Genomic DNA, 55,295 nt, shown 5'->3' with positions numbered 1-55,295 from the left:
AACAAGATGGGCCACTATTTCCGCAAGGGTTCCAGGCTGCGCATCTGGATCGATACGCCGGCCCAGACGGGCGGCCTCGTGTTCGACACCTTCACGCAGCAGCAGCGGGTGTACGTACTGCACAACGCACGATACGACTCTGTCGTGCGCCTGGGCATCCTTGCGGATGTCGAAGGCCCGCCGACCTACCCGGAGTGCGGCCAGACGCTGCTGCAGCCCTGCCGCCGCGACCCGCTGGCCGGCCCCTGAGCTCAGGACAGTCGCGCGATTTCCGAGGCCACGAACTCGATGAAAAGGCGCACGCGCGCCGGCGCCTGCCGGCCGAACGCGTGCAAGGCGGAAATGGACACGGGCGGCAGCGGCCAGCGCGGCAGCAGGGGGACCAACCGGCCCGCTTCGATGTCGTCCTGCACGAACAGGCGCAGGACCTGTGCGACACCGAGGTCGCCCAGCGCCGCGATGCGCAGCGCTACGCTGTTGTCGGCATCGAACACGCTGTCTGTGTGCAGCACCGTGCCGTCGGCGAATCGGATGGGAAACGCCTTGCCGCCCAGCATGTAGCGCACATGCGCGTGCTCGCGCAGCGCCTCGACCGAGTCCGGCATGCCCCGGCGGGCGATGTAGCCGGGCGACGCGACCAGCACGAGCGGCATCTCGGCGAGGCGGCGCACCGTCAGGTCGGAATCCGCGATCCGGCCGGCGCGGATCGCGACGTCGTAGCCCTCGCGGATCAGGTCGACCTGCCGATCGACCAGGCTCACCTCCAGCTTGACGCCCGGATGCCGGGGCAAGAATCTCTCGACCACCGGCCCAAGAAACATGCGCCCGAGATCTCCAGGGGCGGTGACGCGCAGCAATCCCCGAGCGCCGCTGACAGGCTTCACCACATCGCTCGCCTCATCGAGCGCGCGCAGCAAGGGGGCAATCCGCTCGTAGTAGGCGCTGCCCTCCTGGGTCAGCGACAGCACGCGCGTCGAGCGGTGAAAGAGGCGCACGCCGAAATATTGCTCCAGGCGCGCCACGCCCTTGGAAACCGCCGACGGTGAGGTGCCGAGGACTCGTGCGGCCGCGCTGAACGAGCCGGCCTCCACCGTACTTGCAAAGGCGACCAGGCCGGGTGCGTGATCGAGGGGATTCATTGCGGACTCCTGGGCACAAGTGTTTCCGTTTCTACCCACTACTTCATTGGCAGGGGGAACCTAGATGGAAGTCTTCTGCATCAACCAAGGAAACTCCATGCAAAGACTCTCCGGCAAGGTCGCCCTCATCACCGGCGGCAACAGCGGCATCGGCCTCGCGACAGCCCAGGCCTTCGCGGCCGAAGGCGCTAGCGTCGCCATCGTGGGAAGGCGCCAGGACGCCGTCGATGCCGCGCTGGCACATCTCGGACCGGATGCGATGGGCTTCGTCGGCGACGTCGCCGATCTCTCGATGCACGAACGGCTGATAGAGGCCGTCAAGAACCGCTTCGGTGCCATCGACATCTACATGGCGAACGCGGGCACGGCCATCCTCGAGCCCTCCTCGGCCGTCACAGTGGACAACTTCGACCTGCAGTTCGCGATCAACACGCGCGCGGTGTTCTTTGGCGTGACCCGCGCATTGCCCCTCATGCGCGACAAGGGGTCGATCATTCTCACGAGCTCGATCGCCGGCACCAAGGTCATGGACAACCATGCGGTGTATGCAGGCAGCAAGGCGGCCGTCGAAGCCTTCGCGCGCAGTTGGGCACTGGAACTCAAGGCGCGCGGCATCCGGGTGAATGTACTGAGCCCCGGGCCGGTCGATACGCCCATCCTGGCGAAGCTCGGCATCTCCGACGACGTGCGCCCGGCGTTCGACAAGCAGATGGCCGTCGCGATCCCGTTGGGCCGCATGGGTCGGCCCGACGAACTCGCGAAAGCGGCACTCTTCCTGGCCAGTGACGACAGCATGTACGTCACCGGCGTCAACCTGAAGGTCGACGGCGGCATGTCGCTGACCTGAGACCAGCTCAGGCAGAAACGTTGCCGCGCTCATCTCCCATGCGGGCCAGATCGCGCGCGGCACGCAGTTCCCAGGCATGGGCGCCTTGCGCGCGAGCAAGCTCCAGGGCCTGCCGGCAAAGCGACTCCGCCATGCCGGCATCTCCCTGCAGTGCTTCACGCCGGGCCATGGCCCGATATACCTCGGCCGCGCTCCACAGCCCTCCTCCGCGCATCGCACGCGCCAGCAGATCGTCGTCCACCCATGCCGGGCAGAAGGTCACGAGCATCTCCCGGCGTGGCATGTCCATGCCGAGGGCCTTGCCGGCCACCTGCTCGATGTAGGCCTTGCGCTCCTCGGCGGCATCGAATTCCTCGAGCCTGAGTGCGTCGTCGTAGCACGATGCCCATTCGTGCCAGTAGTCGAGCCCCTTCGAGCGGGTCTCGCGCAGCATCGCATCGACCCATGCGCGCGCCGTCGTCCGCTCACCGGCCCAGATCGCCACGGGACAGATCCAGAACAGCGCGACGCACAGCGACATCGCGTGACCCAGTGCCTCGGCCTCCTCCACACAGCGCCGGGCGGTGCTCATCGCCGACTGCATGTCGCCCTGGATCCACAGTGTCCTGGCCAGGATGGCCATGGCCGTGATGCGCGCATCTGGCTGGAAGGTATTGCCCTGGTTGTGCCGGATGGCAGCATCGACGTCCATCGCGGCTTCGGCGTGCGTCTGCGCCTCTGCCAAGGCACCGCAGAAGAAGCTTGCGAGCGCGAGCATGCGATGCGAAAGGTTCCGCGTCACCTCGCTCTCCGACTGGAGCGCATAGGCCCTCAGTGCCTCGGCATGCTGCAACGCAGAGGGATAGTCGCCGCGCGTGACATTGAGCGCGCACAAGCCCCAGCGTGCCTGGAATTCGAGGGTTCTCACCTTGAACTCCAGCGCGGCATCCAGGGCGCGCTCGCAGGCCTGCGTCATGTCCGCCACGCTGCCGCCGGTGTGCCACAGCGCGTTGTAGAGCGCCAGTTGAAGCCAACCGGCAGCCAGGTGGTCAGGTCGCGGCAGCGTCTGCACATAGGTCAATACCGCCCGGACCCGGTCGCGGTACTCGCCGACCTCCGACAGGCGGAACCACAGCGGCGCCGAGCCGATGGTCAACGCCCCTGCGATGTCCGGATCCTCGTCCTGGGCCACGCAGGCGTCCAAGGCCGCGCGGACATCGTCCAGCAACGTGCCGTAGCACTGCACCCACTCCCGGGCATCGAGCGAGGCCAGGTCGGCCGTGGCGCTGCCCATCAGGTCCAGCATCACCCGCGCGTGCCGCCTTGACACCAGTTTCTGCTCTCCCGCGCGCAGCATGAGTGCCTGGGCATAGCTCCGGGTGGTGTCGAGCAGCCGATAGGGGCGGTGCACTCCTTTCTCCTCGTCGTAGACCACGAGGGACTTGCTGGCCAGCGAGATCAATGCATCCGAAGCCATGTCGGGATCCAGATCGCTCGCCACGACGCTGAGCGCGGCCTCGGCATCGAAGTGCGCGCGGAAGATCGACAGCCTGCGAAACAACATCAGCTCGGGCGCGCCGAGGAGCCCCACGCTCCAGTCGAGCGTCGCCGCGAGCGTGCGCTGCCGTGGTAGCACGGCCCGCCGGATCGTCGAATGAAGACGCATGTGATCGTCGAGCCTCAGCGCGAGATCGCTGGCTGACTGCGCGCCAAGACGTGCCGCCACCAGTTCGATGGCGAGCGGGATGCCGTCGACCTGCTGGCAGATACGTGCGAGCGGGGCCGCGCTCGCATCGTCGAATGCATCGGTGCCCGCCGCACGGGCGCGCTCGACGAGCAATTGCACCGCCGGTGAGTCCAAGGCGCTGGCCAGCGAGACGGAAGCACCCTCGTGAACCGCCAGAGGCAGGAGCCTGGACACATGCTCCCCCTCGATGCGCAAGACCTCGCGGCTGGTCGCGAAGATGCGCAGGTCCGGCAATGCCGCGAGGAACCTGTGGAGCAACGGCGCCAGCGTCTCGATGACGTGCTCGCAGTTGTCGACCAACAGCAGGGCTTGCGTGCCTTCCAGGCGCTGGATGATGGCCTGAGCGACGTCCGGCACGTCGCCGCGCACCCCCAGGGCGCGCGCGACCGTACTCAGCACGTGGTCCTGCGAAGTCAATGGCGCCAGATCTATGAAGCAGACGCTCCCACCGTGAACCTCCCTGTATCGCTCCGCGACACGCACCGCAACGCTGGTCTTGCCCACGCCACCCGCCCCAACCAGGGTGACCAGTCGGCTCTCGGACAGCATGGAAAGAAGCCGCGCCATCTCGACGTCGCGCCCTATCAGCTTGGAGAAGCGCACGGGCAACGCCGCCAATACGGCTGCATCTTCCGCGATGGGGGCAGAAGCCTCCGCGAGTGCGACGACCTCGGACGGGCCGAATTCACGACGGACCCTGCCCAGGAAGATATACCCGCGAAGCGGGATATTGGAAATCCACTCGACACAGCCATTCCCGTCATCGGGCTCGCCCAGCGCCTTGCGCAGGATAGACATGTGCACGCGGACACTGGCTTCCTCGACCACGACATCAGGCCACACCGCCGCAAGCAGTTCATCCTTCCCGACGACCTCCCCCGCTCGCTTCAGCAGCTCGAGCAGGAGGCCGAAGGCCCTGGAGCCCAAGCGGATCGGCAAGCCATGACGTTCAAGCCGCCTTTGCGCCTCCCACAGCGAGAACGATCCGAAGCGCCAGACGCGCGAGCCGGCTTCGGCCGATGCGTCAGGCACGAACCAATCCACGTTGCGTGGCCTGGATCGCCACCTGCGCACGCGAACGGACGTGCAGCTTCTCGCATATCCGGGCGACGTGCGCCTTCACGGTGTTGGCCGAGATGTCGAGCTTGCGCGCGATGCCCTTGTTGCAATCGCCCTTGACGAGGAAGCGCAGCACATCCTCTTCCCGGGCGGTCAGCCAGGTGCGAGGGGGGCAGCTGTCGAACAGGGCCGCTGCGCGGTTGCAGAGATAGTGCGAGCCGCCTCGCGCCACATGGCGGATGGCGTCCACCAGTTCGAGCGGATCGGCACTCTGGAGCAGATAGCCCCGCACGCCGCTGTGCATGGCTTGCGCGATCTCGCCCTCCTTGTCCTGGCGTGTCATCACCACGACGCGGGGTCGAGGAAGATCCCGCAGCGAAGCATCTGCACCGTTGACAGTCTCCGGCGAGGCCGCCAGCAATCCCATTGCACTGCCGTAGTCCGTCACGACCACGTCGGCGCAGCCCCGGTGAATATCCGAAGCGGCTTGCACGTCGAAGTCCGGCTCCCGGTCGAGGAGCGCGACCAGGCCTGCCATGACAAGCGGGTCCGCATGCCGGACCAGGACGGAGATGATGGAGTTTTGTGTCATGGCGGAGAAACTCGGAGACTTTGGAAAGGTGTTCAGGCTGACAACGGCGCATCAGCGAGAGGGTGCCGGGCATCCAGCAGCCCGCGGCGGATCGCTTCGGTGATCGCGCCCGTGCGCGTCTGCTCGCCGAGCTTGGCCAGGATCGTCTTCACGTGCGTCTTGACCGTGCCCTCGCTGATACCGAGCAGCCGCCCGATGTTCTTGTTGCCCAGGCCGCACGCCATGTGCTGCAGCACTTCGAACTCGCGGGCAGTCGGGACGGACTGGACCAGCGTGTCCAGCACCCGGTCCGCCGCCGACCGCGACAGGTAGCGGCGCCCGCCGGCCACACAACGCACCGCATCCGCGAGTTCGTTGGCCGAGCAGTCTTGCAGAAGGTAGCCACGCACGCCGGCGTCGACGGCGCGGCGGATCTGCCACCCGCGGTCCTGCTCGCTGACGATGAGAAGCGATGCCACCTTGGCTGCGCCGCGGCGCGGTGCCGCAGCCCGAAGCATTCCGGTCGAATAGTCCGTGACCACCACGTCGACCTCGCCGAGGCTCTCGGGTTGGACGGTGAAATCGGTGCTGGAGCGCAGCAGCGCGGCGATGCCCGTGGCGACGTACGGGTCGTGATGTGCGATCGACACGTTGATCCTGAGGGCATGGGCCGGTGCGGTCATGGGCTCGGTCCTTCTTGAAACCATGGATGGAGTCTGGGCAAAGGGCGTTCCGTGCGCCAGTTAAAGCCTGTCAAACCTTGTTAAGGCCGGCACGGCTATGCGGCGAGCGCCACGATGCTGGTCATTCCGTTGCGAGCCAGCTTCGCGTAGGGGCAGAACCGCTCGGTATGGCGCACCAGCTCTTCGGCAAGGCTCTTCTCGACACCCGGCAGATGGATGGCGACGTCGGCCGTGAGCATGAAAAGGCCGTCCATGGGATCGCGCCCGAATGCCACCGACACCTCGACCCGGGCGTCCACGAGAGGGATGCCCTTGCGAGTCGCCAGCAAGTTGAGCGCGCCATGGAAGCATGCTGCATAGGCTGCGGCGAACAACTGCTCCGGATTGGTCCCGCCTCCTCCGCCGCCGAGTTCGACGGGAAGCCGCAGCGCTATATCGAGGCATCCATCGTTCGAGCGAGCAACGCCCGAGGCGCGTCCGTGTGCTGCTTCGCCCCCGCTCACGGTGACCTTGGTCGAATAAAGGGGTTGGAACTCCGGTCCCCGGTACCTGTTCAGGAGGGAGACTGGGGGAGGTTGCAGCTTGGTCATGGTCGAGGTTGCACGAAAGGACGCGGCGCGCCGAGCACCGCGCCTGCGGACTATTTCAGCGAAGCCAGGTAGGCGATGAGATCGGCGCGCTGCCTGGCATCCGCCAGCCCGGCATAGGGCATGACGTTGCCCGGCACGGCACCCTGCGGGTTCGCGATGTAGGTGTCGAGCGTCTTCGCATCCCACGGATAGCCCGCACCCTTCATGGCGCGACTGAAACGAAAGCCCGGCGCGCTGCCGGCCTGACGCCCGATCACGCCCTGCAGGCTGGGACCGACGCCATGGCTTCCGTCGATCGAGTGGCAAGCCGCGCACTGGGCGTAGGCCTGCTTTCCCGCAGCCACGTCCTGCGCGTTCGCATCGAAGGCGACCAGCAGAATCCACAGGAAGCCGAAGAGCGGAATGATTCGACGCATGTTCATTGCCCGCCCTTCAAGGCGTCTCCAGTTCGAAAGCGGCGCCGATGATCAGTCCGACCTCTTCGCCGATCTGAGGCAGTGCAGCCATCACGCCGAAATCGCCGCGGCGAAGCCTGCCGCGGATATCGAAGCCGATCGTGTAAACCTGTTTTGTCGGATTGACGCCTGCGCCGACGAAGCTCGCATCCAGCACGATCTCGCGTGTCACGCCGTGCAATGACAGGTTGCCGGCCACCTGGAAGCTCCGGGCCGCCAGCGAGACCGGCGACGTCGACGTGAAGGTCATGGCCGGAAAGCGCTCGGCGTCGAGCCAGTCGCGACTGCGCAGTTCTTCGTCGAGCACGCGGCTCGAGGTCAGGACATTGGCGACGGGCACCGACACCGTCAGCGCCCCCGCGCCGGGTTGCGGCGATGCGAGGTCGAGCACGCCCGAAGGACTCAGGAACTCGCCGTAGTAAGTGGAGATGCCGAAGTGCGACACGCTGAAAAGCACGCGTGTGTGCACCGGGTCCAGCCGGTAGTGGCCGCGGCGTACCGCACTCAGTTCCTGCGGCAGGGTCGTTGTGGGGGAAGTGACGGTATCGGTCATGTCTCTGGATGGAGCCGGGTGACGGTTTGCTGGCCGGAGCTCACGACCTCCGCCGCGAACGCCGAGGGGCAAGACTGCGCACACGTCAGGGGACGCCTGTCGTGTGTGCCTGCCTTGACGGCCTGTCGCGGCGGAGGCGCTCGCATCGAGGGAGTCCCGGCAGCGCTGCGGCGACGCGTCAGCGCGGCGTCTTGGGCAGTGCGAACCAGGCATCGAAGTCCAGCGCACCGATGCGCGGATTCGGGCCCGGTACCAGGGTATCGTCCTTCAGCTCGGCGCCGAAGTAGCGCGCATGCACGTCGGGTACCACGGTGCGCTTGTCATTGGTGGCGTTGAGGTAGCGCGCCACCAGATCCGACAGACGAACGCGCTCGGGACCCGCGATCTCGACCACGCCATTGCGCGGCTGGCCCAGGGTGTAGTCGGCCACCGCCGCCGCCACGTCGTCCGACGCGATGGGCTGGACGAAGGCCGGCGACAGGTGCACGGAGTCGCCGTCGGCGCCCGACTGCGCGATCGAGCCCAGGAACTCGAAGAACTGCGTCGAATGGACGATGGTGTACGGAATGCCGGAATCGCGGATGAGCGCCTCCTGCGCGATCTTGGCGCGGAAGTAGCCGCTCTCGCTCAGGCGGTCGGTACCGACCACCGACAGTGCCACATGGTGCTTGACCCCGGCCTTGGATTCGGCCGCCAGCAGGTTGCGCCCCGAGGTCTGGAAGAACTCGAGCACGGCCTTGTCCTCGAACGACGGCGAGTTCGCCACGTCCAGCACCACCTGCGTGCCCGCCATGGCGGCATCCAGGCCTTCACCGGTGATGGTGTTCACGCCCGACGCGGGCGAAGCCGCGACGACTTCATGTCCAGCCTCGCGCAGCTTGTTGACGACTTTAGAGCCGATGAGGCCAGAGCCGCCGATCACGACGATTTTCATGGGGTACTCCTAGTGCGATGGGTTCAGGAAAGCTTGGCCTTGTCCAGGCCGAAGACCTTGTCGGAAGAGCCGGGCACCGTCTTGAGGGCGATGTTCAGGCGGCTCCACGCGTTGGTGGACATCACCAGGAACGTGAGGTCGGAAATTTCCTTTTCCGACAGCTGCGTGCGCACGCGCTCGTAGATCTCGTCGGGCACGCCTTGCTCGGACAGCTTCGTCAACGCCTCGGTCCAGGCCAGCGCGGCGCGCTCGCGCGGGATGAACAGCGTCGAATCACGCCATGCGGCCAGGTGCAGCAGGCGCAGTTCGCGCTCGCCCTGGATCTTGGCCTGCTTGACATGCATGTCCAGGCAGAAGGTACAGCCGTTGAGCTGCGAGGTGCGGATCGCGACCAGGTTGCGGATCGGCTCTTCGATCGAGCCTTCCTTGATGGCGTTGAGGAACTCGACGAACTTCTTGAAAATCTCGGGGGACTTCTCAGCGTACTTGATGCGTTGGGTCATGGTTGGGTCCTTGAAGAATCGGCGGATGCCTGGGCTCAGGGCGACTGAGCCACCGTTCACGAGGGTTCGCAAAAGGGAGACTTGATGCTAGGTTTCGTCGCGCCCGGCCGGTAGCCATGCAAGGGGCCTCACTGTGTTGACCGATGCGCACCAATGCGCACCGGTAGGCGCGAGGTCTCAAAGAATGATTTCGTGGACCGGTACCGGCAGCACGGGCAGATCGGTCTCGCCGATGAACTCCTTCATCTCGCGCTCGATGGTCCTGGCGATGAGCGTGATGGGTACGTCATTGGCGCTTCCCTCGAACGGGTTTTCGGTGCTTTCGCCCACCTGTTCGAGCGATGTGTACATCCACGAGATCGTGGCGCTGAAAGGAATCACGAGCCACACCATGCAACCCTGCATCAGGCCACTGATGCCATCGTTGAGCTTGTCGAACTCTTTCAAGAGCCCGAATGGCAGGAGAACACAGAACGCCCACACGAAAAGCGTATTGATGATCGCGTACTGCCGCGGGTAGGGATAGTTCTTCAGGCGCTCCGCGCGCCCCTGCTGGTCGATGAACTCCTTCTGCAGTTTGTTCAGTTCGATGTACGTGGTCAGCGACAGGTCGCCCTGATCGTGAAGCCGCCTCAATGCACGGCTTTGCAGCCAGAGCACCTGCGTCGCCTTGAGGCTGAGCCTGGCCTCGTGGATCTGCGCATGCTCGGAGTTCGAAAGATGTCTGCGCAGCTCCTCGTCGATGGGTGTCTCGCGCTCGGGGATCCGATAGATATCGCGGTACTCGACGTTCGACGCCTTCTCCATCGTCTCCCACGGCCTGGCACTGCGCAGCTCGTAGCGCAGGCAGGTCAGCCATGCGACGTGGCGATCGATGAGCTCGCGCGCCTCGATGGGGTTGCGCACGAAGCCGCCGACGCTCGCGCCCCAGAACCGGCTGCTGTTGAGGATCGAAGTCCAGAGGTGCTGGGCCTCGACCGTGCGGTTGTAGGTCTGCACGTTCTTGAAGCCGACGATGAAAGAGGTCGCGGTGCCCAGCAAGCCCACCACGGTCAGGGGGATGGTGAGCCATCGCAGCCCGAGCACCTGGTAGAGCAGCACGGGCACGGTGCCGACGGCCAGCAGCAGATAGATCTGTCGCCGCGTCCAGGCGATGAACTCGGAAACTTTGTAGGTCTTGCCCAGGTGCATGGTGAGCTTTCGGAGATGCGAAAGAGCGAGCGGCCGCCCGTTCGGCGGATGCGCGCTCGCTCTGGATGGATTTCTGAGGGTGGGCGGCAGCCCGTGCGGCCGTCAGGGCCGCTGTCGCAGGACCTCGATTGCGGCGACGACCTCGCGCGGACGCGTGCGTTCACGCACGTCTTCCTCGATCGAGGCAAAACAGATCTCACCAGTTCTGTCGATCACATAGGTGGCGGGAACCGGCAGCACCCACTGCCCGTTGCCGTTCAGCACGGGGATGTCGGTGCCGACGCTGCCGTAGTAGTCCACCACGTCGGGATGCAGCGTGTAGGCGAGCCCGAAGCCGTTGGCAGCCTCGAGGGCGCAGTCGCTCAGCACGGTGAACCCGAGTCCGTTGTCCTGGGCCGTGCGCATCGAGTGCTCGGGCAGCTGCGGCGAGATGGCCAGCAAGGTCGCGTCGAGCCGGGTCAAGGCGTCGGTGTACTGTCGCCATTCGCGAAGCTGGAGGTTGCAGTAGGTACACCATCCGCCGCGGTAGAAAACGACGACCAGCGGGCCGCGCCGCCAGACATCCGAGAGGCGCACAAGCGTGCCCGAGGCATCCGGCAGCGTCACGTCGGGCGCCCGGGATCCGATGCGCAGAGCCCGGGCCGCGATGCCGGTGGCATCGAACACGGCATCGGCTTCGCTGAGCGTGTCCTCGCGGCTCATTGCGGGCGCTCCAGTGCCGAACGGGGGCCCGCGGCACGATGTGCGGCAATGGCGACATCACCGGAAGTGTCCTGCAATGCCTCGTAGGCAGCGAGGATGGAGCCGGCGACGACCGCCGTAGTCATTACCGCGATGCCCACGGCGTCTTGCAGGCGGCGCGATAGACCGCCGATGTCAGGGAGAGAGCGTCGCAATGGGTTCATGAAAAGTCTCCAGGGCGGTAGAGCGTCGTCACCGGCGCTCATGCGCCTATCAACGAGGCCGACCAAGCGTAGTGCTCGCCAAGGCGTGCCGGTAGGCCGGCACAGGGGACCACGGTGTTGCACGACGGGCAACAATGACTTGTGCGATGCCCTGCCCGTGCGTCGCGGCGGTATCAGGGCTGCTGTGCATCCGATCCGGCGGCCTCGACGATCAGGCGGGTCACCGGGCCCGGCCTGGAGATCATGACCACGTGCGACGCCCTCTTGACCACGACGGTCTTCATCGACTTCGCGCGCTCGGCCATGAAGGACAGCGCAGCCGGAGGAATGTTCTTGTCCCTGTCGCCGTAGATGAACCAGGACGGCACGTTCTTCCATGCGGCGGCGGGTGCCGGCTCGGCCAGCGCCGACTGCGTGATCGGACGCTGCGACACGGCCATGAGATGCGTCGTGTTCGGCGCCACGTCGGCGGCGAACTGGCTGCCGAACTTGTCCTGCAGGATGTAGAGATCCTTGTTGCCGTCGGGCAGCGCGACCGGCGGTGCCAGCGCGGGCCCCAGCGTGCTGCCAGGGAACTTGCCAGACAGGTCCGCCGCGGACTCTCCGACCTCAGGCGCGAACGCGGCCACGAAAACCAGCGCCTTGACGTTGGGCTTTCCCTGCGCAGCGGCGGAGATCACCGAGCCGCCGTAGGAATGACCGACCAGCACGACGGGGCCTTTCACGGAGTCGACGACTGCGCCGACGTAGTCCGCGTCGAGCTTCACGCCCCGCAGCGGATTCGCAACGGCGATCACATGGAAGCTGCGCGCCCGCAGATCGCGCGCCACGTCGTTCCAGCTCGCGGACTCGGCGAAGGCACCGTGCACCAGCACGATGGTGGGGCGTTCCGGCGAGGCGGCGGCACTCGCCGTGCTGGCGGGGGCCGCCAGGTGGATTGCCGCAATGCAGGCGATCGCGAAAGCGCGAGCGAGGGTGAAGAGTCGAGTCATGGTGTTTCCTTCGAAGATGAGTTGCTCGGTGAGTGGACGGGTCGCCCTGGGAAAATCTGTTGAGTGGCGGGGTCGTACCCGGCGCGCCTGGAGTCCGCGGTACAGATGTCCGGCACCAGCACGGGACTTGCTACCGCTCCCGTGGCGAACTTCAACTCCGCGCTGGCTGCTTCGCCACTGGCCACGGCCGCGGCGCCCGCCATCGTCAGCAGGCAAACGGCCATGTAGCCCCAACGCCAGGCGAAGTCCATCGGGCCTTCCGGCGCAGTGCGCGCAGCAGGCTGCGACGTACACGGCATCGCGTCGAGCCGTGTCCTCTGCCCGTTGCGTGGCGCGCGTGCACGACGCGCGGCGCGCGGCACAGGAGACGAAGCCAAAGTGGACATACGCAGCACCATGTGATTTCCCAGAGGGCACCAAGCCCTGACCCCAGGACGGCTGGAGCGCCGGTCCGCGAACATCGCGGGACGATCTGGATGCTAGGTTTCGGTCTCTTCGGGCGGTAGCCTTGCGAGAGGTACTTCCATGTTGCATGCGGGGCATCAATTCGACACGACGGACACGCGAACGGCAGGTGCGCGCGAGACGACGAATCAGCCCCGGACGTGGACTTCATCCACGTAGCACCAGCGCCAGTCCTCGCCGGGTTCGATCGACTGGACCAGAGGATGGCCCGTCATGTGGAAATGCTGGGTGGCGTGTTTGTGTTCCGACGAGTCGCAACAGCCGACGTGTCCGCATGTGAGGCACATGCGCAGATGCACCCAGCGACCGCCGATGCGCAGGCAGTCTTCGCATCCTTGGCTGGAAGGGGTGACGGAGTGGATCTGGTCGAGGTGCGTACAGGTCGTGGTCATGCGGTGGTCCTTGAAAGGCGCCCTCCACCCGCCGCGTCGCCGTGTTGCTGATCGGATTTACGCGGGAGTTCCCGCGCCGACGTGAGTTCGTCCCGTGCACGAACGGATGGAAAGTGCACGCCTCATTACAGCCGCCTCGGCAATCTGACACCCGTCATCTTCGTTGCGACGGGCGGAAGGCAAATCGTCAGGCCGCGTGACTCGCGGCCCATGAAGAAAATCGTAGTTTTGAACGCTGCGCCCCGGTAGGCATGTGGCGTGGACGACGGTGTTGCCCTCGATTCACCAATGCGCGCAGCACTGCCCGGCGCAAGGCCATCGAACCGGACTCAGACAAAGCGGATCGTCGAGCGCATGCCTACGCGCGACATCTTCATGTAGGGGCAGATGCGCTCGGCTTGCGCGACGAGTTCGGCCGCTTCGCGGGTGTCCATCTGCGGCAGGCTCACCTCGAGCTCGGCGGTGATGAGGAAGAGTCCGTCGACCGGATCGCGCCCGAACGAAACCGTGGCAGCGATATCGATGTGCGGCGGAAGACGCGTGCGCATGGACGCCGCGGCTATCGCCATGGCACCGTGGAAGCATGCCGCGAAACCGGCTGCGAACAGCTGCTGTGAATTGGTTCCGCCACCATCGCCGCCCAGCTCCGTCGGCTGCCGAAGAACCAGGTCGAGGTTGCCATCGTCGGATACGGCTCTCCCGGACACGCGCGCATGCCGGGCCTCTCCGCCGGAAACGGCAACGGTCGTGGTGTAGAGCGGAAGGATCTCGTCGCCGGTGTAGGGCACCAGGAACCCGGGATGCCCGCCGGGATGGCCTTCTGCGTCGCCAGGCTCGTCGGCGAGCACGATCATTGCAACGGCCCTCGCGTCGGCGCGCAGGCCCTCCGGCTACGGGCGTTCTCCAGTGCGATGGCCAGGCTGAGCGCCACGAGCTCGTTGTGCTCAAAAACGGCAGCCACCTGCAGGCATCGCGTCCGCCCCACGCCGTCTTCGCCAGCCGTGACCAGGGCCTCGGCCCAGGAGAGCGCGGCCTTCTCGCGCGGCGTGAGACCTGTCCCGGCATCGAACCAGTCCGAGACCAGCATGAGCTTCCTGACCGGGTAGCCCGCACCAAGCAATGCCAGGAAATGAGCATCCGTTCGCACGTCGTTGCAATTGAGCTGCGACACCCTGAGGTGCGCAAGGTCGACGAGCGTCTGGGAAAGCCTCGACGCCGCGATGCAGCGGTTGACGATTTCTGCAACGCGCTCGTGGGCTTCGCCACGCATGGCAAGTGTCTTCACCTTCATCACAACTCAGGACTGCCGGTCGAAAGCGATGGCGTCGAAGCCCGAGCCCTGCTCGAGCGTGCGATGGACCGGACACTTCTGCGCGACCTCCAGCAAATGGGCGCGCTGTTCGTCGTGCAAGGCGCCCTCGATGGCAACCTCATGACTGAAGAAATCCGGGGGCGAGCGGTCCTTGTCGCGACGATGGTTCACTGCCGTGCGGATGCGGGTCACCGGCCATCCCCTGCCATCGGCGTAATGGCGCAGCGTCATCGTGGTGCATGCGGCAAGCGCCGACGACAGCAGGTCATAAGGCGTCGGCCCGGAGCCGAGCCCGCCGGCGGTCTCGGGCTCGTCGGCCAGCCAGCGGGAGCCACCTGAGCGCAGCGCCAGCTGGAACTTGCCCAAGCCGGTCTCCTCGGCCACGGCATCGGCCGGCTCGGCTGGTGAAATGGCCGGCTCCGGCAGATAGCGCAGGGCCCAGGCAGCTATGAGGCTTGCTGCATATTCGGCATCCTCGCGTCTGGACAGCAGATGGTCCGCATCGCCGAGCGATACGTAGCTCTTCGGGTGCCGGGCCGCAAGGAAGATGTGCGTCGCGTTCTCGATGTCGACTGTCAGGTCACGCGGCGCGTGCAGCACCAGCAACGCCCGGCGAAGCGCACCGATGCGCGCGCCCTGGTCATGCCCTCGCAGGTCGTCGACGAAGGCCTTGCTCACAGACATCGGTCGCCCAACGACCTTCAGGAGCGCTTCCGGCTCGCCATCCAGTCGCGCCAGTCCCTCGGGGTCGAGCAGGTGCAGCACATGCCCGACATCGAACGGTGCGGCGATCGTCGCCACGGCGCGCGCACTGTCGACGCTGCCCGCCGCTGCGAGAATGGCCGCGCCGCCCAGGCTGTGTCCGATCAGCAGGTCGGGCGGCATGCCCGCGTCCTTCATCGCTTCGGCGGCCGAAACCAGGTCCTGCACGTTGAGGCTGAAACTCGAATCCGCAAAACTGCCCTCGCTGTCGCCGAGGCCAGTGAAGTCGAAGCGCAGCACGCCGATACCGGCGCTGGCCAGAGCGCGGGCCACGCGCACCGCGGCCAGGTTCTTCTTGCCACAGGTGAAGCAGTGCGCGAAGAGCGCCCAGCCGCGCTGGATGCCTTCCGGCATCTCCAGCGTGCCCGACAGGCGCTGGCCCTCGCGGTTGAGGAAATCGAATGAGCGGGTTGGCATGGTGTCTTCCTTCAGGCCACGGTCGTACGAATCCGCACACCCGACTTCAGCGTCAGCGTGACCGGCGTGCGCTCGGCGATCTCGGCCAGTCTCGCTTTCTGCGCCTCGTCCAACCCAACCATGCGCAGCGACCGCTCCACAGCCATGGCATCGCCATCGCGCGACAGATGCAGCTTCACCTCCACGGATTCGAGCGGCCATTTCTTGAGGTTGGCATACATGCGCAGCGTGATCGCTGTGCATGCACCCAGGGCCGCGATCAGCAGGTCATAGGGCGCGGGGCCGGTGTCTGCGCCGCCCAGGGCGGATGGCTCATCCGCGACGAGCCTGTGGCGGCTGCCCACCTCTATCTGCGTGCGGTAGCCATCGCGACCGATTGCTGCAATGCCATGCGTCATCAGCGAACCTCGTTCTCGAACGGCGTGTCAGGCTGCGAGGCGATTGGCCAGACGCGCCACGTGCGTGCCCTGGAAGCGCGCGATGGAAAGCTCGTTGGCGGACGGCATGCGCTGGCCATCGGCTCCGGCGAGCGTGCCCGCGCCGTAAGGTGAGCCTCCGGTGATCTCGGCCATGTTCGTCAGCCCCGTGCACGAGTACGGCACGCCGACGACCAGCATGCCGTGGTGCAGCAGCGCCGTATGGAACGACGCGATGGTGGTCTCATGGCCGCCGTGTTGCGTGGCTGTCGACGTGAACACGCCGCCGAGCTTTCCGATGAGCGCGCCCGTGGCCCAGAGGCTGCCGGTCTGGTCAAGGAAGGTTCGCATCTGGCCCGCCATGCCGCCGAAACGCGTGGGCGTACCGAACAGGATCGCGTCGTAGCCCGGAAGCTCCGCCACCGTGGCGATTTCAGCGTCCTGTTCGACCTTGGCGCCCGCCTGGCGCAATGCCTCGGCGGACATCGTCTCCGGCACACGCTTGACGGTGGCTTCGCTGCCGGGAACCGAGCGCACGCCTTCGGCGACCGCTTTCGCCATCTGCTCGAGATGGCCATACATGCTGTAGTAAAGAACGAGGATCTTGCTCACGATGAGGGACTTGAAAGAAGGATGGGATACGGCAATGGCGCCGGGAGAATCGTAGAAAGGCAGGCCGATGGGCACTAGGCGTTTGCCAATGACTACGGTGTTGACGCCTTCGCACCAATCGAGGTGCGGCTCAGTCCTGCAGCAACGTCGCGTCGCGCCAGCACAGCAGGGACAGCACTACGCCCTCGCCGTCGATCTCGAATTCGTCCGGCAGCGGGCCGTCGATCCATTCGAGTTGCACGGCACCTGCCAGTTGCTGCCGAAGCTCTTGCTCCCAACCCGGACCGCGTGCCATCCAGGTCAGATTCGCATCGTCCCCGTCGGGTGATGGCGCAAGCATCACGACGACACGCATCGCCGGCGAGCCTTCGCCCCCTGCGGGCTGGATGGCCCAGAGGCGCTGGATGGCAGCGTTGGCGTCATACCAGCTCGAAAGGACAGTGGACGAAGGCACGTCCTGACGACGTGCATCGAGAGAAGGGTCGAGGGATATTTTCATGAAATGCAATCAATCAAGCGCCGGGGCGCGGGTCGGGATTTCGGGGTTGATCAGGAATGGGAGCGGCGATGAAGAGGAATCCACACGTTGAATTCGGCGCCATGGCCGACGCCCGCCGACGTCGCCTTGACGAAGCCGCCATGCGCGACCGCCAAGCCGTGAACCAGTGCGAGGCCGATGCCGAAACCGCCATGAGAACCATCGGCGGCGGCACCACCCTGGCTGAACAGGCCGAAGACGTGTGGCAGGAATTCGGGCGCGATGCCGCAGCCGCGGTCCTCCACACAGATGCGGGCGAAACCGTCCTCCGAGCGAAGACGCACGACGATCTCGGCCCCTTCGGGCGAGAACTTCATAGCGTTGTCCAGCAGGTTGCCGACGATCTGCTCGAGCCGTACCGCGTCGGCGTGGCAACGGATCGGATCGCCGGCCTGCACCTCCGTGCGGATACGGCCACCGCGCCAGCTGGCGTCCAGCGCAGCAGCTAGGCGTGGCACCAACTCGCCCAGGTCCACCTCCGCGCAATGCAGTGCGAGCTTGCCGGTACGCACCCGTGAGAAATCGAGCAAGTCATTGATGATCCGGGTCTGGCTCTCGATGGCGCGCTGGATCGATTCGGCGATACCGCGGATGTGCCCCGACACGGTCGACGCGGGCAATCGTTGCAGGAGCCCCGCGTTCATCTGGATGATGTTCAGGGGCTGCTTGAGTTCGTGCGACACCACGGCCAGGGCCCGGTCCCGGGTCGCGCAGCGCAAGTGCAGGGCCGCGCGAGGATCGAGGATCGCTGCCGAGGCGCCTTGGTGATCGGGTTTGGACAGGGCACTCATGTTCGCTGCGGAGGTGAGAGGAAGCAGGCAGCGGCAAGCGGGTGCACGCTGGGCATGGAAGAAGGAGTCATGGGTCATCCGTTCGGAAGTCGACTGAAGGCGTTGCGAGCGGCGCGATCGTAGGAGCCCACCGCCGCCGCTGGAAGGCATGTGCCGCGGCCCACGGTGTTGTCGGGCAGACACCAATGCCGATCCACCACGAACACGGGGTCGGCATCGTTAGCCGTTTCTGGATGCATCGTCCGACACAGGGCCGATCGAACATGGCCCGGTCAGACCTACGATGACCAGCCGGATCGCTCCGGCGAAGCAGCCACGCAAGGGCCGGGAAAAAAACCTGTCACAAAACACCCGGCTCGAACGTCTTTGGTATGGAGACGCGAACGCGTGTCCGGCCGGCATGCGGCCCTGCAGCAACCTGACCTGGGCCGGGAGAAGTGGCAGCGGCCTTCTGGACGGACCCGATTTGCCGATCAAGACCCCTACCGAATTGACCATGAGCGCTCGCCAAGCCATCGCACGCGGCCTTGCCCGCCACCCTTGCTGACGGAGATCCGCATGTCATCATTGCCCGCCAGCCCGCCACAGGCGACCGCCGAAGTCCTATGGCGCTTCGGTCCCTTCGTCGTGTACGAAACACAGCGCCGGCTCGAACGTGCCGGCGAGGCCGTTCGGCTGGGCTTCCGCTCCTTCGAGCTGCTGCTCCAGTTGGTCAAGCACGCCGGCAAGGTGCTCGGCAAGGATGAGCTGCTCGCTACCGTCTGGGCTGGCGTGGTTGTCGAGGATGCCAGTGTTCGCGTGCAGATGTCCATGCTTCGCAAGGCCCTGGGCCGACCGGGCGCCGGCGACGACTGCGTCGAATGGATCTCGAACATTCCGCTGCAGGGCTATCGGCTCAACGGCAAGGTCCTGCGCGAATGCAGCGACACCACCCGCCCCGGAACGCTCTCGATGGCGATCGCGGCGTCCTTTGCATCCCAGTCCGCCGCCCCCGCGTTCACGAAGCTGCCGACGCGGCTGACCCGACTGATCGGCCGGGAAGCCGACCTGAAGCGCCTGCTGACGGCCATGGACACCAGCCGCATCGTCACCCTCGCGGGCCTTGGCGGCATAGGCAAGACGCGTCTCGCCATCCGCGCTGCGGAATGCCATCAGGCCCGAACGGGCATGCAGATCGGCTTCGTCGACCTTTCGCCCCTGATCGGTGAGGACCACGTGGCGGGAGCCTTGGCGCGGGCGCTGGGTGTGCCGTCCGACGCACCCGACACCATGCGTGCAATTCACCGGCAGCTCGAAGGGCGCGACGTGCTGCTGCTGATCGACAACTGCGAGCACGTGGTGGACGCACTCGCGCCCCTGATCGCCGGACTGCTCGCTGAGCTGCCCAAGCTGCGCATCCTCGCCACGAGCCGGGAGGCTTTCCGCATGGAAGGCGAACGCGTGCTGCGACTGGCGCCGCTCGTCGTGCCCGAGACGGACCGGTTGACGTTGGCCCAGGCAATGCGTTCTGCGGCAGTCGAATTGCTGGTGGAGCGGGCGCAGGCCGCCGGCGCTCGCCAGTTCGGCGATTCGGACGGCGGGCTTCTTGCGCGGATTGCACGGCAGGTCGATGGCATCCCGCTGGCCATCGAACTGGTGGCGGCCAGGCTGGGCGTGCAATCGATCAACGACCTCGCATCGCGGCTGAACGACCACATGCGGCTGTACTCCGCCGGCAACGCGACGGTGCTCGCACGGCATCGAACGCTTGCCGCGGCCCTCGACTGGAGCATCGCGCTGTTGAACCCGCAGGAGCTCAGGCTCTTTCGCTTCCTGTCGGTCTTTCGAGGCCGGTTCGACCTGAATTCCGCGCTGAAGCTCGCCGAAGGCGACATGGACATTGAATCCGCCTTCGATGCCTTGATCTCGCTGGCCAACAAGTCGCTGGTCGCCTTCGACAACAGCGATGCGGTTGCGCCTTATCGCCTGCTCGGCACGACGAGGAGCTACGCGGCCAATCTGCTCTCACGGACCGACGAATCGCCCGCACTGGGGCGACGGCATGCCGAGCTCATGCGCAGCCTCATGGACGAAGCCACGGCGCAGCTGTCCAGGCTCGACGTCGATGCGTGGACCGAGCGATACGCCCATCACCTGGACGACGTGCGGGCCGCCCTCGACGCCTGGCTTGAGCAGCCTGGCGGCACCGAGGCTGACGCGGCGACCGGCACGGAGGTCGGCGTGGCGCTCGCCATCGCCTCCGCCCCGCTGTGGTTTCAGGCTTCGCAGGCCGAGGAGTATCGAGACCGTGTGCTCACCACCATCGACCGCGTCGAGCGGCTGCCGGGTGCCGATGCGAAGACGGTCGCCGGGCTGCGCCTCGCGCTGACCGCTCGCCGCACTTCGCGCGCCGGGCCACGCAGCGAGCGCCTCGGCATGGACAGCGAGGCGAAGGCGCTCTACTTGAGCGCCGCTCGCTCCGCGTCGGACTCCGCCTTGAACCGCACCCCCCAAAAGTAGCAGAAGAAGCTCTCGCCAACACAGGCTGGCCGAATCGGCACCGGGCTCCTACGCTTGCAGCATCTGTGGAGTCCCTACGAAGTGACAAGCAGGCCGTCACAGGCGCAGGGTTCGGCACGTCTTCTGTGGCACGGGGCTTCCCCGCAAGAACAACCAGACACAAGGTCATGAACGACACAGACGGCACCAACGAGATCAGCAACGTCTTCGACAGCCTGCGGCCACGGCTGCATGGCATCGCCTACCGGATGCTCGGTTCGACCGAGGAAGCCGAAGACGTCGTGCAGGACGCCTGGCTGCGCAGGCGTCAGGCGAACGGTGCCATCGACAACGAGGAAGCGTGGCTGGTGTCGACCGTCACCCATCTGGCGATCGACCGGCTGCGCAGCGCGAAGGTGGAGCGCGAGCACTACATCGGCATGTGGCTGCCCGAGCCGGTGATGTCCGACAATTCGCCCTCGCCGGAGCAGATGCTGGAGAAGGCGGAGAACATCTCGATCGCCTTCCTTACCGTGCTGGAGCGGCTCTCGCCGGAGAGTCGCGCGGCATTCCTGATGCGCGAGGTCTTCGGCGCCAGCTACGGCGACATCGCCCACATCCTGGGCAGGACCGAAGCCGCCAGCCGCCAGCTCGTGCACCGGGCGAAACTCCAGATCCTCGAGAAGCGCAAGCGTTTCCGGGTCGCGCCGGAGGAGCACATCCGCCTGCTGAAGGAATTTTCCGAGGCGGCGCAGCGCGGGGACTTCGCGGCGTTGCGCTCCCTGCTGTCGGACGACGCCGAGTTCGTCGGCGACGGGGGCGGCAAGGTGCCAAGCTTCGACGCTCCGCTCAAGGGCCGCGACCGCATTGCGCAGCTCTATTTCGCGACCAGCAGGCGGTACGGCGACAAGGTGCGCATGCGGATCGCACCGATCAACGGCGAATGGGGTTTCCTGCGCTTCATCGACGGCGTGCTCGAGTCCGTGCAGTCGGTGGAGACCGACGGCGCGGGAATCACCCGGATCCAGGCCCAGAGAAACCCCGAAAAGCTGGCCGCGCTGGCTTCGTTGCTGAAGTTCTAGAGACAGGCACGCCCTCCCGAGCAGCTCGGGAGGTGGTGCACGGGCCGGCCATAACAAACATTGACAGGCATTAACTGGTCCTTGTTTGCCGTCGCGCGCAGAGTGCTCGTTGTGAGAAGGCCGTCCCCACGGCCTTCATGCCACCGAGATGCTGCAAATGACGAATTCTTCCCTGCCCTGCCCCACTTCCATTCCCCTCACGCCGCGTGCGGACCCGCTGGCTTCGAGCTTCGCGACCAGCTATGCGGGTGTCGTGGCCTTCATTGCCGTCGTGACCGAAGGCAGTTTTGCCCGCGCAGCGGACCGGCTGGGCATCGGGCGCTCCGCGGTGAGCCGCAGCGTTCAGAAGCTGGAGGATCAGCTCAATGTCAGGCTCTTCACCCGGACCACGCGGAGCACCTCGCTGACGCGGGAAGGCGATCTCTTCTATGCCAACTGCCACACCGGAGTCGACCGGATCGTCCAGGCCGTCGAAGAGATGCGTGACCTGCGCGAGGGCCCACCGCGAGGGCACCTGCGCATCAGCTCGTCCGTCGGCTTCGGCCGGCGCGTGGTCGCCCCTTTGCTCGGCGATTTCCTTGCCGCGTATCCGGAGGTATCGATCGACTTGCTGCTCAACGACAAGCCGACCGACTTCACATCGGACCGCGTGGACATCGCCTTCCGCAACGGCCGCATGGAAGACGCACAGATCATCGCCAAGCAGATCATCCCCATGCAACTGCTGGTCTGCGCCTCGCCGGGCTACCGGGATGCGCATGGCCTGCCGACCTCGCTGGACGAGTTGATGGGCCACCAATGCATCAACTTTCGCACCGCCTCGGGTCGTGTCGCCGAGTGGGAATTCAAGGCGGACGGGCTGCTTCGCAGGTTCGCGCCGGCGTCGAAGCTCACCTACAACGATGCAGACCTGGTGCTCCAGGCCGTGCTCGATGGACACGGCATCGCGCAGATGGCGGGATACCTGATCTGCGAACCGCTGCGCAAGGGCTCGCTGGTGGCCTGCCTGACGCAGCACGTCCCCGACGACCACGGACACTACATCTGCTACCTGAGCCGGCAGCATCTTCCCTCACGCATGCGCGTCTTCATCGACTTCATGACGACACGCATCCGCGCGGCGGACCTCCAATGCCTCACGGACCTCGACGCACCGACCTGAACGTGCACCGGCCGTCTGCGGGCGCGTATTGGTGCGCGCCCAGCAACAGCGTGCATCCCTTCGCGAATCTACCGCCGCGCGAATGCCGAACCTACGATGACTTCCGTCTCACGGCATTCGCGCGACACCGGTGCGCCGTGTTCGTAATCCGGATCTCCACCCCCGTCTCAAAGGAAATCATGACCACACCTCAGAACCCCTCGCGCAGAAACCTGATCGCATCCAGTGCGGCCGTTGCCACCGGCACGCTCGCGATGGGCATGCACGGTGCCGCCGCGGGCGCCCCCGGTTCCGGCAACCGCAACCCGAGGATGACCAGCGACACCGTCACGATGAAGGACGGCACGCGCATCTACTACAAGGACTGGGGCAGCGGCCCGGTGGTCACGTTCTCGCATGGCTGGCCCCTCAATGCCGACGCGTGGGACGGGCAGATGCACTTCCTGGCGCGCAACGGCTTTCGCGTCATCGCGCACGACCGCCGCGGCCACGGCCGCTCGACGCAATCGTCGTCGGGCAATGACATGAACGGCTACGCCGACGACCTGGCCGAAGTGTTCAACGCGCTTGACCTGAAGAACGTCTCGATGGTCGGCCACTCCACCGGGGGGGGCGAGGTGGCCCGCTACATCGGCCGCCACGGTTCGAAGCGCGTGGCCAAGGCGGTGCTCATCGGCGCGGTGCCGCCGGTCATGGTGAAGTCGGCGTCGAATCCGGAGGGTCTGCCGATCGAGGTCTTCGACGGGATTCGCGCGGGCGTGGCGGGAGACCGTTCCCAGTACTACAAGGACCTGGCCGTGGCCTTCTACGGCGCCAACCGCAGCGGCGCAAAAGTGTCGCAGGGCGTGCTCGACCAGTTCTGGCTCTGGAGCATGCAAAGCGGCCAGAAGAACGCCTACGAGTGCGTGAAGGCCTTCTCGGAAACCGACTTCACCGAGGATCTGAAGAAGTTCGACATCCCCACCCTGATCATGCACGGCGAGGACGACCAGATCGTTCCCGTGCACGACTCCGCCAGGAAGTCCGCAAAGCTCATCAAGGGCGCCAGGGAAATCTACTACCCCGGCGCACCGCACGGACTCACCGCGACGATGCAGGACAAGGTCAACGCGGACCTTCTTGCCTTCCTGCGCAGCTGAACACTGTCATCCACCCCCTTCGCCATGCTGAACCTCCTACTGCAGACCACGATCGAAGAGCAGCCCGATGACTGGGACATCTCACGCTTCAGCCGGCTGGCTTCATTCCTCGCCGGACTGAGAGACAAAGACGGCGGCCTTGCCTTCCGGGTGACCGCCCGCAACCGCACCCAACGCGGCACGCCGGACCCGGTGCTGTCGACCCTGGACGAATCGGACGTGGACCAACTCTGGCTTTTTGCTGTAGACGGGGGCGACGGGTTGACCGACGCAGACTGCATGGGAATCAGCCGGTTTCGCCGCCTTGGTGGCGCGCTCATGGTGACCCGGGACCACATGGACGTGGGAAGCTCCATCTGCAATCTGGGCGGCATCGGGGCCGCCCACTACTTCCACAGCCACAATCGAGAACCCGACGAGAGCCGGCACTGCGTCGACGACACCTACGCCTCGAACATCTCCTGGCCCAACTACCACTCGGGCGCCAACGGCGATTTCCAGCGCGTTCGCTCGGTCGGCAGCATTCATCCCGTCATGCGCGACCGGCAGTCCTCGACCGGCGTCATCCAATACCTTCCCTCGCACCCGCACGAAGGGGTGGTCGGAGTGCCGGCGGATGATTCGACGGGTCGGGTCGTCGTCGAAGGACAGAGCCTCGTCTCGGGCCGACGCTTCAACATCGCCGTGGCGTTCGAGCGCTCGGAACATGGCGGTCGTGCCATCGCGCAGTCGACCTTCCATCATTTCGCCGACTACAACTGGGATCCCGCCTGCGGCTGCCCGACCTTCGTGGCCGAATCGCCCGGCGACGGCATGGCACAGTTCCCCGAGGCATTGCGCTCGACCAAGCAGTACGCCAGCAACCTCGCCTTCTGGCTCAGCGCCTGAGCCGGTCATGCAAGACACACTCCGCATCACCACCGGCGAGGGTTCCTTCTCGGCGTATGTCGCCCGTCCCGCAAGCGCGGGCACAGGCGCAACCGCGCCGGCCATCGTCGTGATCCATGAAGTCTTCGGCGTCAATGCCGACATGCGGCAGTCGTGTGACGAACTCGCCGCGCAGGGCTACCTGGCGATCTGTCCCGACCTGTTCTGGCGCATCGAGCCGGGCATCGACATGACCGATCGCACGGAAGCCGAGCTGGCGAAAGCCATGGCGCTTTACAACGCCTTCGACCTCGACGCCGGCGTGCGCGACATTGCCGCCGCCATCGCAACCGCCCGCGCGCTGGCTGAGTCGAACCACCGGGTCGGTCTCGTCGGCTACTGCCTCGGCGGCCTCATGAGCTACCTGACCACTGCTCGCGCAGCCGCTGATGCCGCGGTGGCCTACTATCCCGGCAACGCCAACAAGCACCTCGAGGAGGCAGGCGGCATCGGCAGCCCGCTGATGGTGCATCTCTCGGAAGAAGACGAGTACATCCCGCCCGACGCACGCAGGCAGATAGTCGCAGCCCTGGGAAAGAGTCCGCAGGTGCAGCTCCACAGCTACCCGGGATGCCGTCACGCCTTCGCGCGACACCGCGGCACCGCTTATGACGCGCGGGCTGCAGGCCTCGCGAACGGCAGGACCCAGGCGTTCCTGGCCCAACACCTGAAGAGCGGCTGAGTTTCACAGCGCACGGCGGTACGTGGCTGCGATGGCCCTGGTCCTCTCCCACTTCTTTTCCTTCATAAAAAGCCGCCGGCGTGTCGTGCACACGCCGGCGGCTTTTTCGCTTATTCGAGCGGCTGTGTCGACGGAGGCGTGCGCATGCCGACGGCCATGCGGTTCCACGCATTGATCACGGCGATCGTCCAGCTCAACTCGACGATCTCCTGGTCGCTGAACTGCTTCTTGAGCGCTTCGAAGGCCGTGTCCTGGTCACCGTGCTGGTCGGCAAGGCGCGTCAGTTCCTCGGCCCAGGCCAGCGCCGCGCGCTCGCGCTCGTTGTAGAAGCTGGTCTCGCGCCAGGTCGACAGGCTGTTCAGGCGCTGCCAGGTCTCGCCGTGCTTGCGCAGGTCGCGCGCATGCATGTCGAGGCAGAAGGCGCAGCCGTTGATCTGGGAGACGCGCGTCTGCACGAGTTCCATGAGCGAATGACCGAGCGAGGACTTCGCGATCGAGACGTTGACGCCCGCCATCGCCTGATAGGACTTGGCAGAGATCTCGGTCCAGGGTAGTCGGGGTTGGTTCATATTGGATATTCCTTTTGGGACGGACAATGAAAACGGGGCGCCTTGATGAGTGGCAAGCCCTTTGCTTGGCAGACGGACACATGCAGTGCGTCGTCTGGAAACACATTAAGGATTCGCTACCGCTCGCACTTCAGCCGTTGGTATGGCAACCGCCTCCCCCTTTTGCAGGGGCTGCACATTGGAGGGAGAATCGAGTGCAATTCATCGTGCGCCCATCCGTTGGAGTCCTCCATGCTGCGTCTCTATGACAGTCGCCTGTCCGGCAACTCATGGAAGGTCCGCATCCTCCTGAGCCAGCTTGGACTGCCCTACGAGCGTGTCACGCTCGATATCCGCAAAGGCGAAACGCGCGATCCTTCGTTTCGGCGGATCAGCCGTTTTGCTCGAGTGCCCGTGCTCTTGCTGGAGGATGGCCGCCCCATCGTGGAATCAGGCGCCATCCTGGTGCATCTCGCCAACGGCACGCCCTATCTGCCAGATGATCCACACCTGCGAACGGAAGTGATGAGCTGGCTCTTCTTCGAGCAGGCCGATCTTCAGAAAAGTATTGCTACAGCACGCGTGCTCCACTTGCACGGACTCGCGAACGACCGGATGCAGGACATCGTGCGCTATCACGCCGATGGATACCCCGCACTGGAGAAATTGGACGAATGGCTTCTCGATCACACCTGGCTTGCTGGTGACAGCTACACCATCGCCGACCTAGCGGCTTCGGCCTATGTGTCGCTCGCCGAGCAAGGAGGCTACGCGATGGCGCGCTTTTCCGGCATCGAAGCATGGGTGGCACGCGTGCAAGCTCAGCCTGGATGGGTACCTCTGCTTCACGGGGAGAACACCTCGTCCAGCGCCTGAGCGCCGCCATCGTTCGGATTTCAGGGACCGAGCGTGCAAGCTTTGCCGCCTTCTCACCTCTGACCAAGCTGCCTACGATTTGATTGCCTTCAACGCGCTGTTGAACGCAACCCCACCGATCGATAGTTGCTGCGCCTGCCTCGCAGGCCGCCAAGAGGACCGTGATGACGAACACCGAACCGCTGATGGAAATGGCCGCCGCCGCACGCGCTGCCGTGCTCGACCCGAACCGAATCACCGTCGTGGGCGGCAGCCCGGATCCACGGTTCGAACTGTTCCATGCGGCAAGCTCCCTGTGCTCGCAGAAGGTCCGCACGGTACTCAACGAGAAGGCGCTTTCCTACCGTTCCAACGACATGCGCATCCTGGGTTCGATGGAGCCCACCGGACTGGTGCCGGCCGAGCATTACAGCCCCGCCTACATCCGACTGCGCCTGATCGCTGCAAGGGAGTTGGGGCGCGGTTTCGTCTCCGGGTATAGCGGGCGCACCTCCGTGGAGACGGAAGGCTTCGATCCCTGCGTCGTACCGCTGCTGCTCGACCATCAGGAAGGCCGAGTGGTCGCCGATTCGCAGCGCATCTGCTGCTACCTCGATGCTGTGGACCGCCAGCCGGTGCAACTGATTCCCGATGAGCCCGCTTCGCGCGAGGAGGTGATGCGCCAAGTCGGCATCGTCGACCGGATTCCCAACGGGGCGCTGCTCTACGGTTTCCATCCCGACGCCGACCTCCGGCCCGAAGCGCTCAAGACCTCGATGCGAACGGTCTATCACTACAAGGTCATCGCGCTCGAGCGGCTGATCGCCGATAACGCCGGCGATCTCGAGCTGGTGGCCGCCTATCGCGCCAAGATCACGAAGGAAATCGGCGGCAAGCAGGTGTGCCACGATCCGGAGTTCCAGCGTGCCGCACGCCATCGCGTCAGCCAGTTGCTGGAGAACCTCGAGCTCGACCTGGGCAAGGGCTCTTTCGGCTGCATCAACGGCCACCCCTTCTCGCTCGCGGACGTGCTGTGGGGCGTCAACCTCGTACGCATCAATTACCTGGGACTGTCCTCGCTGTGGGACGCCCTGCCCGGCGTCGCTCGCTACTTCGAGGTGCTTTGCAAGCGGCGCTCGCTGTGCGAGGAAGCGATCGGGGCCTCGATCGCCTCGATGCCGCAATCGCGCTTCATGGATTCGGTGGCCAGCTGCCTGGCTGAAGCCACGGCCTGAGCTTCACGGCGGCTCACGCCTCGCCCCCGCCGCGTCCGCTGCATTTCCCGCCTCATCGATCGTCACGTCTTTCATGACGGAGACGGACACGCACGCCTTGCAAACCGTTGGACCACTCATTCCGCCTGTGCCCCTGACTGCCATGACGAACAAGAGCGATCACCGTCCTGTAGGCGCCATCCCCCGCGCCCCTGGCCTTCGCCGTGCGTTGCAGGCGCTGGCCGAGCGGCACATCACGGTGTCGGGCCTGGTCGAGCAGGCGCTGGACGCGGCGGAGTCTTCCAAGCGCATCCTTCGTGCATTCGCCGCCATCGACGAGGAGGGGGCCCTGCGGGCCGCGCGGGAGAGCGAGCGGCGCTACGCGGAAGGACGCACGCGCCCCCTCGAAGGGCTGATCCTTGGCGTCAAGGACCTGATCGACACACAGGGCCTCGAAACCAGCTACGGCTCGGCGGCCTGGCGAGGCCACGTTCCCACAGCCGATGCGGAGTTGGTGGCTTCGCTTCGCGAGCGCGGCGCGATCGTTCTCGGCAAGACCACCACGCACGAGTTCGCGTGGGGCGTCACCACATCCAGCAAGGTTTTCGGCGACACGCTGAACCCTCTGGACCCGACGCGCATTCCCGGCGGATCCAGCGGTGGCGCGGCCGCGGCCATCGCCTACGGTGCCGTGGCAGCGGGACTGGGCACCGACACCGGTGGATCGGTGCGGATTCCGGCGGCGCTTTGCGGCGTCGCAGGCTTCAAGCCCACGTACGGCCTGCTCCCGACGCAAGGGATATTTCCGCTGGCCCCCTCGCTGGACCACCCAGGACTTCTGGGCGAGACGGTCGACGACATCGCCATCCTGGCCGGCGCCTTCTCCATCGATGCGCTCGCAGATCGGGGCTTCACCCGAGCCCGCCTCGGCGTGCTTCGCGAGGTGCCGCCCGTGCCGGCGAGCGCTGAAGTGGCATCGGCCTTCGATGCAGCCGTCGCGACACTCGGCGAGCTCTTCGCCTGCGCGAATGTCGAAGCCGAAGGGCTATTTGACGGCACCTACGAAGCCTTCGCGCACATCGTGCTGACCGAAGGCGGTGCCGGACACTTCAGGCACAACGATGCGGACCGGATTGCCGCGCACTACAGCCGCGAAACCGCGGAGCGCCTTGAGCGGGCCAAGGCGATGACGCTTGGCGAATATGCAGCGGCTCAGCAGACCCGAAGGGACTTCACAGCCAGGCTGCACCGAGCCATGGCTCGCGTCGATTTCCTCGTACTACCGACATGCCCGTGCACCGCGCCGAACCTGCATGAAAGCGCGATTCGCATCGGCGCGTGGACCGGCACCGTGCGCGAGGCGCTGATGGCCTACACCGCGCCTTTCAACGTCGCGGGGTTTCCGGCCATCTCGATACCCCTCGCACCGCGCGACGGCCAACTGCCTTCCGCATTGCAGGTTGTCGCCAGGCCGGGCCATGACGGCGCGCTCCTGCGGGTGGCGCGGCAGATGGAACAGCGGCTTCGCACCCAAGCCCCCGCATCCCCGATGCGCTGACAGATCCCCACGGAAACAGGAGCACAAGATGAGCAACCCCACGCAATCCACGGACCGACCCACGCCGGGCGCCACGCCCGTCGGGCAGACACCCTACAGCGCATGGATACAGACCGACACGCTGCATTCGCTGCATCGCACTGTCAGCGACCATCCCGGCGAGCATGCGTGGATCACCCACGTACAGGTGTCGGAGCTCTACTGGATGCTCATCATCAAGGAGATGCAATCGGCGCAGCGCTTCCTGCGCGCTGACGATCTGCCGCAGGCCTACAGGACACTGCAACGCATCTCGGCCCACCATGCACCACTGGACGCGATCTGGCGCTCGATCGACTGGATGACGCCCAACGACCTGCTGGCCATACTTTCACGCGCCGTCGGCACCTATGGCCAGGACACGGCCCTGCAAGGCTGGACTTACCGGCAGATGGTCTATCTGTTCGGCATCAAGCAGGCCGTGCACCTGCAGCACTTCGAGCCGCAGCCGGAGCGCTTGGCGCAGCTGCGCCAGGCGCTGGCCGAGCCCGGCCTCTACGACGACGTGCTTGCCTACTTGCAGCGGCGCGGAATGAACGTGCCCCGCGCGTTGCTCGAACGCGATGTGAGCGAACCCTATGCCCCGAGCAAGGAAGTCGAGCAGGTGTGGCGCGACATCTACGCGGCGCCGGACAAGCACTCCGAGCTTCAGCAACTCGGCGAAGTGCTGGCCGACATCGCGCAGGGCTTCTGCAACTGGAAGTTCAGGCACCTGATGGCCACGCGCCGCACCTTCGGTGCGCGGCCGGCCTACTTCGGCACCGAAGGCGTCGCGTGGCTCATGCCCACGCTCGAGGAGATTCCGTTCCCCGAGCTCTGGTCGTCGCGCACCTTCATCGGCGATCCGCCACCCGTGTGTCCGCACATGGCCGGACAACGCCGCTGAAAGCGTTCGCGGGCTCCCGGTCGTTCGCGATTCCGGGACCCAATGTGCAAGCAATGGGGTCTTCCCGGGCAGCCGGGGCGTACCTACGATTTCCCACCATCCACCGCGAAAGCGAGAAAGACGAGCCATGTCAGCCAACCTCTTGATGGAGCCCACGCCCATGCACACGACGCCGTTCATCGACGACCTGATCCGGGAGCGGCGCAGCAAGCGCGGCTTCGTGGACCGCGCCGTTCCGCTCGATGTGGTGAAGGACATTCTCTCGGTGGCCAAGTACGCGCCGAGCTCGAGCAACACGCAGCCCTGGCGTTGCTACGTCGTGACCGGCGAGGCCCGCGAGCGCGTCACCAAGGCCGCCGTGGCGGAGTTCCGCGCCAACCACGACAAGCTGGCGCCGGAGTACCCGTTCTTCCCGCAGCCCCTGCACGAACCCTATTCGACGCGTTTCAACACCTTCCGCGGCCAGCTCGGCGATGCGCAAGGCGTGCACCGCAGCGACAAGGTCGGGCGCATGCGCGACGTGGAGCGCCAGTTCCTCTTCTTCGACGCGCCGGTGGGCATCATCTTCACCATGGACCGGCGCCTGGAGTGGGCCAGCTTCCTGTGCTACGGCTGCTTCCTGCAGAACGTCATGCTGGCTGCTAAGGGACGCGGCCTAGACACCTGCCCGCAGCAGATCTGGTCGCTGCAGCACCACGTGCTGCGCGCCGAGCTAGGCATTCCCGCCGACGAAATGGTGATCGCCGGCATGTCGATGGGCTGGGCCGACAACGACCTGCCCGAGAACCGCATGACCCTGCAGAAGCACGAGGTCGAGAGTTTCGCGTCATTCATCGAGCAGTGACGAGCCCCCTGCCGCCACCGCGGCAGTCCCATTCATCCGCATCCAACAAGAGAGGATTCATCCCATGTCGATCATCAAAGGCTTCCACCATCTGACGGCCTGCGTCAGCGGCGCTCAGGAAGACGTGGACTTCTACGTCAAGCTGCTAGGCCAGAGCCTGGTCAAGAAAACGGTGCTGCTGGACGGCGAAGACCCCGTCTACCACCTCTACTACGGCAACGCCCAGGGCGATGCCGGCACGCTGGTGACCTCGTTTCCCTTCCGGCAGAAGGGCGTGAAAGGCCGTCGCGGCTCGGGTCAGATCAAGGTGATCAACTACTCGGTGCCGGCAGGCTCGCTTCACTTCTGGCGCGATCGCTTTCGCGCCCACGGCGTGACCTTCGATGCCGACGTGGTCGAGCGCTTCGGCGAGCAGCGACAGCGCTTCCAGCACCCGTGCGGCATCGAGTTCGACCTGGTGGCATCCGACCGCGACACACGCCCGCCCTGCACGGCCGAGGACATCCCCGCCCAGTACGCGATCCGCGGCGTGCACAGCATCACGCTGTCGCTGCGCGAGGTGGCCGAATCGATCATCTTCATGCAGGACGCCCTGGCGTTTCGCTATGCCGGCGAGTCGGGCCCGCACCACCGCTTCGAGACCGCCGATGGAACACCCGGCACGATCGTCGAATTCCTGCACGAGCCGGACCGGCTGCAGGGCTCGTCGATCTACGGCGAGGGCACCATCCACCACGTCGCCTTCGCAGTGGACAACGTGGAGCAGCAGATGCAGATCAAGGAAAAGCTGATGTCGATGGGTCACATCGACACGTCCGAGTCGGTCAACCGCAACTACTTCCGCTCGATGTATTTCAAGATGCCCGGCGGCGTGATGTTCGAGGCCGCCACCACCGACATCGGCTTCGCGATCGACGAGGAGCCCGGCCATTTCGGCTCGGAGTTCCAGCTTCCTCCATGGCTGCGCGCCCGCAGGGACGAACTGCTGGGCCGCCTGGAACCCATCACGGTCTGAACGCCGCACCGCCTTCTCCGACGCCACCCGCAGCAGCAGCTCCGGGGAAGCGCTCGCCCTTTTTCTTCTTGTCACTCGCCCACTGGCCAAGCCATGTCCAAACCCAAAGTCCTCATTGCCTTCTATTCGCGCAACAGCTCCACCGAACGCCTTGCCAACGCCATCGCGCAAGGCGCGGCAGCCGAAGGGGCCGAAGTGCGCCTGCGCCGCGCCCGGGAGTTCGTCGCTCCGGAGATCATGCGCGATGTGCCCGAGTGGTCCGAGCGCGCCGGCGCGATGAACGCGAAGTACGAGGCGCCGACCGAAGCCGACGCCGACTGGGCAGATGCCATCGTCTTCGGCACGCCGACGCGCTTTGGCTCCATTGCATCGGAGCTCAAGGCCTACATCGATTCCCTGGGCGGCCTCTGGTTCCAGGGCAAGCTCAACGGAAAGGTCGGCTCGGTGTTCGGCTCGACCTCGTCCAGGCACGGTGGCAACGAGGCGACGCTGCTCTCTCTGTACGGCCCCATGGCGCACCTCGGGCTCATCATCGTCCCGCTCGGATACGCCGACCCCGCGATGTTCGCCGCGGGCACGCCCTACGGCGCGACGCACGTCTCCCACAAGGACTCGGTGATGCCCGCGGCCGAAGAGCTCGCAGTGGCCGCCTACCAGGGGCGTCGCGTGGCGCTCACCGCACGGGCGCTGCGCCTGCCGAAAGCCGTTGCCGAAGCGGCCTGACGGAATCGGGAAGCGGGCTGCAGGAGTGTTGATGGCACCCGTTGCGCGGATTGCCCCTGGCGCTATGCTCGGGTCGTACGGCCGCCTCGCGCGGCGTCCCACCGCCCGCTTTCCAGCGCTCTTTGCAGGCCGCCGATGTTGGATCTGAAGGATGTCTTCTACTTCGTGCAGGTCGTCGACCGTGGCGGCTTCACGGCCGCCGGCACGGCGCTGCGCCTTCCGAAGTCGACATTGAGCCATCGCGTCCAGGAACTCGAAAGCTACCTGGGCGTGCGGCTTCTCAACAGGACCTCGCGCCAGTTCGGCATGACCGACATCGGCAAGGAGTTCTACGAGTACGCCGTGGCGATGCTGCACAGCTCCGAGGTCGCCGAAGAGGCCGTACGCCAGCGCCTGACCGAACCCAGCGGCGTGATCCGCCTGACCACGGCGGTGGAGATCGCGCAGTTCGCGCTGCGCGAGATTCTTCCTGTCTTTCTCAACCAGTATCCGAAGGTGCGCGTGATCGAGATCGCGACCGACCGGTACGTGGACATTGTGGGCGAAGGCTTCGACCTGGCAATTCGCGGCCATACAGCTCCATTGCAGAACTCCACGCTGGTACAACGTGCGCTCGCGGACGTACCGTGGTACCTGTTCGCGAGTCCAGCCTATCTCAAGAAGAATGGCGTTCCCGAAAGCCCGGCCGATCTTGCGCAGCACGCAACCGTGGCGATGGTGCGCAACGGCCCGCTCCAATGGCAGTTGCAGGGGCCGCACCGCGAGGAGATCGTGATGCCCATCGATCCGCGCTTCCAGAGCAACAACATGGTCGCGCTCAAGGAAGCCGCGTGCGCCAGCCTGGGCATCGCTGCGCTACCGGGCTATATCTGTCGCTCGGAACTGCGCTCCGGCGCCCTTCAGCAGCTGCTGCCCGACTGGTCGGCCGCGGATGCGCGCATTTCAGCACTCATTCCCTTTCGCACCGGGCTGCTGCCCGCGGTTCGTTCGCTGGTGGATTTCTTGGCGGTGGAGATCCCGGTCATCACGGCCTTCGATCACCCATCGCGCTTCCCCTGAACCCCTGCGACGTCGCGCGCCGTCGTCCACGCGCATGGACGCTGCGTCTGGCAAACAGCGGCTTGTGACCTGGAGGTGGCCGGCCTATCTTGTCGGTCCGACATACAACGCGCGACCGACATGAATCACTTGAACTGCTTGCCGCAAGAAGGCATCTACTGGGGCCAACACATCCTGCAGAGCGTCGTCGCACGGCTCGGCGACCATGGCATCCATCGACCCATCACGTTCACGGTGGCGCCCCTGGAAGGCCTCTACCGCAGCTGTGTCCAACCCAACCTGAAGGAGCAGGCGGGCAGCTTCACGGAACTGCCCGCCCACGTGCCCGACGTGGCGGTGCAGGAAGGCCTCTACGCCTGCCTGCAAGCAGGCGCCGCATCGATCGTCGCACTCGGCGGCGGATCGGTGCTCGACGCGGCCAAGGCGGTATCGCATCTGCACCACGAGAAGACCGGGCATTACTTGCCCATCGCCGCCCTGCCCACCACGCTGTCGGGCTCCGAGTTCTCGCACTACTTCGGCATCACCGAGACGGACGGCCCGCAGAAATTCAAGCGCAGCTATGCGGTGCGCGAGACGGTACCCAAGGTGGTCGTGATCGATCCGGTGCTCGTGTCCGACACCCCGCGCGCGCTGCTGCTCGCATCGGCCGTCAAGGGCATGGACCATGCGGTGGAGGGCATGCGCAAGGTCACGAAGGAGCATCCCCACGCGATCATGGCGGCCAGCGGGCTGGCGCGGTTTCTCCGCGTCCTGCACAAATGGCCACAGGCCGTGGAAACACGCGCGGCGCTCGAGCAAGGGCTGGTGACGGCCGACGATCTGCTGCAGTTGCAGCTCGCGGCATGGCAGTGCTACTTCTCGCCGGCCTCGGTCATCTACGGCCTCAGCCACCGCATCGGCCACATCCTGGGCGGCACCTTCGGCCTGCCGCACAGCGTGACCTCCTGCATCACGCTGGCGCCAGTGATCCGTGCGTGCGCGGATTCCTACGGAGACAAGCTCGGCGTCTTCGCCGCGACGCCCTCCAGTACTTCGCAGAATGCAGATGTGGCTGCCCATCTGGCCGACCAGATCTCGCAGGTGGTGAAGTTGCTCGGCCTGCCCAACCGCATCAGCGCGTTCGACCTCGATCCGGCCAAGCTTCCCGAGGTCGCCCGGCTGCTGAAGAAAAACTATCCCAACGAAGTGGCCGATCTCGGCGACAACGCGAGCGTCAAGCTCGACGAACTGCTCCAGAGTCTGTGGTGAGTCGACGGCGGCATTGGTGCCTTGCGGACAACGCCATGGTCCCTTGCCGATGCCTACCGCCGAGACGCGGGCGTTCCTAGCATCGATGGGGTCCATCCCTCTTCCTGGAGCCCTCCATGCGTCTCAGCACCATCACCGCCGTCCTCGTCTGCGGCCTTTGCACGGCCCTCGGCGCCGCAGCGGCGGACGTAAAGTCCATCTCCCGCCTTGCCGCGGGTCCCGGCAACACCCTGTTCATCGCCGACTGGAAAGCCGCCCGCGTCCACGCGATCTCGTTGCCAGCGGCGCAGCAGCAGCCCGCGGGCTCCGCATTCAACATCCTCGACCTCGAGTCGCTGCTCTCCGCCCAGGTCGGCGGCGCCAAGGTCACGGTGGAGGACATGGTCGTGCGGCCCGGCACCGCGCAGGTGTACGTCGCCGTAAGCTACGGCAGCGCGAAGACGCCGGCGCTCATCATGGTCACCAGCGACAAGAAGGCGCACCGCATCGACCTGAAGGCAGCGGCCTCGACCTCCGTCGCCCTGCGCGATGCCCCCACCACGGACTACAGCTTCTGGAGGGAAACGCCGGAGCGCAGCTTCACCGTCACCGACATGAAGTGGCGCGACGGCGAGCTCTTCGTGGCCGGCCTTTCGAACCAAGACTTCGCCTCGACGCTGCGCCGGATCAGATACCCGTTCGATTCGAAGCAGTCGATCACCTCGGTGGAGATCTACCACGCGGGCCACAACCTGATCGAGACGCGCGCCCCCATTCGCGCGATGAGCTTCGCGAGCTGGGGCGGCAAGCCGTACCTGGTCGCCGCCTACACCTGCACCCCGCTGGTGACGATCCCGCTCGACGATCTCAAGGACGGCGCGCACATCCGTGGCAAGACCGTCGCCGAGCTCGGCTATGGCAACACGCCGGCCGACATGATTTCCTACTCGCGCACCGAACAGGGCAAGACCGAGGACTTCCTGCTGCTGGCGAACTTCGACCGTGTGTCGAACATCATCCCCGTGTCGCAGCTGGAGGCGACGGGTTCGCGGCCCGGCATCGAAAAGCAGGTGCCCTTCGGGCAGCTCGCGGGCGTCGAGGTGATGCAGGCGCCCCTGGCCGGCACGCTGCGGCTGGACAACCTCGACGAGAAATCGTTCGCCGTGGTACGCCGTCGGCTCGAGAAGGACGCGCTGCAACTCGTCTCCATCGGCAAGGAGCTGAGCTTCCGGCTGACCGACCACGTCTCGGAATACGCCTTCGCGGAGTACAGCTTCAAGGGCAACGACTTCCAGTTGCAGAACATCAAGCCTCGGCAGGACATGCTGCTGAAGGACGAAGGCTTCCCGGACCTGATCAAGGCATCGGAGTAAGCGGTGCCTCTTCGTCGATCGTGCGGCGCCATGGCGCTCGCCGCGGCACTGCACGTCTCGCACGCCGCTTCCCTCGCGCCACCAGCTGCAGCCGCACCATCTCCGGCGGCCGCGCAGGTGGTGCGCGTGCAGCCGTCCGCGAGCCAGGTGCCGGCCAATCTGCTGCGTCTTTCCATCGAGTTTTCCACACGGATCGAAGGCCCGGTGCTCCCAAGGATCGCGCTGCTGCGTCCTGATGGGAAGCCCCTTGCGCAACCCTTTCTCGAGCAGGAACTCTGGTCCCCCAGCGGCCGGATTCTGACGGTGCTGCTGCATCCAGGGCGCGTCAAGACCGGGCTGAACGCGCGCGAGGCCCTGGGACCGATCCTGGTTGACGGCGACGAAGTGACATTGACGCTCGATGGCCGCCCCATCCAGCACTGGCGCGTCGGCCCCGCGGACACGAACGGTCCCGTGGCTTCGGCGTGGCGCCTGTCGCCGGTTCGCGCCGCGTCGAGGCAGCCGCTCGTCGTGATCTTGGACGGCCCCATCGACGGCCGGGACACCGATTACCTCGCGGTCGCTGACTGGCGCGGCCGACGCGTGAACGGCCGCGCGCTGTTGAAAGACGGCGAGAGCATCTGGACATTCACTCCGCACACGCCTTGGCGCGTGGGCGAGTACAGGCTCGTCGCGCGCGGCACCCTTGAGGATTCGGCCGGCAATCGCCTGAACGGGCGCTTCGAGACGCCCGCCGACGCGCCAGCAACCGCAGCGGCCGACGCCGCGCTGGCGTTCACCGTGGCTCCCGAGCCCTCATCGACCGGTACGCACAGGCACGCCATGCGCCTGCCCTGACTCTCTGACTCTCTGACTCTCTGACTCTCTGACTCTCTGACTCTCTGACTCTCTGACTCTCTGACTCTCTGACTCTCTGACTCTCTGACTCTCTGAATCTCTGAATCTCTGAATCTCTGATGCCTTCGACGACACGGTGATGCGTGCCGTTCGATACCGCCGTAGCACAAATACAAATGTTCGATCCAACTCTCCGTGTGGCCCTCCGGGGGTCTCAGCTCCGTCTCAAGCACCATGCCGCGGCAGCGGCCCTGCTCGGCCTCGGTGCATGCCTCCCACCGGCGGCTAGCGCCGAAACCTCATTGCTCCAACCCTCTTCTTTCTTCACGCAATTCGGCTCTGCGCACAGCACCCGCGCCCTGACGGCAGGGCTTACCTGGGACATGCCTTATCGGTGGCAACTCGGCACCGGAGAAGTGAGCAGCTATCTCGAAGCCTCGTACTCGTACTGGAACGTCCAATCGCGGGACCGGGCCGGGCTCTCGCAGCTGTCGCAGTTCGCGCTGGTGCCCGCGCTGCGCTACCGGCCAGACGACGGTGCCTCCCCGTGGTTCGTCGAGGCGGGTGTCGGCTTGACGGCGACCTCATCCGTCTATCGAACGAGGCAGAAAAGTTTCTCGACCAGCTTCAACTTCGGAACGCACCTGGCAGTGGGCCGCAGCTTCGGCGAGCGCGGCCAGCACGAAATCTCGTTGCGGCTGGAGCACTTCTCGAACGCCGGCATCAAGCATCCGAACCCTGGAGAGAACTTCATCCAAGTCCGCTACGCACGGCGCTTCTAGCGCGTCGCACTACCTCAAAGGGATAGACCGGCCTGCCCCGTCGAGGGCATGGCCTCCCGGCGCTCACCCGGCAAAGTGAGCCTTCAGGAAGATCGACGCTTCGCGTCGATCGTTTGCAACCCGGCCCGACATGACGGGCCATAGAAAGGAAGAACCAATGTCTTTGATCAGGAAAACCGGAAGCCGAATCCTGCTGGCGTGCAGCGTCTTGCTCGCACAGCACGCAATGGCCGCGCCTGCGGCCATCGTGACGCCGCTGCTGACACACGACCTGCCCAACATTCCCGGCAAGGAAGTGCTGATGATCAGCGTCGAGTACCCCCCGGGCGCGGTCGATCCCGTCCACAAGCACGATGCGCACGCGTTCGTGTACGTGCTAGAGGGATCGATCGTCATGGGCGTCAAGGGCGGCAAGGAAGTCACTCTCACCAAGGGCCAGACCTTCTACGAGGGGCCGAACGACATCCACACCGTCGGGCGCAACGCGAGCAGCACGCAGCCGGCCCGATTCACTGTGACACTGATCAAGGACAAGGGCGTCGACTTCTTCATTCCGGTGAAGTAAGCAGTGGGGCAAGCTCACCGGCCGTGCGCAAGGCGCTGTTCGGCGAGGTAGCGCGCCGGCGGCTTGCCCATCGCCTTCTTGAACATCGCGATGAACGCACCCACCGAGTCGTAGCCCAGGTCGACGGCCACCTGCTGCACCGACTGCCCCGAAGACAGCCACTGCAACGCCACGATCAGCTGCAGCCGCTGGCGCCATCGGCCGAAGGACATGCCCGTCTCGTGCCGGACCAGCCGTGCGAAGGTGCGCTCGCTCATCGCAAGGCGCGATGCCCACTGCGTGGCGGTGGCGCGGTCGGCGGGGTCGGCCATCAACCCCGTGACGAGCCTGCGCAGGCGCGGCTCGTCGGACACCGGCAAGTGCATCGGCTCCGCGGGCATGCGCACGAGCTGGTCGAGCACCACGGCATGCAGGCGCCCGATCTCGCCGCCAGGCACATCGCCCCCGGGCCGCGTGGCCAGATGGAGGATGAGTTCTCGCAGCAGGGGCGAGATGCCCACTGCGCAGCAGTCCCTCGGCATGTCTGCGGCATCACTCGCCACGAACAGAAAGCACACATCCGCATCGGTCGTCACGCGGTTTCCATGTGGCACGTTGCCTGGAATCCAGAGCCCGCCGTGGACGGGCGCCATCCACAGCGCGCCAGGCACCTCGCAGGTCATAGCGCCACGCAGCACCATCACCAGCTGCCCCTGCGCATGCGTGTGCGTCGCGAGCGCTTCGGCGCGTCCATGGGTACGGATCCGCCAAGCCGCCACGTCGGCATCCATCTTGTCGAACTCGAAGTTCCAGGGGCCTGTTCGGTGGGGACTCACGTTTTTCATTTTGACCGGATTCGCGAATTTTCTGTCGGTCGGCCGTCATCTCGAAAAGGGCGCCGTCGCTAGATTCAAAAGCAACACAGCATCACTTCCAACACCATGCATTCCTCGACATCACAGGTGCACTCCTCGCAACATTCTGCGCTGCTGCTCATCGGCATCCTGTGCACCGCCGCGAGCCTGCGCGCACCGATCACCGCGCTGGGCCCGCTGCTCGAACCTGTCCGCGCGAGCTTCGCGCTCAGCGCCTCCGCGGCCGGCCTGCTGACCACGCTGCCGTTGTTCGCGTTCGCCGTGGTCTCGCCCTTCGCGGCCGGCGTTGCGCATCGCTTCGGCCTGGAGCGCGTGCTGTTCGCGGCCCTTGTCCTGCTGATCGCCGGCATCGCCGTGCGGTCGGCGGGCACCACGTCTGCGCTGTACGCTGGCACCTGCGTCATCGGCAGCGCCATCGCCGTCGCCAACGTGCTGCTGCCCAGCCTGCTGAAGCGCGACTTTCCCACGCACGTGGCCAGGCTCACGGCCTGCTATGCGCTGGCGATGATCACCGCCGCCGGCCTGGCGTCCGGCGTCGCCGTCCCGCTGGACCAGGCGCTCGGTGCCGGATGGCCGGCCTCGCTGGGCAGCGTCGCTGTGCTTCCGCTGGCCGCCGCCATCTTGTGGCTTCCACAACTGCGTCTTCGCAAGACCTCGGCGCCCGGCCTCGCGACGGAGGCACCGGCTGCGTCGGTATGGAAGGCTCCGCTGGCCTGGCAGGTCGCCGCCTACCTCGGGCTGACCTGCTTCATCCATTTCGCCGCCATCGCGTGGCTGCCGTCGATCCTTCAGGAGGTCGGAGATTCGAGAGCACGTGCAGGCGCGCTGCACGGATGGATGCAGCTGGCGGGCGCCATTCCCGCGCTGCTGCTGATGCCGCTGCTGCAACGCATGCCCGACCAGCGCTGGATCTCCTTCGCCTCTCCGGCGCTGAGCGCACTAGGCCTGGTCGGCCTGCTCGCGATGCCTTCACTGGCACCCCTCTGGGTCTTCGCGTTCGGCATGGGAATGGGCGCCGCGCTGATCCTGAGCCTTGCCTTCGTAGGGCTGCGTGCAGCCAACCAGAAGACTGCGGCGTCGCTCTCGGGCATGTCGCAATGCATCGGCTACCTGCTCGCGGCCGTCGGTCCGACATTCATCGGTTTCCTTCACGAGTCGTCGGGGAGCTGGGCCACGCCGCTCGTGGTCTGTACGGTGCTTTGCATCGCGATGTGCGCGCTGGGTCTCTCGGTAGGCCGGGCCAGGCATATCGGGGCCTGAGCCACGCGGCCGCCGCTCACAACATCCGCGGCTGGCGGGCATAGCGCACGAGGTCGTCGCCCAAGCGCAGCGCCAGCGCCGCGAGCGGCCCTGTGGGGTTGTAGCCGGCGTTGTGCGCGTAGACCGAAGCGCCGACCACGAAGAGATTCTGCGCATCCCAGTGCTGCAGCCGGGGAGACACCACGCTCGTTGCGGGATCGACGCCCATGATGGTCCCACCGGTGGTGTGCGTGGTCTGGTACTGCCTCGCGTCGAAGTCGCCGCGCCGTGGTTGGGGCGCGCCGACGATGGTGGCGCCCATGGCGCGCGCGATGCCCGCGGCCTTGCCTGTCACGTACTCGCTCATCCGGTGGTCGTTGTCGTGGAAATTGAAGGTCATTCGCAGCAAGGGCTGGCCGTAGGCGTCGCGGTAGACCGGATCGAGGTCGAGGTAGTTCTCGCGGTGCGGGTAGTTGCTTCCGTGCACGGCCACGTTGAAGGCGTGCGCGTACCAGTCCGCGTTGGCCTGCTTCCAGGCGGTGCCCCAGCGCGGCGTTCCGGCCGGCAGAAGACGCGAATTGATCGGGCGGCCATTGGTCACGTTCGCGTAGATGTAGCCGCCACCGAAGAAGCCCAGGCCGGTGTGGTCGAAGTTGTCGCCATTGAACTCGTCCACCACCATCTGCGAAGCGCCCGTGGCCATGAAGGGGTTGATCCAGCGGTCCTTGAAGAAAACGGGTACGGACGACATCACCTGGTAGCAGAAGTTCTTGCCCACCGCGCCCTTGCCGGTCTTCGGGTCGTAGGGCTTGCCGATGCCGCTCGCGAGGAGCAGCCTGGTGTTCGTCATCGTGAAGCCGGAGAGCACGACGACGTCGGCCGGCTGTTCATACTCCTGCGCAGTCTCAAGGTCGATGAACCGCACGCCGGTCACACGCCTGGCCGTGCGGTCGTAGTCGATGCCGGTCACATGTGCGTGCAGCCGAATCTCGAAGTCGCGGTGCTTCTGCAGCATTGGATAGAGCAACACCGCGGGGCTGGCCTTGGCATTGGCCTCGCAGAAGAAGCGCTCGCAATGCCCGCAGTACTGGCACGGCGCCAGGTTCACTCCATCCGGATTGGTGTAGGCGCGCGGCGAATTGGCTGCCGGCAGCGGGAACGGCTTGTACCCCAGGCTCTGCGCGGCGGCCTGGAAGATCCGGCCCGATTCCAGGATCTCCAGCGGTGGCTGGGGAAAATCCCGCTGTCGCGGTGCTTCGAATGGATTGCCACCATCGATGAGCCGTCCGCCGATGTTGCCCGCCTGCCCCGCGATGCCGAAGAGGCGCTCGAAGAGGTCGTGATAGGGCTCCATCTCCGCGTAGCTGACGCCCCAGTCCTGGACCGTCATCTCGCGGGGTATGGCCGCCTTGCCATAACGGCTCTCGAGGTGGGTGCGCAGCGCGGGGTCGTATTCCGCCCAGCGCCAGGTCTGCCCGTTCCAGTGGTTGGCCGCGCCACCCATGCCGTCCCCAGGCAGGAACGCCTCCATGCGTCGGATGGGCAGCGCCTGCTCGGAGACTGCGTGGCGCAGCGTGTAAGTCTCGGTGGCCCAGTTCTGCACCAGGCCGTTGCGCACGCCCCAGCGCAACTCGTCGCGCTGGTTGGGCAAGGTCGCGGCGGCACTGCCGGCGAGATCGCCGCCGCGTTCTAGCACGAGCACGTCGATGCCGGTGTTCATCAGTTGCCGCGCGGCAAGGCCCGCGGTGAGGCCGCCGCCGACGAAAACGACGGTGCGCCTGGGTAGTTTCTTGAGTGTCATGGCATCCGCCTTCAGCTGAAGTCCTCGATCGACTGCGGCGCCGCTGCGCCTGGATAGGGCCGGCCGCGGTACTCCACGACATTGCGTGCGTGCAAGGCCGGCAGCCCCGGGTAGCCGACTGCGCGCCAGAAAACCTTGTCGCGGTTGCCGCCGTAGAGCGGGTCCGCGAAACAGGCCTGCACGAACAGCGGATAGAAGCAGTTGTCGAACCACTCGCCGAGCGCGAAACGTTCGTCGTCCCATCGGCCGGCCGCGACGTCCTGGAGCAGCACGTCGAGCTCGGCGGGGGTGAGTTGTTCGATGGCCTTGCCCATGCGCCGACGGATCTCCCGATTCAATGCGGCGACGCCGGCCTTGAACTGCTCCTCCGGCGTCAATGGCGACTGCGAGCCGTGCTGCGGCTTGCCGGGTCGCCACGGGCCTTGCCGGTAGAGCCGGTCGCCGCGCCCCCAGGCACCGGCCAACTGTCGGTCGATGTAGATGTGCAGGCCGCAATCGACGCCGTTCGGCGTGAGCGAGTCGGCTGGACACATCATGTTGACCAGGGCCTCGACACAGGATGCCTCCCGGGGCCCTAGCGACAGGTAGTCTGACTCGCGGGACTTTTCAGCGTCGCGGGCTGCGGCGTCTTGCGCCGGAGCAGGTGGAGTGCCGGCGCCGCCAAGCAGCATGGGCGCCGCAAGCGCCGCGCCGGACGCGCCGCCGAGCCGGCGCAGGAAAAGACGCCGCGCGGGCGGCTCTCGGTCATCGATGGGCATGAGATTCTTTCTTGAAGGAGGACGCGGCCGAGTGCGCGCAATGCAGGCAGCCATCGCCAACTTTCGGCTCTGACCTGCGGTACTGCTGGGCGCTCATGCTATGGAGCCGGGGCGTCGACCGGTAGGCCGGTTTCGGGAACCAGCGGGTTGCGCAGCCAGCATCAATGGCACGCGGGCAGGTTCGCGCTCACCAGGGTGCTCGCGCCCTCACAGTTGCCTGGCTGGAAACACCGCGATGCGGCAGAGCAGCCTTCCGCACCATGCATCGCCTGCCTAGCATCGACTCCCACGTGTCACGACATTCCGCAACATCGATCACGGGGTGAGCACATGCATCCATCGATCCTCGAGCAGGAAGCCCGCCAGGACGGCGGCGGTGTCGTCTCCGAACATCGTTCGTTCGGATTCCGGCCGGCCTTCCGCAACACGGAAACGGGTCGTGTCTACGCCGCGCGCTTTGCCGATGGGCGGCTCGCGCCGGTCCACACGATCGACGGCCTGCCCGACGAGGTGGTCGTCGCGCGGTCGGTCACCGGCAAGGCGCTGTCGTTGAAGACGTCGGTGCAGTCCGGGTTCACCCGGAACGGCCGCTTCTACGACCACGACCAGGCTGCGGCCTATCTGGCGCGTCGCCTGGCCGACTCGGGCTTTCGGGCATGGGCATAGGGCGACCGTCCGTACCGTCGCGCCCTCGCTCTGCCTGCTGCTCGGGGTTCAGGCCGGCCCGCATGCTGGCCAGGCTGCGCGCGGCGCGCAATTCCCAGCCCTTCGCGCCCTGCTGCCTGGCCGTCTCGATGGCGCGCAGGTAGAAGCCCTCGGCTTCGTCCGTCATGCCACGGCGCTCGCTGCGCCAGCCCGCGGCGCGCCAGACCTCCGCGGCGCACCACAGTCCTTCGCCTTGCGCGAGCCGCTCGATCAACTGGTCGTCGAACCAATCGGGGCAGAACGTCACGAGCATTTCCCTGCGCGGTGCGTCATAGGTGGCGAACCGTGCAGACACTTCCTGCACGAGCGGATGCCGATCGCCGGCCGTCGCGAGTTGCAGTCCCTGCTGGAACCATTCGGCGTACCGGAGCCAGCCCAGCAACCCGCGGCGCTGCGCCTCCTCCATCATCAATGCGACCCAGCGGCGAGCCAGCTCCGTCTCGCCAGACCAAAGCGCGACAGGACAGGCGCCGTACAGCGCGGAGCACACCGAGAGGGAATTGGCCAGCGACTCGGCCCTGGAAACGGCGGCTTGGGCAACCTCGAGCGCGTTGGCCGTATCGCCTCGCACCCACAATGTGCGGCACAGCACCGCCATCGCCGCCACGCTCGCATCCGGTCCGAGCATGTTGGCATGCGTGCGCCCGGCGCCGGCGGAGATGGCGATCGACGCCTCGCTGTGCTGTCGGGACACATCGAACCTGCCGCAGAAATGATTGGCCATCGCGCTCACGCGGTGGGAAAGGATGAGCGCCGCCGGATCCTCCCCCGACTGGGCAAGCGCGAGAACAGGCTGCGAGTGCCGCAGAGCCGCGGCGTACTCCCCGCGAAACATGTCGTGCGTGCAGCGGCCCCAGCGTGCGCGCAGCTCCAGCACCGGCATCTTGAGCGCCAGCGCACCCGCCAGCGCCTGATCACAGACGGCATTCAGGTCGTCGTTCGAGCCCCGGGTGTTCAGCAGTGCCGTGATCAAGGCGGTTCTCAACCAGGTAGCACTCTCCAGATCGGGCTCGGGTTGCTGCTCCACCAGCGTGAGCGCCGCAGCGACCCTGTCGCGGTATTCGGCCACCTGCGAGAGGTGGAACCACAGGGGCATCGACGCGATGACCAGCGCCGCGCCCAAGCCGGCGTCGGGCTGCCGCACCAGGCAGACCTCCAACGCGAAGCGAACGTCGTCGAGGCTGTACGCGTAGCGCTCGCCCCAGGCCTGCTCGGCCAGTTGCGCCAGTTCCGCCGTGGCGGTCTTCATCACGTCGAGCATGTACGACGCATGACGCCGAAGCATGGCCGCGTGCTCGTCGCTGCCCTCGAGCAGTGCGCTCGCGTAGCTGCGCGTGGTGTCCAGCAGGCGATAGGGCGAGACGCTGTCGCTGGTGTCGAAGAAGATCAGCGACTTGTTGGTCAGCGAGATCAGCGCGTCGAACGCGACATCGCCATCCATGTCGGCATTGACGCCGAGTGCGGCGGCCACGTCGAAGCGCCCCCGGAACACCGACAGCCGGCGGAAGAACCGCAGTTCCGTCTCGTCAAGCAGCGCGATGCTCCAGTCGAGCGCGGCGGCCAGCGTGCGGTGGCGCGCCGAGACGGCCCGATTGGCGATGGCATACAGCCGCATGTGATCGTCCAGCGTGCGCGCCAGATCGCCGACCGACTGCACTCCAAGGCGGGCAGCCACCAGTTCGATGGCCAGCGGGATGCCATCGACCTGCCGCGAGATCCGGGCCAGCAGAGGGGCATGCGCTTCATTGAACATGCCTGCGCCCGCGGCCTTGGCGCGCTCGACCAGCAGCCGGACCGACGCCCACTTCAAGGCCTTGGCGAGAGGCACGGCTTCCGCATCAGGAACCGCCAGCGGCGGCAGTCGCACGACGTACTCGGCCGTCACGCGGATCGACTCGCGGCTGGTCGCCAGGATGCGCAGTTCTGGCAAGGCGATCAGCAGCTCGTTGATCAGTGGCGCGAGCACGTCGATGACGTGCTCGCAGTTGTCGATCAGCAAGAGCACCTTCTGTCCGGCGAGGCACTGGACGATGGCCTGCAAGGTGTCGGGCATGTCGGCGGCGGCCCCCACCGACCGCGCCAGAGTGCCTGGCACGTGGTCCTGCGAAATCAATGACGAAAGATCGGCAAACGCCGTCGGCGCAGCGCGCTGCAGCTGATAACGCTCCGCAGCATGGATCGCGACGCTGGTTTTTCCGATGCCTCCCGTGCCGACGATGGTGACCAATCGGTTGGCCTCGAGCGCTGAGAGGATGCTCTGCACATCGGCTTCACGACCGACCAGTTCGGTCAACCGGGCCGGCGGCTTGGCAAAAGAAGAAGGAGCCGGGAAAGGCGGCGGCGCTTCGACGGCATCGAGAGGCTCGCGACGCACCCTGGCGTTGAATCGATAGCCCCGCTGGGGCACGTTGGAGATCCACTCCTCGCACCCATCCCCTTCGCCCGGCCGCCCCAGCGACTTTCGAAGCATCGACATGTGAACGCGCACGCTGGACTCCTCGACCACCACGCCCGCCCAGACCGCCGAGAGCAGCTCATCCTTGCCAATGAATTCGCCGGGCCGCTTGATGAGCTGAAGCAGCAGGTCGAAAGCACGGGGGCCGAGCCGCACCGCTTCACCCGAGCGCTCGAGCCGGCGCTGCCTTTCCTTGAGGATGAAGGGGCCGAAACGCCAGCGAACCTCCGCCAGATCAGTCCGTTCGGGCGACTCAGCGGCGCGTTCTTGCATGGGTGGTTCGCGGTGCGACGGAGGGATTCGAGCGGCTCATCTGCTGCCTTCATGTTAGACGAAAACATTCACTGGACGAACTGTCCTGGAGATGCAGGGCGAGTGCCCTCCGCCTAGCTCATCAGAGGTTTAGACGCACCCTCCCATCGTGTGCAGCGACCTCTACCCAACGGCAGATGCAGGCATGCGCGGAAGATTCTTAGAGTGGAAAGACAGTGAACACCAACGACAAGAGTCTTTCCATGAAAACCCCACCCGAGCAGTCGAACAAGACTCCTCTGACCACCGCCTTCGGCGCGCCCGTGGCCGACAACCAGAACAGCCTGTCGGCCGGACCGCGCGGCCCGCTGCTCATGCAGGATGTCTGGCTCATCGAGAAGCTCGCCAACCTGAACCGCGAGGTCATTCCCGAGCGTCGCATGCATGCCAAAGGCTCGGGCGCATTCGGCACCTTCACCGTCACGCACGACATCACCCGGTACACCCGAGCCAAGCTCTTCGGCGCCGTCGGCAAGAAAACAGAGATGTTCGCGCGCTTCACCACCGTGGCCGGCGAACGCGGCGCGGCCGATGCCGAACGCGACATCCGCGGCTTCGCGCTCAAGTTCTATACCGAGGAAGGCAACTGGGACCTGGTGGGCAACAACACGCCCGTGTTCTTTCTGCGCGATCCACGCAAGTTTCCCGACCTCAACAAGGCCGTGAAGCGCGACCCGCGCACGAACATGCGCAGCGCCACCAACAACTGGGACTTCTGGACGCTGCTGCCCGAAGCACTGCATCAGGTCACCATCGTGATGAGCGACCGCGGCATTCCGGCGAGCTACCGCCACATGCACGGCTTCGGCTCGCACACCTACAGCTTCGTCAACGCGCGCGACGAGCGTTTCTGGGTCAAGTTCCACTTCAAGACGCAGCAGGGCATCAGGAACCTCACCGATGCCGAGGCCGCGAGCCTCGTGGGTGCGGACCGCGAGAGCCACCAGCGCGATCTTTTCGATGCGATCGCACGCGGGGACTTCCCCCGATGGACGCTGTACATCCAGGTCATGCCCGAGGCCGATGCCGAGAGCGTGCCGTACCACCCCTTCGACCTCACCAAGGTCTGGCCGAAGAAGGATTACCCCCTAGTGGAGGTGGGCGTCATGGAGCTCAACCGCAATCCCGGGAACTTCTTCGCCGACGTGGAGCAAAGCGCCTTCGCGCCCAACAACCTCGTCCCGGGCATCGGGGTGTCCCCTGACAAGATGCTGCAGGCGCGCCTGTTTGCCTATTCCGACGCGCAGCGCTACCGGCTGGGCGTGAACCACCACCAGATCCCGGTGAACGCCGCGCGATGCCCCGTGCACAGCAATCATCGGGACGGCGCGATACGCGTCGACGGCAACTACGCCGGCCTGCCCCACTACGAGCCCAACAGCTTCGGCCAGTGGCAGGAACAGCCCGGCTATCGCGAGCCTCCCCTCAGGCTGCGCGGCGATGCCGACTTCTGGAACTTTCGCGAAGACGACGCCGACTACTTCAAGCAGCCCGGTGACCTGTTCCGTCTGATGACGCCTTCGCAGCAACTGGTCCTGTTCGAGAACACCGCAAGGGCCATGGGTGATGCACCGGAGTTCATCAAGCGCAGGCACGTCGGCAACTGCGCCAGAGCGGATGCGGCCTACGGCGCGGGCGTTGCGAACGCGCTGGGACTGGCTACGCGTTCGGCGCAAGAATCCGCAACCTGAGGATGACATGTTTGGTGCGTTTCAGTCACCACCGTGTGCCCTTGTGCATGCCTACCGCCTCGGTCCTGTCCTGCCTACTCTTGGCGACATGCGGCCTCGTGTCGTGATCCGCGCCCGACAACCCCACTGTTGAACGGCACCTCCTGCCAGCCCCGGGCTGGCTCGGCTCGAGTGATCGAGCTACCTCTTTTGGAGATTCCGCCATGTTTTCCCTAGATGAAACCCAGCAATCGGGTACCAAGAAGTTCGAAGAGCTTGTGCCGTCCCGCTATGCCTTGAAGGTCGGCGAAATCGATGCACTGGTGGTCAGCGACGGCGTGCTGCCGCTGCCTACTTCGACGATGGCCACCAATGCAGCCCCCGCCGATCTTGCAAATTGGCTCAGCGACATGTTCATGCCACCCGACAAGTACGACTGGCCGCTCAACGTGATGGTGGCCCGTAGCGGCGACCAGACCATCCTCATCGACGCCGGCCTAGGCGGTCAGTTCTCGGGTTTCCCGCGTGCCGGTCAGTTCCCCCAGCGACTCGAAGCCGCCGGCATCGCGCTCGAGTCCGTCACCGATGTGATCCTGACTCACATGCACATGGACCACGTGGGCGGGCTGCTGGTTCCGGGCGTCAAGGAGCGCCTGCGCCCGGACGTGCGCATTCATGTCTCCGCGGCCGAGGTCAAGTTCTGGACCTCGCCCGACTTCACTCGCACCGTCATGCCGAACCCGGTGCCCGAGGTGCTGCGGTCGACTGCCAAGAGCTTCTACGAGGAATACCGCGACAAGCTGCAGACCTTCGAGGACACGCGTGAAGTTGCGCCGGGTGTCATCGTTCGCCACACCGGCGGCCACACTCCTGGGCACAGCGTGGTCGACCTGGTGTCAGGCGGTGAACGGCTGACTTTCGCCGGCGACGCCATGTTTCCGGTCGGATTCGACCACCCCGAATGGCAAAACGGTTTCGAGCACGACCCCGAGGAGGCTGCTCGCGTCCGTATGCGCCTTTTCCGGGAACTGGCGCAAACCGGCGGGCTGCTGGTTGCCGCCCACCTGCCGTTCCCCTCGCTGGGCCACGTCGCGGTCGATGGCGAGGCGTTTCGCTGGGTACCGATCATCTGGGACTATTGATCGCGCGGCAGCAGCGCATTTCAAAGCCGCTGTCGACCTGCGCGATGCCGCGCTTGGCACTTAAACACGCGTGCCACTTTCGAAGCGAGGTTTCTGCAATTTGATTCGGTTGAGCACGGTTGCTCCGCACAAGCGAATGGGAGATCCCTTTTCATAGGGAATTGCAGCTTCGACCGAGGCCTAGAACCCGTCGAGTGGCAGTCAGGACCACCGACGGGGTTGATGTGCTCTCTCTATTCGCGAGGTGCTGCCTGGCCGTGCGCTTCGGCGTGCTCCTTGAGGCGCTCCCACAGCTTCGGATGGGCCTTGAATCCGACACCATGGCGCAGCACGTTGCGGACCGTTAGAACGGCCAAACGCTGGGTCTTGGCATCGGCCGGACTAGCGATGTCGATCCAGCTACGGCCAAGACTTGGCGGCGATTCGAGGCGAACTTCGTTGGTGAGTCAGCGAACGCAGACGTATCGCCCAGAACCCGCGCACGAAGCTTCGCTCGGCACGCGCGCGACAAGTCCGATGCCAGCGCGCAATCCGGAATGACTCCGTCGGCTCGGGTCATGAAGTCGAACTGACGCTGGATAAGACCGCGACCGGTTTTGGACGTCAAAGCGTGCGGGTCGGAGAGCTCCACGCGCTTGAGCTCATCTGCGCGGAGGACGAACTCGAAGCGCAACAGGCTCTGCGCCTTCGACGTCAACCGCGTCGCGCAGATGCTCGACGTGTCGCGCTCGACGGTCTACCGGCTGATCCGCGACAAGCACCTCACCCTGGTCAAGGTTGGGAAACGCGGCAGCCGCGTCACCGCAGAGAGTGTTTCCGAATTTCTCAAGGCGCGCGAGCCGGCCGATGGTGGGTAGGATGGCAGGGTCCTGCGCTTCGGCAACGCCTTGAATTGCGGGTAGCCAGCCGGGTAGTCAGCCCTCGAATTCTCAAGATCAACGCCATAAGTTATTGATCTGAAAAGACTTTTTTCCCACATGAAAATAGCCACCTGGAACGTCAACTCCCTCACCGCGCGCCTGCAGCACGTGCTCGACTGGCTCATCGCCAACCCTGTCGACGTGCTGTGCCTGCAAGAGCTGAAGATGACGGACGACAAATTCCCGCTCGACGTGCTCAAGTCGGCCGGCTACGAGGCCGCGGTGTTCGGCCAGAAGACCTACAACGGCGTTGCCATCCTCAGCCTCGCGCCGGTGGGCGACGTGGTGAAGAACATCACCGGCTTCAGCGACGACCAGTCGCGCGTGATCGCGGCCACGGTGGAGACAGCGTCGGGTCCGCTGCGCGTGGTCAACGGTTACTTCGTCAACGGCCAGGCGCCAGGTACGGACAAGTTCGAATACAAGATGAAGTGGCTCGACGCGCTGCGCGACGCGCTGCGGCAGGAACTGGCGGCCAACCCGAACCTCGTGCTGCTGGGCGACTTCAACATCACGCCCGAAGACCGCGACAGCTTCGACCCGGTAGGCCTGAAGGAAACCATCCACCACACGACCGAAGAACGCAACCACTTCAAGGCGCTGCTCGATCTCGGCCTGAAGGACAGCTTCCGCATGTTCGAGCAGCCCGAGAAGAGCTACTCGTGGTGGGACTACCGCATGCTGGGCTACCAGAAGAACCGCGGCCTGCGCATCGACCACATCCTTGTGAGCGAGCCGCTGGTGCCGCGTGTGAAGGGCTGCATCATCGACCGCGTGCCGCGCAAGTGGGAAAAACCGAGCGACCATGCCCCGGTGGTGCTCGACCTGGACCTGGGGGCCTAGGCCATGGCCGCGCGCAAACTGGCGGTGGCCGCCGTCGCGCTGATGCTCTCGGCCTGTTCGCTGCTGAAGCCGGCCGACAAGGCGGAGGAAGGCGACAACAAGGGCGCCCCGCCCTCTTCCACCGGCGAGACCACGACCGACGGCCGCGAGGTGCCGACCGTGCGGCTCATCACCGCGCAGACGCCCGCGGTGCGCGCCTACCGCAAGATCGGCGCGCGACACATCTACAACAAGTACGCGAGCCGCATCTACAAGGGCAAGCTGCCGCCGCTGGTGTATGCGGTGGTGGTGGTCGAGACCGACATCGACGCGACGGGCAAGGTGGTGAACGTCACCTTCAGCCGAACGCCGAGCCATGCGCCGGAGGTGGCGCCGATGATCGCGGAGATGATCAAGGCCGCCTCTCCCCTGCCCAACCCGGGCAAGCTCGGCGGCCACACCTACGTGGACACCTGGCTCTGGGACCGCAGCGACAAGTTCCAGATCGATTCGCTGACGCAGGGGCAGCGCAGCCGCTGAAAGCGAAGCGGAAGAAGGAAAAAAGGCCCTGAAGGGGCCTTTTTCATTCGATGCCGAGTTCCTGGATCTTCCGGGTGATGGTGTTGCGCCCGATGCCCAGTTTCTGCGCGGCCTCGATGCGGCGGCCGCGCGTGTTGGCCAGCGCGGTGAGGATCAGCCTCGACTCGAATCGGCGCGAAAGCACGTCCCACACGTCGGTGCGGCCGGCAGCCAGCAGGGCCTGCGCCTCGGCTTCCAGGCCGCCTTCCCAGCTGCTGGTGGTGCTCGCTGCTGGAGCATGAGTCTCGGCGTGTTCGGAGACGGCATGCGCGGAGGACACCGCCTCGCCGCCGGCCACCGGCAGTGAGGGCACAGGCTGTGCCGCCACGGGCGTCGATGCGACGAACGGCGCGTCGGCCACGGCATGCGCTTCGGCACCAGTGCCGCCCGCCATCATCACTTCGGGCGGCAGGTCCTTCGCCTCGATCAGCTGGGCCGGTGCCATCACCGTCAGCCAGTGGCAGATGTTCTCCAGCTGGCGCACGTTGCCCGGGAAATTGAATGCCGCGAGCTTCGCCAATGCAGCATCAGAGATGCGCTTGGGCTCCACGCCGAGCTGGCGCGCGCTCACCTGCAGGAAGTGGCGCGTGAGCGCGGGCACGTCCTCGCCGCGTTCGCGCAACGCCGGCAGGCGCAGGCGGATCACGTTGAGGCGGTGGAACAAGTCTTCGCGGAAGCCGCCGAGCTTGACGCGCTGCTCCAGGTCCTGGTGGGTCGCCGCGATGACGCGCACGTTGGCCTTCACCGAGTTGTGGCCGCCCACGCGATAGAAATGGCCGTCGCTCAGCACGCGCAGCAGGCGCGTCTGCAGGTCGAAGGGCATGTCGCCGATTTCGTCGAGGAAGAGCGTGCCGCCCTCGGCCTGCTCGAAGCGGCCGCGGCGCATGGTCTGCGCGCCGGTGAAGGCGCCGCGCTCGTGGCCGAAGAGTTCGCTCTCCAAGAGGTCCTTGGGGATCGCGGCGGTGTTGATGGCCACGAAGGGGCCGTTGGCGCGCGGCGAGTGCTTGTGCAGCGCACGCGCCACCAGCTCCTTGCCCGAGCCCGACTCGCCGGTGATGAGCACCGTGACGTTGCTCTGCGAAAGACGCCCGATGGCGCGGAACACGTCCTGCATGGCGGGCGCCTGGCCGAGCATCTCTGGCGCGGCGACCATGCGCTCCTCGGCCACTTCCTCGCGCTGGCTTTCGTCGACCGCGCGGCGGATGAGCTCGACCGCGCGCGGCAGGTCGAAGGGCTTGGGCAGGTATTCGAAGGCGCCGCCCTGGAACGCCGAGACGGCGCTGTCGAGGTCGGAGAACGCCGTCATGATGATGACGGGCAGGCCCGGGTGCAGGGCCTTGATCTTGTCGAGCAGGTCGAGCCCGGAACCGCCGGGCATGCGGATGTCGCTCACCAGGACCTGGGGCGCGAGCTGGTCATCGTCGGCGGCCTGCTCGAGTGCCGCCAGAACCTCGCGCGTGTTGGTGAAGCTGCGCGTGGGCAGGTCTTCGCGCAGCAGAGCCTTCTCGAGCACGAAGCGAATCGATTGGTCGTCATCAACTATCCAGATCGGCTTCATGCATCTCCTCTGTTGCCGGTGGCTGCGCTAGGGCAGCGGTATCAATATCTTGAAATCGGTTCGGCCCGGGACGCTGTCGCACTCGATCACGCCGTGATGCTGTTGCACAAAAGTCTGCGCGAGCGTCAATCCCAGCCCGGTCCCGCCTTCCCTGCCCGATACGAGCGGATAGAAGATGCGGTCCTTGATCGTGTCCGGCACACCCGGTCCATTGTCGATTACATGCAATTCCAGTGCCAGTCGATACCACTGCTTGTTGAAGATCACCTGGCGGGCCACCCGCGTCTTGAAAGTGATCTGCGCGTCACCGGCGGCGCGGCGCTCCGCCAGCGCCTGTGCCGCGTTGTGCGCGATGTTCAGCGTGGCCTGGATGAGCTGCTCACGATCGCCGCGGAACTCGGGAATGGAAACGTCGAAATCGCGCTCGATGTGCAGGTCGCGCGGAAACTCCGCGAGGATGACCGAGCGCACCCGCTCGCAGACTTCGTGGATGTTGACGTCGCCCACCACGTGCGGGCGGCGGTGCGGCGCCAATAGCCGGTCGACCAGCGTCTGCAGCCGGTCGGCCTCGTGGATGATGACCTGGGTGTATTCGACGAGGTCGCGCGATTCGACCTCCATCTGCAGCAGCTGCGCGGCGCCGCGAATGCCGCCCAGCGGGTTCTTGATCTCGTGCGCAAGGTTGCGGATGAGCTCCTTGTTCGCCTGCGCCTGGTCGATGAGCCGCTCCTCCCGGTCCTGCCGCACCTGCTGCTCCAGCGGCGACATTTCGATGATGAGCTCGCCCTTCTTCTCGCCGTGCGCGAGCGAAACCTGCACCGGCATCAGCTCGTGGTTCACGCGGCGCAGGAAGGCTTCGTAGCGCAGCGTGGCGAAGTCGTTGCTGCTCGCGCCGTCGATGGCCGTGCGCAGCACCTGCGGCTCGTGGAAGCACGCGCCGAACTGGGAGCCTTCGAGCGTGCGGCGCGATGTGCCGAGCGCGTCCTCGAGCCCCGCGTTGGCGAACAGTACCGAGCCCTTGCTGTCGACCACCGCGATCAGCGTGGACAGCAGGTCGAAGGACTGGAAGCGCGAATTGGCGCCGGCCGCCTTCTTCCCGAACACCATGGCGTCTTACTGAGGCTGCTTGGCGGGCAGCCGGGCGATCTCGCGGCGGATGCCGGCGATGTCGCTCTCGTTGCGCGCCAGCTCGGCCTTCATCTCGGCGACGCGGTCCAGGTATTTCTGGTAATTGCGGCCTTCGCTGCCCTGCTTCTCGGGCTCGCCGTTGTTGTATTCCTTCTGCAGCTCGGCCTGCCGCGCCTCGGCCTTCTTGAGCTCGGCCTCGAGCACCGCGCGCGCCTCGCCGTCACGGGCACGCTGGTCGACGCCTTCCACGCGGGGGCTGCCGGCCGGTGAACGCGCCGCCGAAGAGCCACCGCCCGAAGAGGAAGATGCGGAACCGCCGCCAGAAGCCCTCGTGCCCTGCACCACCGTGACGTTGCCGCCTTCCATCACCTTGCAGCCCTTCTGCTGCGCGATGGTGGAGTTGTTCGTGTATTCGTTGCCGCAGCGCCAGACGCGCTCCTGCGAAAGCGCCGGCAACGCGACCAATGAACCAGCCAGGAAAATGAGGGAAGCAGTCTTCAT

58 protein-coding genes (1 of these 58 cut by a window edge) are annotated in these 55,295 nt (G+C 65.8%); 29 read left to right on the top strand and 29 right to left on the bottom strand.

Going from position 1 to position 55,295, the window contains the following annotated elements; all coding sequences use genetic code 11:
* Window positions 1-249: the final stretch of a CocE/NonD family hydrolase gene (locus ABL844_RS09660; protein ID WP_418131106.1), read on the top strand. 1,626 nt of this gene lie to the left of the window's left edge; 249 of the gene's 1,875 nt are visible here — the last part of the coding sequence; the start codon falls outside the window, past its left edge; its stop codon occupies window positions 247-249.
* 2 nt (window positions 250-251) lie between these two features.
* Here the strand turns inward: ABL844_RS09660 and ABL844_RS09655 are convergent, their stop codons facing one another.
* Entirely contained in the window at window positions 252-1,139 is an 888-nt protein-coding gene (locus ABL844_RS09655) for a LysR family transcriptional regulator (RefSeq protein WP_418131105.1), read from the bottom strand.
* A gap of 97 nt (window positions 1,140-1,236) precedes the next feature.
* On the opposite strand from ABL844_RS09655, the gene ABL844_RS09650 reads away from it, so the two are divergent.
* A complete protein-coding gene (locus tag ABL844_RS09650; RefSeq protein ID WP_418131104.1) occupies window positions 1,237-1,986 on the top strand; it encodes an SDR family NAD(P)-dependent oxidoreductase in 750 nt (249 codons plus the stop codon).
* Between the two features lie 7 nt (window positions 1,987-1,993).
* Here ABL844_RS09650 and ABL844_RS09645 read toward each other — a convergent pair whose 3' ends face one another.
* The 12 genes from ABL844_RS09645 to ABL844_RS09590 all read right to left on the bottom strand — a co-directional run bounded on the left by ABL844_RS09645 (window position 1,994) and on the right by ABL844_RS09590 (window position 12,148).
* Window positions 1,994-4,756 carry an ATP-binding protein gene (locus ABL844_RS09645; protein ID WP_418131103.1) on the bottom strand — a complete coding sequence of 921 codons (2,763 nt, stop codon included), beginning with the start codon at window positions 4,754-4,756 and terminating at the stop codon, window positions 1,994-1,996.
* On the bottom strand, window positions 4,737-5,363 hold the full coding sequence (locus ABL844_RS09640; protein WP_418131102.1) for a LuxR C-terminal-related transcriptional regulator: 627 nt from the start codon (window positions 5,361-5,363) through the stop codon (window positions 4,737-4,739). Before ABL844_RS09640 ends, ABL844_RS09645 begins: the two co-directional genes overlap by 20 nt.
* A gap of 32 nt (window positions 5,364-5,395) precedes the next feature.
* The gene (locus ABL844_RS09635) at window positions 5,396-6,025 is read right to left on the bottom strand and encodes a DNA-binding response regulator (RefSeq protein WP_418120838.1); all 630 of its coding nucleotides are present in this window, start codon (window positions 6,023-6,025) and stop codon (window positions 5,396-5,398) included.
* A 95-nt stretch (window positions 6,026-6,120) separates the two neighbouring features.
* Window positions 6,121-6,615, bottom strand: a complete 495-nt coding sequence (locus ABL844_RS09630) for an Ohr family peroxiredoxin (protein ID WP_369658959.1) — start codon at window positions 6,613-6,615, stop codon at window positions 6,121-6,123.
* 50 nt (window positions 6,616-6,665) lie between these two features.
* Window positions 6,666-7,037: a c-type cytochrome gene (locus tag ABL844_RS09625; RefSeq protein WP_418131101.1), complete on the bottom strand. Its 372-nt coding sequence runs from the start codon at window positions 7,035-7,037 to the stop codon at window positions 6,666-6,668.
* 10 nt (window positions 7,038-7,047) lie between these two features.
* Entirely contained in the window at window positions 7,048-7,623 is a 576-nt protein-coding gene (locus ABL844_RS09620; protein ID WP_418131100.1) for a YceI family protein, read from the bottom strand.
* Between the two features lie 178 nt (window positions 7,624-7,801).
* A complete protein-coding gene (locus ABL844_RS09615) occupies window positions 7,802-8,557 on the bottom strand; it encodes an SDR family oxidoreductase (RefSeq protein ID WP_418131099.1) in 756 nt (251 codons plus the stop codon).
* Window positions 8,558-8,580: 23 nt separating this feature from the next.
* Window positions 8,581-9,060 (bottom strand): carboxymuconolactone decarboxylase family protein, encoded by a 480-nt coding sequence (locus ABL844_RS09610; RefSeq protein ID WP_145760058.1) that lies wholly within the window; start codon window positions 9,058-9,060, stop codon window positions 8,581-8,583.
* Window positions 9,061-9,237: 177 nt separating this feature from the next.
* Window positions 9,238-10,251: a bestrophin family protein gene (locus ABL844_RS09605; protein ID WP_369658963.1), complete on the bottom strand. Its 1,014-nt coding sequence runs from the start codon at window positions 10,249-10,251 to the stop codon at window positions 9,238-9,240.
* 102 nt (window positions 10,252-10,353) lie between these two features.
* Window positions 10,354-10,953 (bottom strand): peroxiredoxin-like family protein, encoded by a 600-nt coding sequence (locus ABL844_RS09600; protein WP_418131098.1) that lies wholly within the window; start codon window positions 10,951-10,953, stop codon window positions 10,354-10,356.
* Window positions 10,950-11,156 carry a hypothetical protein gene (locus tag ABL844_RS09595; protein WP_418131097.1) on the bottom strand — a complete coding sequence of 69 codons (207 nt, stop codon included), beginning with the start codon at window positions 11,154-11,156 and terminating at the stop codon, window positions 10,950-10,952. The genes ABL844_RS09600 and ABL844_RS09595 overlap by 4 nt, the downstream gene beginning before the upstream one ends.
* Before the next feature lie 173 nt (window positions 11,157-11,329).
* Window positions 11,330-12,148, bottom strand: coding sequence for an alpha/beta fold hydrolase (locus ABL844_RS09590; RefSeq protein ID WP_418131096.1), 819 nt, complete (start codon window positions 12,146-12,148; stop codon window positions 11,330-11,332).
* A 105-nt stretch (window positions 12,149-12,253) separates the two neighbouring features.
* Here ABL844_RS09590 and ABL844_RS09585 point away from each other — a divergent pair, with 105 nt between their 5' ends.
* Window positions 12,254-12,376 carry a hypothetical protein gene (locus tag ABL844_RS09585; RefSeq protein WP_369658967.1) on the top strand — a complete coding sequence of 41 codons (123 nt, stop codon included), beginning with the start codon at window positions 12,254-12,256 and terminating at the stop codon, window positions 12,374-12,376.
* A gap of 365 nt (window positions 12,377-12,741) precedes the next feature.
* Here ABL844_RS09585 and ABL844_RS09580 read toward each other — a convergent pair whose 3' ends face one another.
* From ABL844_RS09580 to ABL844_RS09545, 8 genes are all read right to left on the bottom strand, one after another.
* Complete coding sequence (locus tag ABL844_RS09580) at window positions 12,742-13,005, bottom strand: ubiquitin carboxyl-terminal hydrolase 14 (protein WP_369658968.1); 264 nt, start codon at window positions 13,003-13,005, stop codon at window positions 12,742-12,744.
* A 329-nt stretch (window positions 13,006-13,334) separates the two neighbouring features.
* Window positions 13,335-13,859, bottom strand: coding sequence for an Ohr family peroxiredoxin (locus ABL844_RS09575; RefSeq protein ID WP_369658969.1), 525 nt, complete (start codon window positions 13,857-13,859; stop codon window positions 13,335-13,337).
* A complete protein-coding gene (locus ABL844_RS09570; RefSeq protein ID WP_418131095.1) occupies window positions 13,856-14,296 on the bottom strand; it encodes a carboxymuconolactone decarboxylase family protein in 441 nt (146 codons plus the stop codon). Before ABL844_RS09570 ends, ABL844_RS09575 begins: the two co-directional genes overlap by 4 nt.
* A 6-nt stretch (window positions 14,297-14,302) precedes the next feature.
* Complete coding sequence (locus ABL844_RS09565) at window positions 14,303-15,496, bottom strand: alpha/beta fold hydrolase (RefSeq protein WP_418131094.1); 1,194 nt, start codon at window positions 15,494-15,496, stop codon at window positions 14,303-14,305.
* 11 nt (window positions 15,497-15,507) lie between these two features.
* Window positions 15,508-15,894, bottom strand: coding sequence for an OsmC family protein (locus tag ABL844_RS09560; protein ID WP_418131093.1), 387 nt, complete (start codon window positions 15,892-15,894; stop codon window positions 15,508-15,510).
* Window positions 15,895-15,921: 27 nt separating this feature from the next.
* Window positions 15,922-16,524: an NAD(P)H:quinone oxidoreductase gene (gene wrbA / locus ABL844_RS09555; RefSeq protein WP_369658973.1), complete on the bottom strand. Its 603-nt coding sequence runs from the start codon at window positions 16,522-16,524 to the stop codon at window positions 15,922-15,924.
* A gap of 130 nt (window positions 16,525-16,654) precedes the next feature.
* Entirely contained in the window at window positions 16,655-17,023 is a 369-nt protein-coding gene (locus tag ABL844_RS09550; protein WP_369658974.1) for a hypothetical protein, read from the bottom strand.
* Between the two features lie 50 nt (window positions 17,024-17,073).
* Window positions 17,074-17,853 carry a sensor histidine kinase gene (locus tag ABL844_RS09545; protein ID WP_369658975.1) on the bottom strand — a complete coding sequence of 260 codons (780 nt, stop codon included), beginning with the start codon at window positions 17,851-17,853 and terminating at the stop codon, window positions 17,074-17,076.
* Window positions 17,854-18,411: 558 nt separating this feature from the next.
* On the opposite strand from ABL844_RS09545, the gene ABL844_RS09540 reads away from it, so the two are divergent.
* The 6 genes from ABL844_RS09540 to ABL844_RS09515 all read left to right on the top strand — a co-directional run bounded on the left by ABL844_RS09540 (window position 18,412) and on the right by ABL844_RS09515 (window position 25,323).
* Window positions 18,412-20,352, top strand: a complete 1,941-nt coding sequence (locus tag ABL844_RS09540) for an ATP-binding protein (protein ID WP_418131092.1) — start codon at window positions 18,412-18,414, stop codon at window positions 20,350-20,352.
* A 167-nt stretch (window positions 20,353-20,519) separates the two neighbouring features.
* Window positions 20,520-21,413 (top strand): RNA polymerase sigma-70 factor, encoded by an 894-nt coding sequence (locus ABL844_RS09535; RefSeq protein WP_418131091.1) that lies wholly within the window; start codon window positions 20,520-20,522, stop codon window positions 21,411-21,413.
* A gap of 157 nt (window positions 21,414-21,570) precedes the next feature.
* Window positions 21,571-22,575: a LysR family transcriptional regulator gene (locus ABL844_RS09530; RefSeq protein ID WP_369658978.1), complete on the top strand. Its 1,005-nt coding sequence runs from the start codon at window positions 21,571-21,573 to the stop codon at window positions 22,573-22,575.
* Between the two features lie 311 nt (window positions 22,576-22,886).
* Complete coding sequence (locus ABL844_RS09525; protein ID WP_418131894.1) at window positions 22,887-23,714, top strand: alpha/beta fold hydrolase; 828 nt, start codon at window positions 22,887-22,889, stop codon at window positions 23,712-23,714.
* 24 nt (window positions 23,715-23,738) lie between these two features.
* Complete coding sequence (locus ABL844_RS09520) at window positions 23,739-24,602, top strand: hypothetical protein (RefSeq protein WP_418131090.1); 864 nt, start codon at window positions 23,739-23,741, stop codon at window positions 24,600-24,602.
* Window positions 24,603-24,609: 7 nt separating this feature from the next.
* A complete protein-coding gene (locus tag ABL844_RS09515) occupies window positions 24,610-25,323 on the top strand; it encodes a dienelactone hydrolase family protein (RefSeq protein ID WP_418131089.1) in 714 nt (237 codons plus the stop codon).
* 110 nt (window positions 25,324-25,433) lie between these two features.
* Here ABL844_RS09515 and ABL844_RS09510 read toward each other — a convergent pair whose 3' ends face one another.
* Window positions 25,434-25,892 (bottom strand): carboxymuconolactone decarboxylase family protein, encoded by a 459-nt coding sequence (locus tag ABL844_RS09510; RefSeq protein ID WP_369658981.1) that lies wholly within the window; start codon window positions 25,890-25,892, stop codon window positions 25,434-25,436.
* A gap of 231 nt (window positions 25,893-26,123) precedes the next feature.
* Here ABL844_RS09510 and ABL844_RS09505 point away from each other — a divergent pair, with 231 nt between their 5' ends.
* The 13 genes from ABL844_RS09505 (at window position 26,124) to ABL844_RS09445 (ending at window position 38,851) form a co-directional block, all read left to right on the top strand.
* Window positions 26,124-26,747, top strand: coding sequence for a glutathione S-transferase family protein (locus ABL844_RS09505; protein WP_369658982.1), 624 nt, complete (start codon window positions 26,124-26,126; stop codon window positions 26,745-26,747).
* A gap of 164 nt (window positions 26,748-26,911) precedes the next feature.
* A complete protein-coding gene (locus tag ABL844_RS09500) occupies window positions 26,912-27,961 on the top strand; it encodes a glutathione S-transferase family protein (RefSeq protein WP_369658983.1) in 1,050 nt (349 codons plus the stop codon).
* Between the two features lie 142 nt (window positions 27,962-28,103).
* Window positions 28,104-29,498, top strand: a complete 1,395-nt coding sequence (locus ABL844_RS09495; RefSeq protein WP_418131088.1) for an amidase — start codon at window positions 28,104-28,106, stop codon at window positions 29,496-29,498.
* Between the two features lie 28 nt (window positions 29,499-29,526).
* A complete protein-coding gene (locus ABL844_RS09490) occupies window positions 29,527-30,423 on the top strand; it encodes a tryptophan 2,3-dioxygenase (protein WP_418131087.1) in 897 nt (298 codons plus the stop codon).
* Window positions 30,424-30,583: 160 nt separating this feature from the next.
* On the top strand, window positions 30,584-31,267 hold the full coding sequence (locus tag ABL844_RS09485; protein ID WP_093058969.1) for a nitroreductase: 684 nt from the start codon (window positions 30,584-30,586) through the stop codon (window positions 31,265-31,267).
* Between the two features lie 64 nt (window positions 31,268-31,331).
* Window positions 31,332-32,282, top strand: coding sequence for a ring-cleaving dioxygenase (locus tag ABL844_RS09480; RefSeq protein WP_418120821.1), 951 nt, complete (start codon window positions 31,332-31,334; stop codon window positions 32,280-32,282).
* Between the two features lie 93 nt (window positions 32,283-32,375).
* Entirely contained in the window at window positions 32,376-33,005 is a 630-nt protein-coding gene (wrbA, locus tag ABL844_RS09475; RefSeq protein WP_369658987.1) for an NAD(P)H:quinone oxidoreductase, read from the top strand.
* 135 nt (window positions 33,006-33,140) lie between these two features.
* Entirely contained in the window at window positions 33,141-34,064 is a 924-nt protein-coding gene (locus tag ABL844_RS09470) for a LysR substrate-binding domain-containing protein (RefSeq protein ID WP_418131086.1), read from the top strand.
* Window positions 34,065-34,184: 120 nt separating this feature from the next.
* Window positions 34,185-35,315, top strand: a complete 1,131-nt coding sequence (locus ABL844_RS09465; protein WP_418131085.1) for an iron-containing alcohol dehydrogenase — start codon at window positions 34,185-34,187, stop codon at window positions 35,313-35,315.
* 116 nt (window positions 35,316-35,431) lie between these two features.
* Entirely contained in the window at window positions 35,432-36,667 is a 1,236-nt protein-coding gene (locus ABL844_RS09460) for a hypothetical protein (RefSeq protein WP_418131084.1), read from the top strand.
* 30 nt (window positions 36,668-36,697) lie between these two features.
* Window positions 36,698-37,504: a hypothetical protein gene (locus tag ABL844_RS09455; RefSeq protein ID WP_418131083.1), complete on the top strand. Its 807-nt coding sequence runs from the start codon at window positions 36,698-36,700 to the stop codon at window positions 37,502-37,504.
* Window positions 37,505-37,920: 416 nt separating this feature from the next.
* On the top strand, window positions 37,921-38,286 hold the full coding sequence (locus ABL844_RS09450; RefSeq protein WP_418120816.1) for an acyloxyacyl hydrolase: 366 nt from the start codon (window positions 37,921-37,923) through the stop codon (window positions 38,284-38,286).
* A gap of 157 nt (window positions 38,287-38,443) precedes the next feature.
* Window positions 38,444-38,851 carry a cupin domain-containing protein gene (locus ABL844_RS09445; protein WP_093058929.1) on the top strand — a complete coding sequence of 136 codons (408 nt, stop codon included), beginning with the start codon at window positions 38,444-38,446 and terminating at the stop codon, window positions 38,849-38,851.
* 14 nt (window positions 38,852-38,865) lie between these two features.
* Here ABL844_RS09445 and ABL844_RS09440 read toward each other — a convergent pair whose 3' ends face one another.
* The gene (locus tag ABL844_RS09440; RefSeq protein ID WP_418131082.1) at window positions 38,866-39,675 is read right to left on the bottom strand and encodes an AraC family transcriptional regulator; all 810 of its coding nucleotides are present in this window, start codon (window positions 39,673-39,675) and stop codon (window positions 38,866-38,868) included.
* A gap of 96 nt (window positions 39,676-39,771) precedes the next feature.
* Between ABL844_RS09440 and ABL844_RS09435 the strand changes: the two genes are divergently transcribed.
* Complete coding sequence (locus ABL844_RS09435; RefSeq protein WP_418131081.1) at window positions 39,772-40,965, top strand: MFS transporter; 1,194 nt, start codon at window positions 39,772-39,774, stop codon at window positions 40,963-40,965.
* Window positions 40,966-40,981: 16 nt separating this feature from the next.
* Here the strand turns inward: ABL844_RS09435 and ABL844_RS09430 are convergent, their stop codons facing one another.
* Together ABL844_RS09430 and ABL844_RS09425 are read right to left on the bottom strand one after the other, a co-directional pair.
* Entirely contained in the window at window positions 40,982-42,745 is a 1,764-nt protein-coding gene (locus ABL844_RS09430) for a GMC family oxidoreductase (RefSeq protein WP_418131080.1), read from the bottom strand.
* A gap of 11 nt (window positions 42,746-42,756) precedes the next feature.
* Window positions 42,757-43,503 (bottom strand): gluconate 2-dehydrogenase subunit 3 family protein, encoded by a 747-nt coding sequence (locus tag ABL844_RS09425; RefSeq protein ID WP_418131079.1) that lies wholly within the window; start codon window positions 43,501-43,503, stop codon window positions 42,757-42,759.
* A 330-nt stretch (window positions 43,504-43,833) separates the two neighbouring features.
* Here ABL844_RS09425 and ABL844_RS09420 point away from each other — a divergent pair, with 330 nt between their 5' ends.
* Window positions 43,834-44,169 (top strand): hypothetical protein, encoded by a 336-nt coding sequence (locus tag ABL844_RS09420; protein ID WP_369658997.1) that lies wholly within the window; start codon window positions 43,834-43,836, stop codon window positions 44,167-44,169.
* Here ABL844_RS09420 and ABL844_RS09415 read toward each other — a convergent pair.
* Window positions 44,078-46,936 (bottom strand): ATP-binding protein, encoded by a 2,859-nt coding sequence (locus ABL844_RS09415; protein WP_418131078.1) that lies wholly within the window; start codon window positions 46,934-46,936, stop codon window positions 44,078-44,080. The genes ABL844_RS09420 and ABL844_RS09415 overlap by 92 nt on opposite strands.
* A gap of 242 nt (window positions 46,937-47,178) precedes the next feature.
* On the opposite strand from ABL844_RS09415, the gene ABL844_RS09410 reads away from it, so the two are divergent.
* The 5 genes from ABL844_RS09410 to ABL844_RS09390 all read left to right on the top strand — a co-directional run bounded on the left by ABL844_RS09410 (window position 47,179) and on the right by ABL844_RS09390 (window position 52,069).
* Entirely contained in the window at window positions 47,179-48,666 is a 1,488-nt protein-coding gene (locus ABL844_RS09410) for a catalase (RefSeq protein ID WP_418131077.1), read from the top strand.
* A 203-nt stretch (window positions 48,667-48,869) separates the two neighbouring features.
* The gene (locus tag ABL844_RS09405; RefSeq protein WP_418131076.1) at window positions 48,870-49,787 is read left to right on the top strand and encodes an MBL fold metallo-hydrolase; all 918 of its coding nucleotides are present in this window, start codon (window positions 48,870-48,872) and stop codon (window positions 49,785-49,787) included.
* A 635-nt stretch (window positions 49,788-50,422) separates the two neighbouring features.
* Window positions 50,423-50,644, top strand: a complete 222-nt coding sequence (locus ABL844_RS09400; protein ID WP_418131075.1) for a helix-turn-helix domain-containing protein — start codon at window positions 50,423-50,425, stop codon at window positions 50,642-50,644.
* A gap of 120 nt (window positions 50,645-50,764) precedes the next feature.
* The gene (xth, locus tag ABL844_RS09395; protein WP_184635879.1) at window positions 50,765-51,550 is read left to right on the top strand and encodes an exodeoxyribonuclease III; all 786 of its coding nucleotides are present in this window, start codon (window positions 50,765-50,767) and stop codon (window positions 51,548-51,550) included.
* A 3-nt stretch (window positions 51,551-51,553) separates the two neighbouring features.
* Complete coding sequence (locus tag ABL844_RS09390) at window positions 51,554-52,069, top strand: hypothetical protein (RefSeq protein WP_418131074.1); 516 nt, start codon at window positions 51,554-51,556, stop codon at window positions 52,067-52,069.
* Window positions 52,070-52,112: 43 nt separating this feature from the next.
* On the opposite strand, the gene ntrC is transcribed toward ABL844_RS09390, so the two are convergent.
* The 3 genes from ntrC to ABL844_RS09375 are packed head-to-tail and all read right to left on the bottom strand — an operon-like array spanning window position 52,113 to window position 55,295.
* Window positions 52,113-53,666: a nitrogen regulation protein NR(I) gene (gene ntrC, locus ABL844_RS09385; protein WP_418131073.1), complete on the bottom strand. Its 1,554-nt coding sequence runs from the start codon at window positions 53,664-53,666 to the stop codon at window positions 52,113-52,115.
* A gap of 27 nt (window positions 53,667-53,693) precedes the next feature.
* Window positions 53,694-54,773 (bottom strand): nitrogen regulation protein NR(II), encoded by a 1,080-nt coding sequence (glnL, locus tag ABL844_RS09380; protein WP_126024536.1) that lies wholly within the window; start codon window positions 54,771-54,773, stop codon window positions 53,694-53,696.
* Window positions 54,774-54,779: 6 nt separating this feature from the next.
* Complete coding sequence (locus ABL844_RS09375; RefSeq protein ID WP_184635873.1) at window positions 54,780-55,295, bottom strand: hypothetical protein; 516 nt, start codon at window positions 55,293-55,295, stop codon at window positions 54,780-54,782.

It is taken from the genome of Variovorax sp. 278MFTsu5.1 (assembly GCF_048305045.1).
Taxonomy (GTDB): Bacteria; Pseudomonadota; Gammaproteobacteria; order Burkholderiales; family Burkholderiaceae_C; genus Variovorax; species Variovorax guangxiensis.
Note: the sequence above shows the minus strand (reverse complement) of the source record. Positions and strands in the feature narration are given on the sequence as shown.

Coding starts and splice junctions, on each gene's coding strand:
- ABL844_RS09655 (WP_418131105.1), bottom strand. CDS start 1,139: ATGAATCCCCTCGATCACGCACCCGGCCTGGTCGCCTTTGCAAGTACG.
- ABL844_RS09650 (WP_418131104.1), top strand. CDS start 1,237: ATGCAAAGACTCTCCGGCAAGGTCGCCCTCATCACCGGCGGCAACAGC.
- ABL844_RS09640 (WP_418131102.1), bottom strand. CDS start 5,363: ATGACACAAAACTCCATCATCTCCGTCCTGGTCCGGCATGCGGACCCG.
- ABL844_RS09635 (WP_418120838.1), bottom strand. CDS start 6,025: ATGACCGCACCGGCCCATGCCCTCAGGATCAACGTGTCGATCGCACAT.
- ABL844_RS09630 (WP_369658959.1), bottom strand. CDS start 6,615: ATGACCAAGCTGCAACCTCCCCCAGTCTCCCTCCTGAACAGGTACCGG.
- ABL844_RS09625 (WP_418131101.1), bottom strand. CDS start 7,037: ATGAACATGCGTCGAATCATTCCGCTCTTCGGCTTCCTGTGGATTCTG.
- ABL844_RS09620 (WP_418131100.1), bottom strand. CDS start 7,623: ATGACCGATACCGTCACTTCCCCCACAACGACCCTGCCGCAGGAACTG.
- ABL844_RS09615 (WP_418131099.1), bottom strand. CDS start 8,557: ATGAAAATCGTCGTGATCGGCGGCTCTGGCCTCATCGGCTCTAAAGTC.
- ABL844_RS09610 (WP_145760058.1), bottom strand. CDS start 9,060: ATGACCCAACGCATCAAGTACGCTGAGAAGTCCCCCGAGATTTTCAAG.
- ABL844_RS09605 (WP_369658963.1), bottom strand. CDS start 10,251: ATGCACCTGGGCAAGACCTACAAAGTTTCCGAGTTCATCGCCTGGACG.
- ABL844_RS09600 (WP_418131098.1), bottom strand. CDS start 10,953: ATGAGCCGCGAGGACACGCTCAGCGAAGCCGATGCCGTGTTCGATGCC.
- ABL844_RS09595 (WP_418131097.1), bottom strand. CDS start 11,156: ATGAACCCATTGCGACGCTCTCTCCCTGACATCGGCGGTCTATCGCGC.
- ABL844_RS09590 (WP_418131096.1), bottom strand. CDS start 12,148: ATGACTCGACTCTTCACCCTCGCTCGCGCTTTCGCGATCGCCTGCATT.
- ABL844_RS09585 (WP_369658967.1), top strand. CDS start 12,254: ATGTCCGGCACCAGCACGGGACTTGCTACCGCTCCCGTGGCGAACTTC.
- ABL844_RS09580 (WP_369658968.1), bottom strand. CDS start 13,005: ATGACCACGACCTGTACGCACCTCGACCAGATCCACTCCGTCACCCCT.
- ABL844_RS09575 (WP_369658969.1), bottom strand. CDS start 13,859: ATGATCGTGCTCGCCGACGAGCCTGGCGACGCAGAAGGCCATCCCGGC.
- ABL844_RS09570 (WP_418131095.1), bottom strand. CDS start 14,296: ATGAAGGTGAAGACACTTGCCATGCGTGGCGAAGCCCACGAGCGCGTT.
- ABL844_RS09565 (WP_418131094.1), bottom strand. CDS start 15,496: ATGCCAACCCGCTCATTCGATTTCCTCAACCGCGAGGGCCAGCGCCTG.
- ABL844_RS09560 (WP_418131093.1), bottom strand. CDS start 15,894: ATGACGCATGGCATTGCAGCAATCGGTCGCGATGGCTACCGCACGCAG.
- ABL844_RS09550 (WP_369658974.1), bottom strand. CDS start 17,023: ATGAAAATATCCCTCGACCCTTCTCTCGATGCACGTCGTCAGGACGTG.
- ABL844_RS09545 (WP_369658975.1), bottom strand. CDS start 17,853: ATGAGTGCCCTGTCCAAACCCGATCACCAAGGCGCCTCGGCAGCGATC.
- ABL844_RS09540 (WP_418131092.1), top strand. CDS start 18,412: ATGTCATCATTGCCCGCCAGCCCGCCACAGGCGACCGCCGAAGTCCTA.
- ABL844_RS09535 (WP_418131091.1), top strand. CDS start 20,520: ATGAACGACACAGACGGCACCAACGAGATCAGCAACGTCTTCGACAGC.
- ABL844_RS09530 (WP_369658978.1), top strand. CDS start 21,571: ATGACGAATTCTTCCCTGCCCTGCCCCACTTCCATTCCCCTCACGCCG.
- ABL844_RS09525 (WP_418131894.1), top strand. CDS start 22,887: ATGACCAGCGACACCGTCACGATGAAGGACGGCACGCGCATCTACTAC.
- ABL844_RS09520 (WP_418131090.1), top strand. CDS start 23,739: ATGCTGAACCTCCTACTGCAGACCACGATCGAAGAGCAGCCCGATGAC.
- ABL844_RS09515 (WP_418131089.1), top strand. CDS start 24,610: ATGCAAGACACACTCCGCATCACCACCGGCGAGGGTTCCTTCTCGGCG.
- ABL844_RS09510 (WP_369658981.1), bottom strand. CDS start 25,892: ATGAACCAACCCCGACTACCCTGGACCGAGATCTCTGCCAAGTCCTAT.
- ABL844_RS09505 (WP_369658982.1), top strand. CDS start 26,124: ATGCTGCGTCTCTATGACAGTCGCCTGTCCGGCAACTCATGGAAGGTC.
- ABL844_RS09500 (WP_369658983.1), top strand. CDS start 26,912: ATGACGAACACCGAACCGCTGATGGAAATGGCCGCCGCCGCACGCGCT.
- ABL844_RS09495 (WP_418131088.1), top strand. CDS start 28,104: ATGACGAACAAGAGCGATCACCGTCCTGTAGGCGCCATCCCCCGCGCC.
- ABL844_RS09490 (WP_418131087.1), top strand. CDS start 29,527: ATGAGCAACCCCACGCAATCCACGGACCGACCCACGCCGGGCGCCACG.
- ABL844_RS09485 (WP_093058969.1), top strand. CDS start 30,584: ATGCACACGACGCCGTTCATCGACGACCTGATCCGGGAGCGGCGCAGC.
- ABL844_RS09480 (WP_418120821.1), top strand. CDS start 31,332: ATGTCGATCATCAAAGGCTTCCACCATCTGACGGCCTGCGTCAGCGGC.
- wrbA (WP_369658987.1), top strand. CDS start 32,376: ATGTCCAAACCCAAAGTCCTCATTGCCTTCTATTCGCGCAACAGCTCC.
- ABL844_RS09470 (WP_418131086.1), top strand. CDS start 33,141: ATGTTGGATCTGAAGGATGTCTTCTACTTCGTGCAGGTCGTCGACCGT.
- ABL844_RS09465 (WP_418131085.1), top strand. CDS start 34,185: ATGAATCACTTGAACTGCTTGCCGCAAGAAGGCATCTACTGGGGCCAA.
- ABL844_RS09460 (WP_418131084.1), top strand. CDS start 35,432: ATGCGTCTCAGCACCATCACCGCCGTCCTCGTCTGCGGCCTTTGCACG.
- ABL844_RS09455 (WP_418131083.1), top strand. CDS start 36,698: ATGGCGCTCGCCGCGGCACTGCACGTCTCGCACGCCGCTTCCCTCGCG.
- ABL844_RS09445 (WP_093058929.1), top strand. CDS start 38,444: ATGTCTTTGATCAGGAAAACCGGAAGCCGAATCCTGCTGGCGTGCAGC.
- ABL844_RS09440 (WP_418131082.1), bottom strand. CDS start 39,675: ATGAAAAACGTGAGTCCCCACCGAACAGGCCCCTGGAACTTCGAGTTC.
- ABL844_RS09435 (WP_418131081.1), top strand. CDS start 39,772: ATGCATTCCTCGACATCACAGGTGCACTCCTCGCAACATTCTGCGCTG.
- ABL844_RS09430 (WP_418131080.1), bottom strand. CDS start 42,745: ATGACACTCAAGAAACTACCCAGGCGCACCGTCGTTTTCGTCGGCGGC.
- ABL844_RS09425 (WP_418131079.1), bottom strand. CDS start 43,503: ATGCCCATCGATGACCGAGAGCCGCCCGCGCGGCGTCTTTTCCTGCGC.
- ABL844_RS09420 (WP_369658997.1), top strand. CDS start 43,834: ATGCATCCATCGATCCTCGAGCAGGAAGCCCGCCAGGACGGCGGCGGT.
- ABL844_RS09415 (WP_418131078.1), bottom strand. CDS start 46,936: ATGCAAGAACGCGCCGCTGAGTCGCCCGAACGGACTGATCTGGCGGAG.
- ABL844_RS09410 (WP_418131077.1), top strand. CDS start 47,179: ATGAAAACCCCACCCGAGCAGTCGAACAAGACTCCTCTGACCACCGCC.
- ABL844_RS09405 (WP_418131076.1), top strand. CDS start 48,870: ATGTTTTCCCTAGATGAAACCCAGCAATCGGGTACCAAGAAGTTCGAA.
- xth (WP_184635879.1), top strand. CDS start 50,765: ATGAAAATAGCCACCTGGAACGTCAACTCCCTCACCGCGCGCCTGCAG.
- ABL844_RS09390 (WP_418131074.1), top strand. CDS start 51,554: ATGGCCGCGCGCAAACTGGCGGTGGCCGCCGTCGCGCTGATGCTCTCG.
- ntrC (WP_418131073.1), bottom strand. CDS start 53,666: ATGAAGCCGATCTGGATAGTTGATGACGACCAATCGATTCGCTTCGTG.
- glnL (WP_126024536.1), bottom strand. CDS start 54,773: ATGGTGTTCGGGAAGAAGGCGGCCGGCGCCAATTCGCGCTTCCAGTCC.
- ABL844_RS09375 (WP_184635873.1), bottom strand. CDS start 55,295: ATGAAGACTGCTTCCCTCATTTTCCTGGCTGGTTCATTGGTCGCGTTG.